This window comes from Lentzea nigeriaca (genome assembly GCF_016907955.1).
Taxonomy (GTDB): Bacteria; Actinomycetota; Actinomycetes; order Mycobacteriales; family Pseudonocardiaceae; genus Lentzea; species Lentzea nigeriaca.
Genome location: NZ_JAFBCX010000021.1, coordinates 1 through 57,671 on the forward strand (window position 1 = coordinate 1; position 57,671 = coordinate 57,671).

Consider the following 57,671-nt stretch of genomic DNA (forward strand, 5'->3'; position numbering starts at 1 on the left):
CGCTCCCAGCCGCTCAACGTCGGCCGCCGGTCCCGGCTGTTCACCTCCGCCATCCGCCGCGCCCTGGTCGCCCGCGACCACGGCTGCGCCTTCCCGGGTTGTGGGCGTCCGCCGAAGCACTGCGACGCCCACCACATCCAGCACTGGGCCGACGGCGGCGACACCTCCCTCGACAACGGGGTGCTGCTGTGCCGCCACCACCACACCCTCATCCACCGCAGCGGCTGGGACGTCACGATCGAACACGGCATGCCGGTCTTCTACCCGCCCGCCTGGCTCGACCCCGAACGCAGACCCAGACACAACCAGCTCCACACCGCCGCCTAACCCCGACCGAGGGACGCGAGCGGACCCCACCACCCACGTCGACCGCCACGGCCGTGCAGCAAGCCCCACCACGGCCGTGGCACAACCATGCCCACATTCGAGCAGGTGCCGGACAAGGCCACGACAGCGACAAGCGATGACACGGGCGAGGCGCTGGCACCAGGCAAGCAGTGGCATCGGAAAGCACAGCCATCGGCAAAGCCGAAGACAAGAACCGATCCCACTATGGCAGTGCGAAGCGAACCGCAAAGACCCGCCGCCCCGCACGGCCAACGGCGAAGCCGAAGCCACACCCGAAACCGCGATGCGAAGCGAGCCGGACAGGGCAATACAAAACCGGGAAGCGGTAATTCCCGGAACCCGACCGCACAAACGCGACCACGCACGCTCGCGATTGGTGCTTGACTTTGGGTGCGAGGTGCTACCGTGTTCGGATCGGCCGGGCGCTTTACCTGCCCGGCTTTTAGAGGCCGACCAGCGCCTCGCAAGGGCCCCGAAGTCAAGCGCCAATCGCAATCGTCGCGAAGCGGCGATGAAAAACCAGCGCTCGGTAAAAGCCCGCGCAACCACCTACGCAAGGCAACCGGACCGCACAAGCCGACCCCTCCGCTGGAACCGGAACCGACGGTGCCAACCGCACCACTCAGCCCACGCCAGTGGTGCGGGGGAGGGCGACAGCTACGTCTGGTCTCGGCTCGCAGTTGTGGCTGGTACCGGCGCAGACAACGGGACTGCTGGTGCCCGCCGACCACGCCGGGATGGGGTTGCGGGGGACCGTCGCCACCTGTGTGGAGGCCGATCCGGTGTGGGTGCCCGCGTCCAACCGGCTGTGGTCGGACGAGCTTGCGTTCTCGCTGGGGCTGATGCATCTCGGCGGTGGTGATCCGCCCACACGTGCCGACCTGGTGCGGCTGCGTACCGACTCGGTTCACGTGCTGTGTAATGACATCCTGTCCGCGGTGACGTGCATCCGGAACGGTCGGCCGACTGGGTCAGGCTGCTCGCGGTGACCGTCACCGAGGCTGCCGTCGCCGTGACGCGGGGACGCGGCGTTCCGCCGCGATCTGGGCATCGAGCCCAGGTTCCGGGACGCGCGGGCCGCCGCGGCGATCGAGTCGACCGTGGACTCCCCGGTGGATTCAGTGGAGATCTGAAGACTGCTTGGTTAGGGTCGCGGGCATGTCGTACGGATCACCGCGGCAGGCGCCTCCCAAGGGATCCCTGCTCGGTCTCCTCGCACTGGTCCTCGGCGCGTTCGCGGTCGTGGTCACGTTCCTCCCGATCAACCTCGACCTCGCGCGTCCCTATGTCGCGTGGACGTTCGGGTTGCCAGGACTCGTGATCGCGGCTCTCGGCCTGCTCGGGCACCGCAAGGGCAAGCCGATGGCCGCGATCGGCGCGATGTTGTCGCTGCTGGCGTTGGTGATCGGGGCGATCGCGATGACCAACGTGGTCATGTGAGCCGTTCGCGGACCTCGTCTGCTCTGGGCTCGCCCAGTTCCTCGAACAACGTCACCGACTCGAGCCAGCACTTCTCCGCACCGCGCCGGTCACCGAGGCCGTCCAGTGCGAGTCCGAGGTTGTCGAGCGCCTCGGCCTGCCCGTAGAGGTCGCCGATCGCGCGGAACGTCTCCAGCGCGCGGTCGATGTACGACACGGCTTCGGGGAAGTCGAGCAGCCCTCGATGCACCTCGCCGATGTTGTTGAGCAGGATCGCCTCGCTGTACGGGTCCTTGATCTCCTGCCGGAGCTCCAACGCCCGCAGGTAGCGCTCCAGCGCGATGCCGAACCGTCCGGCGTCGGCGTGCACCAGGCCGATGTTGTTCACCAGCACGGCTTCCGAGTGCACGTCGCCGAGCTCGCGTGCGATCTCCGCGGACTGCTCGTAGCACGCCAGCCCGTCGTCGATCCGGCCCTGCACCATGTACGCGATGCCGAGGTTGTTCAATGCCGGCAACTGCCGTGACTTATCTCCGAGAGCACGGAAGATGGCCAGAGCCTGCTGGTAGCACTCGATCGCCTCGTCGTGCCGCCGGACCTCGCGCAGCCCGATGCCGAGCGTGATCAGCATCCGGCCCTCGGCACTGCGATCACCGACCGACCGTGCGGCGGCCAGCGCGACGCTGTGCGTGTCGATCCAGTCGGCCCAGTGCTTGCGCAGGTTGAAGAAGTCCCACAGGCACTGGGCGAGGGAACAGCACTGCTGTGGCAGGCCGTGCTCGGCGGCGTCGCGGATCGCGGCCACCAGGTTGGCCCTTTCCGTGTCGCACCACAGCAACGCGGTGTCGCGGTCTTCGAACGTGCGCGGGTGCACGGCCGGGTCCGCGGCGCCGATCTCCAGCTTCCGCACGGGGTTGAGCTGGAGTTCGGCGTGCCACGACGTGTGGACGTACCAGTCCAGCACCCGGCGCCGCGCCAGATCCCTGGCAGGAGGCGGTTCCGCGGCCATGACCTGCTCGACGGCGTACGCGCGCAACAGGTCGTGCAGCCCGTAACGGCCGGGCGTGTGCTGCTGGAGGAGGTGTTCGTCGAGCAACGTCTCCAGCAGGTCTTCGGTCTCGTAGGCGGTCAGTCCGGCAAGGGCGGCGGCGGACTCGGCTGTGACGTCCTCGCCGGGGTGGAGCCCGAGGAGCCGGAATAATCGCCGCTGGTTGTCCGGCAACGCCTGGTAGGAGAGGTCGAACACGCCTCGCGCGCCGACACCACCCCGTTCCAGCTGCGCCACCAGGTCCCGCAAAGTCCACTGTGGACGGCGCGCGAGTCGTTTGGCGGCCAGCGCCACCGCGATCGGCAGGTGGCCGCACAGCTCGGCGACCCGTTCCGCGGCCTCGCGGTCGGCGTGCACCCGGTCGTCACCGGCGATGCGGGAGAGCAGCGCGACGGCCTCTCCCGGTGTGAAGACGTCCAGGAAGAGCGACTTCACGCCGTCCAGCTTCAGCAGCGTGCGGCGGCTGGTGATCAGCACGAGACAGCTCGCGCTGCCCGGCAGCAACGGCCGGACCTGGTCCTCGCCCGCCGCGTTGTCGACCAGCACCAACGCCCGTTTGCCCGCCAGCCGGTCGCGGTACAGCGCCGCCCGTGCCTCGAGCGACTCCGGGATCTGCCCGCCGGGCACGCCCAGTAGACGGAGGAAGCTCTCCAGCACTGCGGCGGGATCGGAGGGCAGTTCGTCCGGATCGAACCCGTGCAGGTCCGCCCACAGCTGCACGTCCGGATACCGCGGCACGAGCTGATGTGCCGCCCGGACGGCGAGTTTCGTCTTGCCGACACCGGCCATGCCCTCGATCGCGGAGATCACGACGGTCGTCTGCGGCCCCGGCTCGCACAGCCTGCGCAGCTCGGCCTCGCGTCCGGTGAACTCGGCGATGTCCATGGGCAGCTGGCGATGCGCGTTCAACGCGGCAGGCGAGGGCGTCCGGCTCTCGAGGATCACCTGCTGCAACTGCCGCAGCCGGGCGCCCGGTTCGACACCGATCTGCTCGACGATGTGCTTGCGGGCGGCCGCAAAGGCTTCCAGCGCCTCGCCGCGGCGGCCGGAGCGGTCGAGCGCCAGCATCAGCTGCGCCCACAGCTCCTCGCGCAACGGGTGCTGCCCGGTCTCCCGCCGCAGCCTGTCGATCACGTCGTCGAACCGGCCCAGTTCCAGCGCCGCCTTCGCGTACCGCTCGACCGCGGCCAGCCTGCGTTCCTGCAGCCGGGTGAACTCCGCGCGCAGCAACGGTCCCGCGCTCAGCTCGGCGGTCGGGGTGCCGCGCCACCTGGCGAGCGCCTGGGCGAAGAGCTCCGCCGCAGCCTCGACGTCGGCTTCCGCGAGAGCTTCCTCGCCCTGGCGCACGAGCTCGTCGAACGCGTCGAGGTCGAGCTCACCCGGCTCGACGACGAGCTGATAACCGTGGCCGGGCCTGGTGATCAGCCGGTCGCCGAGGACCTTGCGCAGTCCCGCCACGTACGTGCGGAGGTTCGACTCGGGCGAAACCGGCGGAGAGTCCCAGACCGCCTCGGTGAGCTGTGCGACGCTGACCGCCTGGTTGGCGTGCAGCAACAGCATCGTGAGTACCGCTCGCTGCCGGGGTCCGCCCAGCTCCAGCTGTGTGCCCGTCCGCCGTGCCGCCAGCGATCCGAGCAACAGGAACTCCACAGGTGCATCTCCTCGGTCGTTCGGGGTCGAGCCATCCTCGCGTACTCCGGATGCTCTGTGCGCCGCCTGGGCGAAATCTGTGCGCGGCGCCTGGCACCTTTGTACCCAGATCCGGTACCTGCGCCGCCGGGCCCGAACTCCCGGGACAGGGGGTCGGCGCAGTTGCCGGGTCCGGTTCCCCCAAGAACCCGGCCGGCGTGTGAAAGTCACCGCGCACGTCGGCCACCTTTGGACCGGTGGCCTGGTCGGGTCCCCCAGACTGCGCTGGGCCACCACCCGAACTACGCGGGCACCGGCACGCCGAACCGCACCGGCACACCAGGCGAGTGCAGCACACTGACCGGTGGCCCCGCCGGGTTTCCCAGACCGGCCGCCGCCACCAGCCCGTCGTCCAGCTCGACCAGCTCCGCCGCGTGCAGCGGCCACTCGGGATGATCGTTCGGCAGGTAGAGCGTCCGTCCATGCCACGCGACGTGCAGACCCCACCTCGCCGTCAGGAAGCGGTCCAGCTCGCCGGCCACCACCTCGGGCCCGACCCGGACGACCGCGCGGCTGGAGGCGCCGCGAGGGCCCGGCCAGATGCGCCGACAGGTGTAGGTGAGCAGGTCGCCAGAGCGTTCCAGCCGCATCGCCGACCACTTGTACGGCAGCCGCGCGCTGACCTGGGCGCCGAGCACGGGCACCAGCCTGCTCGCGTCGAGCGACAGGAACACCACCCCGCGCCTGCCCAGCGCGTCGACCGAGTAGAGCCGGACGTTGGTCTCGCAGAACGTTCCCACGTAAGGCAATCGCGGCCCGACCCGGCCGCCGATCGGGTGCATCCGGAACGGCACCAGCCCGATGTAGGTGACGCCGTCCAGCACATCCGGACGGGTGCCTGCGGGCAGGAACCCCGCGACCGACTCCGGCGGCACGGCCCAGTGGAGGAACGTGACGTCACGCCACCACTGGCCGACCGCCGCGAACCGCACAGGCCGCGGAGTCAACGCCGTCACCGGCTCCGTCATGCCTCGAACGTACCGCTGAGCGGGCGACTTCTCGCCGACGTGACGTCACCGCAACCCGGAGGGTCTACGAAAGGCACATGGAGACCGCCCTGAAGCAATCGGTCGACGAGGTGTTGCCACCCGCGCGGCTCGGGTTGCTCGGTTTGCAGCACGTCCTCGCCATGTACACCGGCTGCGTCACGGTGCCGCTCGTCTTCGGCGCCGCCGCGGGCCTCGACACCCACACGATCGGCCTGCTGGTCAACGCCGACCTCCTGGTGGCCGGCCTGATCACGATGCTGCAGGCACTCGGCATCGGCAACGTCCTGGGCGTCCGGCTGCCGGTCGTGGCGGGGGCGACGTTCACCGCCGTGACACCGATGATCCTGATCGCCGGGCAGTACGGCGTGCAGGCCGTCTACGGGTCGATGCTCGCCGCCGGTGTGTTCGGCATCCTGATAGCGGTGCCGTTCGCACGCGCCGTGCGGTTCTTCCCGCCCGTGGTGACCGGATCGGTGATCACGGTGATCGGGTTGTCGTTGATCGGTGTCGCGGCCGGGTTGATCACCGGTCAGGAGTCGGCTCCTGGCTACGCCGCGCCTTCGAAGCTGGCGCTGGCGTTCGGCATCGTGCTGGTCATCGTGCTCGTCGGGCGGTTCGCGCGTGGTCTGATCGGCCAGCTGGGCGTGCTGATCGGGCTGGTCGGCGGCACGATCGCGGCGATCTTCCTGGGTATGACGGACTTTTCGAACGTCGGTGGCGCCGCGTGGCTCGGGATCGCCGCTCCGTTCCACTTCGGCGCGCCGCAGTTCCCGTTGGCCGCCGTGATCTCCATGTGTGTCGTGATGCTGGTGACCTTCACCGAGTCGACCGCCTCGATGCTCGCGGTGGGGGAGATGACGGGCCGTCCGGTCACCTCACGTGATCTCGCCCGCGGTCTTGCCGCCGAGGGTGTGTCCGGAGTGCTGGGCGGTGTAATGAACGGGTTCCTGGACACCGTTTTCGGCCAGAACGTGGGCCTGGTAGGGATCACGAAGGTGAGCAGCCGGTACGTCGCCGCGGTCGCCGGCGGGATTCTGGTGGTGCTGGGCCTGATCCCGAAGCTCGGCGAGATCGTCGCGGCCCTGCCCGGCCCGGTGGTCGGTGCGGCCGGGCTGGTCATGTTCGCGACCGTCGCGGCGCTGGGCATCGGCATCCTGCGCAGGGTCGAGTTCGAGAACACCGGAAACCTGCTGATCGTCGCGGTGACGATCGGCGTCGGGCTGCTGCCGGTCGTGGCGCCGAAGATCTACCACTCGTTTCCCGCGTGGGCACAGGTGATCACCGGTAGCGCCATCACGAGCGCGGCGCTGACCGCCTTCGTGCTGAACCTGTTGTTCAACCACACCGGGCGGGGTCAGCGGTGAACCGGAGCGTCGGCGGGTAGTCCGAACGCGGCGCGGGCCTTGTCCCTCGTCGCGTTCTCCAGGTTCCGGACTTCGCTCGCCTGCAGCCGATGCAGCTTCTTGGCTCCGATCCAGGAGAAGTTGGCCTCCACCCACCGCGCGTACAGGGACCCGTCGCCAGGGGACTCCACTCGAAGTACCTCGACGGGTTTGGGTGGTGATGTCACGATGGCGAGCTTCGGACCTGCCTCACCGCTGCTGTTGAGCAGTTCGCCGTTCACTGCGGCGAACTGGTTGCACATCGTCAGGAAACCGACCTCGGACTCGTCGCGGCCCTGATCCTCTTCGATCACCCGGACCTCGCAGAACCACCGCGCCCGCTGATCCCGGGAGCCCCAGTGGTTCTGCTCGAGATGGTCGGCGATCGATCTTTGCAGGGCCAGCTCCCGCGCGGGGTCCACGGTCGAGCGGCCGAACACCGCCCAGTACCCGACCGCCAACACGACCACAGCGCCGAGCGCGACGAGCAGACGTCCGCGCCGAACCGGAACGAGTCGCATGACCTGAGGACGTCCGGCGTTGCCTACGGTTCCAGGGTGACCCGGACATCGCCCAGGCCGCGGGCGATCAGCAGCTCGCCGCCTCGCAGCGGTTGCCAGCCGTCCTGCCAGATCCTCTGCACACGTTGGGAGCACGGCACCTCGACCCGCACGGTCTCGCCCGCCGCGACGTCCGCGACCGCCCAGCCGATCAGCCGCACGGGTTCGTCATCAGGCCGCAGGTACACCTGGACGACCTCACGCCCGGCCCGTTCGCCGGTGTTGGTGAGCGACACCGACACCGTGTCGGTCACACCGTCCACAGTGGACCTCGCGGCCTCGCCGTACTCCCACGTCGTGTAGCCGAGTCCGTGGCCGAACCAGAACAACGGCTCGGACGCGCCGCGGTAGCCGATCGCCGTGCCTTCGTCGTAGGGCAAGGCGCCGTTGACCGGCACCGGGGTCGGCGCGTCGGCGTCCGCTCGTGGGAACGTGGTGACGAGCCGCCCGGCCGGTTCGATCTCGCCGAGCAACGCGGCCGCCACGGCGTCACCGGCCTCCTGCCCGGGCAACCCCGCCCACAGCACGGCGTCGACCTGCTCGAGCCACGGCATCAGCACGGGCGTCGCGGCGTTCACCACGACCACCGTGCGTTTCGCGGCCGCCGCCACCGCCGCGACCAGCGCGTCCTGCTCGCCGGGCAACGCCAGCGTGGTCTTGTCGAAACCCTCGGTCTCCTGCTCCTCGGTCAGGCCGACGACGACCACAGCGACGTCCGCCTCGCGCGCGGCCCGCACCGCGGCGTCGATCGCGTCGGCGGCAGGGCGGCCGACCGGCTGGGTGATCAGGCCGACCAGCGCCGCGGCCTCGCGCACGCGAGCCGTGATCCGATCACCGGGCGACACCAGGACCTCGGTCGTCCAGAACGGCGGCTTCAGCAGCGCTTCCTCGACCACGCCGTCCGCCCACGCCAGGCGCGTCGTGTGTCGCTCACCGGCGACCTCCAGTGTCCAGGCGCCGAACCCGCGCACGCCGACCAGCATCCGTCCCGGTTCGTCCAGCACGGCCTCGCCGGACACCTCGATCGACGCGGCACCCTGCGCCCATCCGCCGTACGCCGCGAGCTCGGCGATCTCCATCTCGCGTGACGCCAGCACCTCGCCGGACACGTCGAACGTCGTGGCACGGATGTCGCGCAGCACACCGGGACCGGGAGCGGCGTACCGCTGCCTGACCTCCACACCGTCCACAACGGACACACGATCGCCCCTCAACGAGACCAGGCCGTCGGCGATGCTGATGACGTGCGGCGGCCGCAGCCCGGCGGAGCCACCGCCCTGCGCGACCGTGTCGATCGCGTGCCGGCCGATCAGCGCGACCTTGGGTGCGTCGAGCGGCAGCACACCGTTGTTCGTCAACACTGTCATGCCACCCGCGGCGAACCTGCGCAGCTGCTCACGCCTGGTCGCGCTGTCGGGCGCCGGAACGTCGGAGGGCCACTTGCGCTCGGTGCCGAACGCACCGGTGCGTTGGGCGAGAAGCAGCAGGCGGCGCAGGTGGTCGTCGATGGTCGACTCGGCGACCTCTCCCGCCTGCACAGCCGCGACCAGCTTGTCCTCCCACGGCCCGCCGGGGCCGGGCATCACCAGGTCGAGTCCGCCGTTGGCGCTCTGGGCGGTCGACGAGGTGGCGAACCAGTCGGACATGACCAGCCCGTCGAAGCCCCACTCGCCCTTCAGCACGCCCTGCACCAGCTCGGTGTGCTCGGTCGCCGGAACACCGTTGACCTTGTTGTAGGCAGCCATGATCGCCCACGGCGAGGCGTCCTCGACGACGATCTCGAACGGCAGCAGGTACACCTCGCGCAACGTCTTCGCGTCCAGCTCCGAGCTCGCCGTGCGCCGTTCGGTCTCGGACTCGTTGGCGACGTAGTGCTTCGGCGTCGCCGCGATGCCCTTGCCCTGCAGGCCCCGCACGTACGCGGCGGCGAGCGCGCCGGTCAGCAGCGGATCCTCGCTGTAGGCCTCGAACAGCCGCCCGCCGAGCGGCGTGCGGTGCAGGTTGATCGTCGGGCCGAGCACCACGTGCACGCGTTGCGCGGCCGCCTCGTCCGCGAGCACCTCGCCGACCTCGCGGGCCAGCGCGGTGTCCCAGTGCTGGGCGAGCAACGTGGCGTTGGGCAGCAGGCAGGCGATCGTCCCGCCCCGCAGCTCGGCACCGCGGACACCGGTCGGGCCGTCGGACAGCTTCAGCGGTGCGAGCCCGATCTCCGGCTCCGGCCAGAGGGCGAAGAGCGCGGAACCGGTCAGCAGCCGCACCTTCCGCGGAAGGTCCAGACTCGCGATCGCCTTCTCGATGTCCATGTGGTCGAGCGCACCAGATCGGGCGCCTGCGGTCAACGCGCCCAGGCCCGGAGAAAGGTGCCGGTTGATGTCGAGTTGGTGGTACTCGTAGACGCCATCAGAGCCGACGGCGACGTCGTCAGGCCTGATGCGGGAACATCGCGAACGACAGGTCGTCCGTGAGCGGCGTGGACACGTGACCTTCGCCCTCGGTGTCCTCGAAGGACAGCAGTGCGCCCGGCCCGAACTCGCGGCGTTCCCCGTTCGACACCGTGACGGTCGCCCTGCCGGTCAGCACCACGAGCCACTGCTTGCGCGGCGCGACGTGCGGCTCCCACTCGGGCGTGCCGCCCGACGGCTGCTCCACGACGAGCATTGAGGACGCGGGAAACGGCCCCGACACGAGCAGCGGCGGCACACCCTCGACCGTGACCGTCGGCGTGCCTGCCACCTCGACGTCCTCGAAGGCCGATTTGCCGTTCTCGTCGGCGAAAATCCTGACGTAACGCATGATCGGAGGCTACTCGCGATCTTCGAGGTACCGGGTGTGATCGGCCTGGCGTTGCGCGTCGGCCGCGTGGAACCGTTCCGCCACCCGGACGGCGTCGGCCCGCAGCAAGTCCAGCTGCCGCACCAGTTCCGCACCCGAACCGCGAGCGGCGGCGTACCACCACGGGAGGTTCAGGTAGGTCTGGATCGACAGCGGCAGGTCGGTGCCGACGAGCCGGGTGACGGCGTGCAGGGCGTCCGGGTCGGCGCGGAGCTCGCGCGGACGGTCGAGCATGCCGCGCAGGACCTCGGCGATCTCCGCCAGCTTCGGCGCCACCTCGCCGGGGACGCGGCCACCGAAGCCGCGCACCCGGTGCACCAGCGTGTCCAGCTCGGTGCGCAGCCGGCCTGCTTCCTCCTCCGGATCGGTCACCAGGATGATCCGGTCGGACGGCGCGGCGAGCGCGCCCACCCCGTACAGGCCGGTCACGACGAGGATCCAGTAGGAGCCTGCCACTCCGGCGAAGTGCAGGCCGAGGCCGATCAGGCCGCCGGCGCAGCCCGCGAGGTTCTTCCAGGACGCCAGGTAGCGCAGCACCGGGTTACTGGTAGCCACGGATCTCCTTGAACGCCGCGGAGAGCGAGCGGCTGCGGGCGTCGAACACCTTGCCACCGCTGATCTTCGCCAGCCGGTCCATCTCGGCGGTGGCGCTCTCGCCGAACAGCACGGGGAAGATCGGGATGTCCTTCAGGTTCTGCTGCAGGTTTCGGTGGAACTGCTCGAAGTCGTCGATGCCCTCGTTGCCGGTGTTCTCGCCGTCGGTCATCAGCACGATCGACGTGAACCTGTCGGGATCGGCGTTGATCTGCTCGCGCAGCACGTCGTAACCGTCGCGCAGACTGCTGTAGATGGCCGTGCCACCAGCCGCGTCGAGCGCGGTGGCGGTGCCGCGGATCTGGTCGAGGACCGGGCGCGGGCTGTCGGCGGGCACCTCGTACTTCAGCGGCGGGCGCGCGGTGCTGTTGAACGGCAGCAACGTCACCTGCTCGCGGCCGTGGAACCGGTTGAACTTCCCGGCGAGCGAGGAGTCGGCGCCGGTCAGCCCGACCAGTGCCTGCCGGAGGCCGTCGATGCGGTCGCCCTGCATCGAGCCGGACGTGTCGAGCACGTAGAGCGTGCGGGACGGGCGGCGCAGCTGGTCGAAGTACGTGGTGATCAGACCGTCCACAGCGGACTGACTGCCGGGGAACGGGAGTTCGACGAGGTCCTTCACCGCGAACTTCACGTCCGGCTGCACCTGCGGGACGGCGGGGCGGCGGTGCGTGGAGTCCATGATCCTGCGCTGGACGTCGGCGCCGCGCAGGTGCTCGGAGAGCTTTCGGTGGGCCTCGCGGGCTTCTGAGCTCGCGGAGGTGAGCAGCGTGAGCGGGTAGTCCGCGGTCACGACGCCGTCGTTCGGGTAGATCAGCGTCAACGGTTCGGGCAGCGTCGCGTTGAGGGACAACAACACCGACTCGTAGTTGATCAGACCGTCCACTCCGGCTCCAGGCTCGTTCGCGCGCCGGGCGTAGGCCTCGGACAGCCAGCCGGACGAGCCCGCGGACAGCGTCTGGGCGGAGAAGAACTGCTTGAGCTGCGGGGCGACGGCGTTGACACGTGCCGCGTCGAGGGCCGAGCCCGACCCCGACAACGCGGCCGCGACCCCGACCAGCGCGGAGAAGCCGGAGTTGGAGGCGGACGGGTCGGTCATGCCGTAGGTGAACTTCCGCGCGCCCGCGGCCTGTGCGATCTCGGCCCAGCCGACGCGCCGGCCCTCCCAGCCCAGTTCGCGCACCTTCGCGGCGGGCAGGCCCAGCACGACGGGCGAAGACATGATCTTGGCAGGCGTGCCGAGGCGCTTCTGGGCGTCGGGGACCAGTTCGAGGTAGCGGTTGGAGGAGAACCAGACGGCGTCGAAGCCCTGGTCGGCAGTGCCGTTCGCGACCTTGTCCGCGCCCTCGATCGTGCCGGAGAAGCTGAACTTCACGGTGACGCCGGTGGCTTTGGCCGCCTCGTCGAGGACGGGCTGGAGGTCGGCGAGCTCGCTGCCGGCGAGGACTCGGAGCACGCCGGGAGTGGGGTCGCCGACCGGTCTGGACGGGTCGGCTTCGTCGGAACATCCCGCCAGCAGCGCCAGAACGGCGACCGCGGGGACGAGGCGGCGGTTCATGGTTGCTCCTCAGCGCCGCGCACGCGGCTCAGGTGGTCGTGGGCGCGGCGGATCTCGGCGTCGAGCGCGGACACCGTGCTGGACATCGAGTCGGTCGCGCGGGCCTTGAACGTGTCGATCGCGTCGATCGCGGCGTAGATCTGGTCGAACGAGGTCCGCACCGCCTCGATGCCGACGGCAGGCGTCGCCGCGATGCGCTGGATGTCCTGGCCTTGCAACGACATCAGGTTCGCGTTCGAGCGCAGGATCGAGTCGGTGAGCCCGCGCACGGCGTCGACCTGGTCGATCACCTCGCGCTGCCCGGCCAGCGCCGCCGCCACCGCGACGCCGATCCGCAACGCCGTCACTGTCGTGCTGACCGCGCGTTCGATTCCCTTGATCAGCTCGTCGTTGTTGCGCCGCACCACATCGAGCGCCAGGTAGCCCTGCGCGCACACGGCGAGCTGGGTCAGCAGGTCCTGATGCCGTTGCCGCAACCCGAACAGCACGTCGGCGCGCAACGCCTGAGCGCGGGCGGGATCGGACAGGTCGAAGATCGCCACCTGCCGTTCTACCGCCTCGTCCATCTCGGCTGCGAGCGCGGCGTCCTGCGACAGCTTGGTCATCAGGTCCCACAACCGCTGCCGTTCGCCCTTGATGGCCGCGTTGTCCCGTTTCAGCGCGTCCTGACCGGACCGCAGCTTCAGCACGATGCGGTTGACGGGTTCGTCGGCCGCGCGCAGCCGGGCCAGCAGGCCGCGAGCCGAGTTGCCGCCGGGAATGAAGCCGAGGATCTTGCGACCGGTCAGCTTGGTCAGGTCCTGTGGATCCAGTTCTCGCACCGAACGCCGCAACTCGGCCAGGCTGACCGACACCTGCGCGGACGACGGCGACGAGACCGACGCGAGCGTGCGGTCCAGCAACCGGCCCGCGATCTGGGCCGCCACCCGCATCTCCGCCTCACCGAGCACCAGCGCGTCGTCGACGATCCGGCCGAAGTCGGGCGACTGCGGGTCGACGGCGGCGAGCGCGGAGACGAACGCGGAGGCTTTCTCGGAGAGCGCGGCCTTGTCGGTGATCGGGATCAGCCCGGCAACGCGGTCCACCGGCACCGGCTCGACGGGTTCGGGTGGCGTCAGCACGAAGTCGGCCATGTCAGTACTGCTTCGCGATCGCTTCGAGCATCCGCTCCAGCGTCTCGTGGGCTGGCGGCTCGACGACGTCCACGATCGTCTGCGGCACCGTCAGGTTCTTCTCCTTCACGATGTCGTTGAAGTGCCGGGGATCGGCCGTGCGGAAGCCGAACGTGGCCGCGAGCCTCGCCAGTTCGGCGTCGTTCGACAGCAACTGCCCGACGCGGTCTCCCGGCTCGCGCAAAGGCACCAGCGTGTGCTTGGACAGCACGGTCGGCGCCGGGTAGAGCAGCTTCATGTCCGGCCTGATCGTCGAGTCGCCCCGCACGACCCTGTCGACGAACTGCGCCTCGTACGCCAGCACCAGCGGCGTCTTGCCCATCCCTGCGGACAGGTAGTCCTCGAACGGCCCCTCGCTGCTGCTCTGCGTGTAACCCTGGTCCAGGAACAACTTCGACACGGCCGGCAGCACCTTCGCCTCGGCCTCCTGCGACGACACCACTCCGCCGTTCGCGACGAACGACGTGATCGCCAGGTACATCGCCGCAGAGTTCGAGTCGCGCGGATCCGTCGTCGTCACCAGCAGGTTCTTGCGCGCGGGATACGCGGTGTTGCCCGGCAGCTGATCCCAGCGGGTGCCCCTGGCGGCGAGGTCGAGGTACGCCTGCACGTCGAACGTCCGGTAGCCGGGGCCGGACTTGATCACGCCGGCCCTCGTCAGCAGGTCGGCGATCGGGTCGAACGTCGCGATCACCATCGGCGACGAGAACGGCGCGTACGTCCGCGCGGCCTTGCGATCGCGCTGGATCTTCTCGGCCGCGGGCGCCGACGAGGGGAACGCGAAGTCGTACGAGTTCAGGTCGGTCGCCGTCGCGATCTGCCGCGACCCGGCCGGATCCACCTCGACCTTCAGCCCGTGCTTCGCGAACACGTCCTTGACGCGCTGGTCGGCGAAGAAGGCGAGCTTCTCCGAGCCGATGACGCCGCGCACCGTTTGGAGGCGAGCCGGTTCGTCACCGCCCTGGCCGAGGACGATCGCGATGACCACGCCCGCCAGCAGCACTACCGCCAAACCGATTCCGAGCGTTCTCTTCACGACACTTCGACGCGGTGGCGGCGCCCGCGGTCGCAGCCGCGAGATGAACTCTCGATGAACGGGCCGATGAGTTCCCGACGCCACCCGAGTCGGTACAGATGACCCACGAACAGGAGGTTCAGCCATGAGGTTCGTGACGATCGGCTATGGAGACCGCGAGGGGTACGACCGAACGGACGAGGCCGTCCGCGACGAGGCACACGCGCACGACGAACGGTTGCGCGCGGCGGGAGCGGAGATGGGGATCGCCGGGAAACCAGTGCAGGTCCGCAATCCCGGCAACACCGGGACGATCGTGGACGACGGGCCTTTCCTGCAGTCGGCTCTGCCGGTCGCGGGCTTCGCGATCATCGAGGCCGAGTCGCTGGACGAGGCCGTCAAGCTCGTGTCGAACACTCCGTGCGCGGTCGGCTACGGAGTGGTGGAGGTGTGGCCGTTGCAGTCAGCCCAGGGGTGACCGGTCACCCACGGACCACTTGTGCCCGAACGGATCCGTGAACCCGCCCTGCCGGTGCGTCCCCCACGGCATCTGGTGCTCCACGACCGCCGATCCCACGGCTCCCGCGGCGACGGCACGCGCCACCAACTCGTCGGGGTCGTCGCAGAACACCTCGACGCGGACATGCGTCACGCCGGCCGGGCTGTCCTCCGCGGGGTTGGCGGGGTTGACCTGGTGGACGAGGAAAGGCGCGCCACCGATCGACAGAGCGGCGACGCCGCCGAGGTTCCACAGCTCCGTGGCGCCGAGCGCGGCCTGGTACCAGGCGACCGCCGCATCGGCGTCCGGAACGATCAGCATCACCGAGATGACCGCGGGCTCGGACATGTCGCCCAGCCTGCCTGATCCGGTCACGGCTCGCTGAGCAACCAGGCCACGTCGCGGACCAGTGCGTGCCGCCACCCGACGCGGTCGTGCCCGGCGGGGGACCGGTTCACCCGCACGGTCGCGCCCGCGGCCGACGTCAGCTCCTCGACGGCGACGCAGTGCCGGTGCATCTTCGGTTCGTGCTCGCCGACGTCGAACGCGACGCGCAGACCGGACAGATCGGCACCCGAGAGGCGTGCGGCGGTGTCACCGCCTGCCGGGCCGTCGAGCGAGATCCCGTGGCCCGGCAGGTCGCGTGACCACCAGAACGAGCCGGACTGGCACGCCACCCGCGACACCAGGTCCGGGAAGTCCACCGCCGCCCGGAACGCGCTCAGCCCGCCGAGGCTCTGGCCCGCGACCACGAACTTCGCGAGGTCGACCGTCACTCCGTTGGACGCGAGCAACGGCAGCAGCTCGTCCCGGATCGCCTGCCACAACGAGGGATCGCTGTACTCGGCTTCGCGATCACGTGGCGTGGGCAGGAAAACCAGGGTGGCGGGCGGCATTTCGCCGTTCTTCACCGCCGACTCGAACGCCGTCACGGCCGGGTGCACGTACATCCAGTCGTCGCCGTCGAGCAGCAGCACGACGGGTTCGCCGCCTTGGTACACGCGAATGGTTTTGCGCCCCAGCGTGCCGTTCCAGCGGATTCGCAGCGGAGGCACGTCCAGTACCTCGTCCGGCCCGACGACCGGCCAGTGCGGCTGCGGTTCCAGGTCCGGCGTCGAGAAGATCGACCGGTTCGGGCCAGCGCCCGCCGGGTTGAGCGGGTCGGCGTGTTCCACGCCTTCGCTGAGAAAGTGGTACGTCACACGCAGCCGGGGCGGCATCTCGACTTCGGCGAACCAGACACCGTCGTCCCGGCGCTGCAGCTCGACCGGCTCCAGCACGCTTTCGAACCGCAGCGTCGCCGGGCCGCCACGCCACTCGAACAACGTCATCGGGCCACCGCCAGCTGGTAGGAGGAGTCACGGCCGAGCAGGTCGCGGTGCGTGCCCTCGCCGGTCACCGTGCCGTCGTCGAGGACGATCACGCGGTCGGCGACGTCGAGCAGCGCCGGGCTGCTGGTGATCACGACCGTGGTGCGGCCGCGGCGCAACGCCGTCACGTTGCGGGCGATGAGCTGTTCGGTCACCGCGTCGACCGCGGTTGTGGGGTCGTGCAGCACGAGGATTTCCGGGTCGGCGGCGAGGGCGCGGGCCAACGACAACCGCTGCCGCTGGCCGCCGGAGAGGTTGGCGCCGCGGTCGCGGACCGGGTAGTCGAGGCCTTCGGAGTGCAGGTCGACGACGTCGGTCAGCATCGCAGCGGCGACGGCCTCGTCCACCAACGAGCTGGTACCGGACGGATCGACGTTGTCGCGCAACGTTCCCGCGAACACCTCGTGGTGCGACGGGTTGACCAGCAGGTGCGTCCGCACGCTCTCGATCGACAACGACGAGAGCTCCCGCTTGCCCACCTTCACGACACCCGAGTACGAAGACGGTGGCACGTCGACGGAAAGCACCGCGGCGAGCTCGGCGGCGGCCTGCGGCTGGTAGGCCGCGATCGCCACGAACTCGCCTGGCCGCACCGAGAAAGTCAGGTCCCGCAACGTTCCGTGCGTCAGCGCCTCGACCTCGAGGCCGCCGTCCGGGCCGGGCACCTCGACGCCCGGCGTCATGCGCGGGGGTGCCGCGAGGATCAGCGCCATCCGTTCGGCGGACGCCCGCGCGATCATGACGTACTTCGGCATCTCCGAGAACATCTTCAGCGGCTCGATCAGGAACTGCGCCAGGCCGACGGCCATCACCAGCTGACCGACCGAGATCTGGCCGTGGAACGTCAGGTACCCGGCCCACAGCGTCACCGCCGCCGCCAGCAACGAGTTCAACGCCAGCGCCGAACCGGCGTAGACGCCGTTGACCCGCGCCACGACGATCGACTGCTTCTTCGCCTCCGTGCTCACCCGGCGGTACGCCTGGAACGCCGCGTAGCTGCCGCCGAACCCGTGCAGCGGACGCAGTCCCGCGATCAGGTCGGACACCTTCGCCCCGGCCCGCGCGACCTTCGCCTGCTGGACCTGCGTGCTCGCCCCGATCCGGCGGGACATCACGCTGAGCACGCTCAGGATCGTCACGGTGCCGGCGAAGACGAGCACACCGAGCGGCACGCTGATCACCGCCAGCACCGCACCGGTGATCACCACCGACACCAGGGAGCTGATCAGCAGCGGCACCACCTCGATGATGTCCGCCGTCTGGTCGGCGTCCTCGGTGGCGATGGTGAGCACCTCGCCGGACTTCAGGTCGACGTCGCGCGCCACCGGCTGCAGGCCGTGGTCGGCGACGGCGACCCGCCACCGGTGCGCCTCCGTCGTGTTCGCCTTCTGCAGGATCCGCATGCCGAACCGCCACGAGTACGACACGGTCGCCATGACGAGCCCGAGCGCCGGCAACGCGAGCCCGAGCGAGCTGAGCTGCCCGCCGCGCAACGCGAACTCGACGATCACGCCGAGCAGGATCGGCACGGCGGTCTCGGCCGCCTGGTACGAGCCCATCAGCAGCGTGCCGGACGCCATCGCGCCGACGTTGCGGCGCAACGCGATCCGCAGGATCTCCCGGCCGGTGCGGACTTCAGTGTTCGTCAACGTGCCGCGCAATCGCTTCGGGGGTGGAGAGGGACAGCAGGTCGCGGATCGTGACCACCGGACCGAACTCGCGCCGCAGCAACGCGATGAGCCGCACCGCCAGCATCGAGTGGCCGCCGAGGTCGGTGAAGCCGCTCGTCATGCCCACCTCGTCCTCGTCGAGGTCGAGCGCCTCGGCGAACAGCTCGCGCACCACGGTCTCGGTCTCGGTCAGTTCCCGGTCTTCCTGCGTGACCAGGGTGCCGAGCGGACGCGCCTCGGGCAAGGCGCTCGTGTCGGCTTTTCCGTTGACCGTCAACGGAATCGCGTCCACCGCGGCGTAGTGCGACGGCCTCAGGTAGTCGGGCATCCCGGTACCGACCTCGGCCGCGATCGACGGGATGTCCGCCCCGTCCTCGAGGACGAGGTAGGCCGCGAGCCGGTACGCGCCGTCGACCTGCGGGTCGGACTGCGCGACGGCGGCGACGAACTTCACGCCAGGATGCGCGGCGAACCGCGCCTCGACCTCGCCGAGCTCCACCCGGTGCCCGCGAATCTTGACCTGCTTGTCGGTGCGGCCCAGGTAGAGCAGGTTGCCGTCGGGACGACGGATCACCAGGTCGCCCGTCCGGTACATCCGCTCGCCCGGCACCCACGGGCACGCCACGAACCGCTCGGCCGACTGCCCCGGCTGCCCGAGGTAACCCCGCGCGATGCCGACGCCCGAAACGTAGAGCTCGCCCGCGACACCGTCCGGGACGGGCCGCAGCCACGGGTCGAGCACGTACACGTCGGTGTTGTCGATCGCCACGCCCACCACCGGGTCGACGCAGTCGAACGTGCCGACGCCCAGCGTGTTGATCGTGTACTCCGTTGGCCCGTAAAGGTTGTAGCCGATCGTGCCGGGCGTCTCGGCGAGCAGCTCCCACAGCGTCGGCGTGACGGCCTCACCGCCCAGCAGCACCAGCGCAGGCCTGTGCTCCGCGGCCAGCAGACCTTCGGCCACCAGCTGCTGTGCGTAGGTCGGCGTCACGTTGATGACGTCGATCTCGTGCCGCCGGCAGTACTCGACGAGCCCGGTGGCGTCGCGGCGCAGCTCCTCGTCGCAGATGTGCACCTCGTGGCCGTCGGCGAGCCAGAGCAGCTCCTCCCACGACATGTCGAACGCGAACGACACGGTGTGCGCGATCCGGAACGTCCGGTGCCCGTGCTCGGCCAGCACCGGCTCGAAGATCCGCCGCTGGTGGTTGACCAGCATGTTGGTCAGGCCCGCGTACTCCGTCACCACGCCCTTGGGCTTGCCGGTCGAACCCGAGGTGTAGATCGTGTAGGCCGCGTGCTTGAGCCTGTTCGGGTCGTCCGGCGCGAACGTGACCACGGGCTCGGCGTCCGGCCACGGCTCGTCGAGCACGAACAGCTCGCCTTGGATCCTCGACGCCACCGCGCTGGTCGTGATGATCAACGACGGCCGCGCGTGCTCGACGATCGCCGCGATCCGCTCGTCCGGGTGGTCCAGCTCCAGCGGCACGTAGGCCGCACCACAGCGCAGGATTCCGAACAGCGCCACGACCCAGTCCAGCGAACGCGGCACCGCGATGGCGACCGACGTCTCCACACCGATGCCCTTGCTGGACAGCACACCCGCGAGGTGGCGGCTGCGGTCCCTGAGTTCCGCGAACGTCATCGTGCTGCCGTGCGCGACCAACGCGATCCGGTCCGGATTGCGGTCGGCCGCCTCGTCGAACAGGTCGACGACGGTCCTGGTGCCGAAGTCGTTGGGGGCGTTGAGCTCCGGCACAGGGCCGGTGGCGCGGATCGCCCCCACCGGGCCGTCGTGCTCGGCGAGATCACCGAGGATTCGCAGGTACTCGTCGAACAACCGCTCCGCGGTGGCGGGTGCGGTGATCGCGGGCCGGTACTCCAGCTTGACCGTCAGCTGCTTGCCCGGCGTCACCACCCACGTGAACGGATAGTGCGTCGAGTCCTCGAACTCGTGCGCCGTGATGTGGTTGACGGCGTTGAACTCGGTGAACGTGTCGTCGTCCAGGAAGTTCTGCAGCACGAACAGGCTGTCGAACAGCTGGTCCTGACCGCTCGCGCGCTGGATCTCGCCCAGCCCGATGTGCTCGTGCTCCATCGCGTCGACCCGCGCCGCCTGCACTCCGGCGAGGAACTCCCCGACGCTGTCGCCCGGCCGCGCGGACACCCGCATCGGCACGGTGTTCAGCAGAACACCGACGATTCCTTCGGTGCCTTCCTCTTCGCGCCCGGAGACCGTCACGCCGAACACCGCGTCACCACGCCCGGTCTCGCTGCCGAGCAGCAGTCCGAGCGCACCGGTCACCACCGAGTTGAGCGTGACACCGTGCGCCCGCGCCGCCTCACGCACGCGGTCGGACTCCTCGACCGACAGCGTCCGCAGGATCTTGACCGGCAGTGTGTCCGAAGTAGACTGTCCAGCCAGCAGCGTCGGTCCCGGCAGGTCCGCGAGGTACCGCGCCCAGAACCGTTCGGCGGTGTCCGCGTCCTTCGCGGCGAGCACGCGGGCGTACTCCTCGAAGCTCGGCGTCGCCGGAGCGGAGTCGACCGGATCACCGGTCAGGATCGCCCGATAGGCGTCGAAGAAGTCGCGCAGCACGATCTCGCGCGACCAGCCGTCCCACAGCAGCAGGTGATGGCTGAACAGCAACGCGTCGCGGCCGTCCGGCGGCCGCAGCACGGCCATCCGCACCAACGGCGGCGTCTTGAGGTCGAAGCCCGTCGCGCGGTCCTCGTTCCTGATAGCGCTGACAGCTTGCTCGTTCAGCACGTCGACCACGCTGACCGGAACCCGGCCGCCGGGCGTGAGCACCTGGACCGGCGAGCCGTTCTCGTCCGACTCGAAGCCCGCGCCCACGACCGGGTGCTTCACGATGACGTGCGCCATCGCCTGTTCCAGCGCGCTGACGTCGAGCCTGCGGTCGAACGTGAAGCAGCTCTGCGCCACGTAATGCCCGGCGTCGCCCGCGAGCTCGGCCTGGAAGTACAGACCGCGCTGCAACGGCGTCACCGGCGCGGTCCGGCGCGCGGTCACCGAGGCGTCCGCGATCCGCTCCAGCGCGAGCAGCCAGCGCGCCGCGATCTCGTCGCTGACCTCCTCCGTGAGCGCGAACGTCGCGCGCAGGCTGCGGGTCGTGGCGTCGAGCCACGCGTTGACCTCGACCGCGTACGGGCTGGGCAGCGGGCAGTCGACGTGCAGCGCCTGTGACTCGCTGCCCCGGCCGAGGTAGTTGAACAGCACCTGCGGCCGGGGGAGTGCCGCCAGGACCGGGGCGGTCTGCGGGTTGAGGTACCGCAGCTGGCCGTACCCGACGTGTGCTTTCTCGTCCGGCTGGCGCTCGGCCAGCTCACGGGCGGCCTCGACGGGATCGGTGCGGGGGCTGAGCTTCACCGGCGCGATCGACGTGAACCAGCCGACCGTGCGGGTGAAGTCGTGGTGCTCCCGCACCGGGACGCGGCCGTGGCGTTCGAGCTCGATCACCAGATCCGTCGGCGTGGCCTGGGTTTCGCTCAACGCCGTCCGCAGCGCGCCGCACAGCAGCTCGGTGAGGCCGAGGCCGAGCGCGGTCGGGGCAGTGTGCACGACGCGGTCGGTGATCGCGGCCGACAGGGTGACGGTGACTTCGCGCAGCTTGCCGAGGTCTGGCGTGAGTGTTGGCGTGTCCAGCACCTCGACCCAGCGCTGCAGATCATCGCCGGACTGGGCGTCCAGCATGAGGGCGCTGGCGTAGGCCGAGAACGGGGTGGTGGTCGGTGCCAGGTCTTCGCCGCGCATGGCTGCTGCCATGTCGTCGAGGAGGATCAGCCAGGAGACGGCATCCACGGCGAGGTGGTGGACCACGACGACGAGCGTCTTGGTGGACTCCAGCCAGGTGAACGCCGCCATGACCCCGGCCTCGGGGTCAAGCCGGTCGGCGGCCTCGTCGGCGGCGTGTTCCGGGTCGTCAAATCCGCTCGAAACCACCCCGATGGCACCGGCCTCGTTCGCGCTGACCTGCGGTTTCGCCGAACTGTCAGACCCGCTTGAGACGATTGGAGTGGGGACCCGATCCCCCCAGGGGGTCTGCCAGTCGGAATCGATTCCGAGCGTCCACACGCCGTGCGTGACCGTCAGCCGCATCCGCAGCGCCGCGTGAGCCTTCACCACGGCGGCCGCCGCGCGTTCTGCCTCAGCGAGGCTCGCGCACGGCAGCTGCCGCGCCTGAGCGAAGCGCCGAACATCCCCGCCGATCTCCCGCTGCCGCAACACGATCGGCGTGGGCACCACCGGCCCGTCCTGCTCGACCACCGCAACCGCGGCGGCAACCGGCGCGACGCCGAACTTCGCAGCGAGCGCCCGCGGCGTCTTGCACAGGAACAGATCCCGAGGCGCGAACCGCACCCCGAGCGCCCGCGCCCGGTTCACCACGCCGATCGCGATGATGCTGTCCCCACCGGCCGCGAAGAAGTCCGTGTCAGCGTCCACAGAGGACCCCGGCAGCGCGGCCGCGAACACCTCCACCAGCGACGCCAGCGCCGGAGCCTCGGCAACCGGCGCGGGTGCGTCCTCCGCGCGAGCCCGCTCGGCCAACGCCTTGCGGTCGAGCTTGCCGTTCACGGTCAGCGGCAGCGCGTCCAGCGGAATGACCCGCTGCGGCACCATGTGCACCGGTAGCTTGGCGCCCAGAGCGGCCGGGACGTCCACCGACGGCGTGCCCACGACGTGCGCGACGAGGTGGTCTGCGCTGTCCGCCACGGTCACCGCCACGTCGACGACGCCGGGAATCTCCAGGATCGCCGACTCGACCTCGCCGAGCTCGATGCGGAAACCCTTCAGCTGCACCTGGAGATCTGCGCGACCGAGGAACTCCAGCTCGCCGTCGAGGTTGCGCCGAGCGAGGTCACCAGAGTGGTACATGCGGGAACCGTTGCCCGCGAACGGGTCCGCGACGAACCGCGACGCCGTCGACCCAGGACGGCCGTGGTAGCCGAGCGTGACCTGTGGGCCCGCCACGTAGATCGTGCCGACCTGGCCCGGCGGCACCGGGCGGAGCCGATCGTCGAGCAGATAGCACCACAGACCCGCGATCGGCCCGCCGATCGGGCTGACCTCCAGACCGAAGTCACGGTCTTCCAGCAGCCGGTACGTGGTGTGGACGGTGGTCTCGGTGATGCCGTACATGTTGACCAGCTCGGGCCGATCCGTGCCGTACCGCGCGACCCAGTCGCGCAGACGCCCCGGATCGAGCGCCTCACCGCCGAAGATCACTCGGCGCAGCGCGATCAGCGGCCGGGCGCGCAGGTCGGCGTCGGCGAACTGGTAGAACGCCGACGGCGTCTGGCAGAGGATCGTGACCCCGTGGTCGAGGACGAGCCGGCGGAAGTCCACCGGTGAGCGGGTCAGGCTGTGCTCGGGCACGATCAGCCGGCCGCCGTGGGTCAGCGCACCCCACAGCTCCCACACCGCGAAGTCGAACGAGTAGGTGTGGAACTGGGTCCACACGTCGGACGGCCCGAACTCCATCTCCGGCGCGGTGTTGACCAGCAACGAGACCACGTTCTCGTGCGACACCACGACACCCTTGGGCCGGCCGGTCGAGCCGGACGTGTAGATCAGGTACGCCGGATGCCGCCAGTCCACCAAAGGCTCGACGAACGAACCGGGCACCACGTCGTCGATCGACAGCACACGGGCCGACACACCCGCGCGGTCCAGCATCGCCGCGAAACGTTCCTGCTGGCCCGGTTCCACCAACGCGACCTGAGGCGCGGCGTCCGCCAGAACGAACTCCAGGCGCTCGTCCGGGTAGGCGAGGTCCAGGGGCACGTACGCGGCACCCGCCGACACGACCGCGATCAACGCGGTGACCTGCTCCAGCGACCGCGGCAGCGCGACGGCGACCCGCGTGTGCGGGCCGACACCACAAGACTGCAACGTCGCCGCCAGCCTGGTCCTGGCCTCGGCCAGCTCTCCGTAGGTCATCGACTCGGACGTGCCGTCGAGGCGGCAGAACGTCACGGCGGTCGCGGCCGGGTCGCGCTGCGCCGCGCGGTCGAAGAGCCGCGCCAGCGTCACCGGCTCGATGTCCGCGCCGGCACGGGTGTCCGTCAGCACGGGAACCGGGATCCGGGAACCGGTCAGCAACGCCGTCAACGTGTCGGCGAACGCCCGCACGATCCGTTGCGCGCCGGTCTCCCGCACCACGAGCGTGTCGTAGATCAGGTTGAACCGCAGCGTGCCGTCGTGCTGGCGTTGAACCTCGATGGTCAACGGGTAGTGCGGCGCTCCCTCGTTCACGACGCCGGCGATCTCGAACCCCGCCGAGGAGAACCGCGACACGTCCAGCGCGATGTCGAACACGACCAGCGTGTCGAACGCCGCCTGCCGCCCGATCCGGGAGAGCGACACGTGCTGGTGCGGCAGCACGGCGGTCTGGTGCCGCTGCACAGAGGCCAGCAACTCACGAGCCGACGTCGAGCTGGACCACTTGGCGCGCACCGGAATCGTGTTGATGAACAGCCCGACCATCGAGTCGATGCCGGGCACGTCGGCGTCCCGGCCGGACACGGTGGAGCCGAACACGACGTCCCGGCGCTCGAGGATCGCGCCGAGCGTCACACCCCACGCGCTGTGCACGGCGACGCTCAACGAAACCCCGGCTGCCCGCAGCATGTCGTCGAAGCCGGCGGGTGCGTCAACAGCCGTGTCAGCGAACCGTTCCGACGGCTGATGACCTTCCACGACCAGCGACGGGCCGGGCAGTCCTTCGAGTTCCGCGGCCCAGACGCGGTCGCTTTCCGCCGGGTCGCTCCGCACCAGCCAGCGCACGTAGTCGGAGTAGCTGCCGCGCGTGTGCACCGACCCCGGCGCGTCGTACTCGGCGAGCAGCGCGCGCAGCATCGGCGGCACCGACCAGCCGTCGGCGATGATGTGGTGCACGGTCTGCACCAGCACGTACCGCCCCGGCGCGGTGCGGATCAGCGTGAAGCGCATCAACGGCCCGCGGGCGAGGTCGAACCCGGCGACGCGGTCCCGCTCGGCGAACTCCTGGACGTCCTCGTCGGTCATGCCCTGACCGTCCACGGTGGAGAACTCCGGCCGCACGCCGGACTCCAGCACCGAGACGACCCGCCCGTCGGGCAGGCTGACGAACCGGGCGGCGAGGTTCGGGAACAGCCCCAGCAGGCGCGTGGCGGCCGCTTCGAGCCTGCGTGCGTCCACGGATCCGATCAGCGTCAGCAGCTGCTGCTCGACGTACCGGTGCGCCGACTCGTCGTCGAACACCGAGTGGAAGTACATGCCCTCCTGCAAGGGCGTCAGCGGCAGGACGTCCCGCAACGCCGGGCTGTCGAGCGCGTCGACGTCGGCCTGGGTGAGGGGCACCAGGTCGAAGTCGCTGGGGGAGTGCCCGCCGCGGGTCAACGCCGCCAGGCCCTCCAGCGCTTCGGTGAAGTAGGCGCCGATCGTCGCGATGTCGGCCTCGCTGAAGACCCCCGACGGCCACGAGATGACCGTGACGAGCTCCAGCCGGCCGTCCGCACCCGGCTCGGCGGAGGCGTTGAACTCCAACGCGCGCGGCAAACGCATCGCCGGGTCGCGCTTCTCGCCGAGCCGGCCCGCGTTCTCCGCGAGCTGCCAGTCGCCGGTGGTGCCGCCGCTGAACCGGCCGAGGTAGTTGAACAGCACCTGCGGCCGCGGACCGTCGAAGCTGGTACGCCCCAGGTACTTCAGCGCACCGTACGAGACACCGTTGCTCGGCACCCGCGCCAGGTCTTCCTTGACCCGCTTCAACGCCGCGGCCAGGTCGTCGTCAGAACCCGGATCGACGGTCACCGGGAACAACGTCGTGAACCAGCCGACCGTGCGGGACAGGTCGGGGTCGAGCGGCACGAACCGGCCCTCGCGACCGTGACCCTCCAGCTCGACGTGCGCGAACGTCTGGTCCTGACCGTTGTCGCGGCGCCACTTGGCCAGCGCGACCGCGAGACCGGTCAGCAGCACGTCGTTGACCTTGGCGTGGAACAACGCGGGCACGGCGCCGAGCAGCGCGGCCGTGGCCTGCGGGCCGACTGTGAACGTGCGCATCCGTTCTGCCGCAACGACATCGTCGTCGGCGAGCTCACGCCGGCCGAGCAGCTGATCAACGCCCGGCAGCGCGCGCTCGTAGTACGAGCGGTCCGCCGAGAAGTCGGCCTTCTCCAGCAGCTGGGTCCAGCGGCGGAACGACGTCCCGACGGGCCGGAGCTCGATGACCTCGCCAGAGGAAACCTGCTGCCACGCCTGAGCGAGATCGTCGAACAGGATCCGCCACGACACACCGTCAATCACCACGTGGTGGATCACGAGGACGAGCTGCCGGGCGTCGGACCGCCACACAGCGCGCAGCATGATGCCCGCGTCGGGGTTCAGCCCTTCGGTGGCCGCCACAACGCAGTCTTCGAGCGATGCGTTGCTCTCTTCCCACAACGCATGGCCGTCCGAGGGAATGTCGAACGACCAGCGCTCACCACGAACGAGCCTGGCGCGCAACATGTCGTGCCGCTCGACGACAGCGTTGAGGATCGCTGTGAGCGTTTCGCCTGTCAGCGAGGCAGGGGTGTTGAGCACGACCGACTGCACGAACCCGGCGATCGCGTCGGTCGTCTCACCGAGCCACTGCACGATCGGCAGACCGGCCACCGGCCCGGTCGGAACGTCGTCGTGGTCGACGGCAGAGGCGCCGTCGAGCGACGCGACGGCGGCGAGCGCACGTGGAGTCCGGTTGACGAAGATCTGGGTGGCCGTGACGAAGATGCCCACCGCCCGCAACGCGGACAACAGCGAGATCGCGAGGATGCTGTCGCCGCCCAGCTCGAAGAAGTCCTGGTCGGCACCGACCTGCTCGACCCTCAGCACCGACGCGGCGGCGGCGCAGATCGCGGCCTCGACGTCGTTGGCGGCGGCGGTGACCGGCCCGGTCTCGGCCACGGGTTCCGGTAGCGCGCGGCGATCCAGCTTTCCGTTGGGGGTCAACGGGAACTCCGGCATCACCACGATGTGAGCGGGCACCATGTACTCGACGAGGTGCTCTGCGGCCCACTGCTTCACGGCGTCCGCCGTCAGGCCGTCCTCGGCGGGGACGACGTACCCGACGAGGTAGTTGCCGCCCGCGGAGTTCTTCGCGACCAGCACACAGGTGTGGCGGATCTGCGGGTGCTCGGCGAGGGCGACCTCGACGTCCTCCAGCTCCAGCCGCATGCCGCGGATCTTGACCTGGTTGTCGACGCGCCCGAGGAAGTCGAGCGATCCGTCCGGCGCGAACCGCGCGAGGTCGCCGGTCCGGTAGAGGCGCGAACCGTCCGACGCGAACGGGTTGGCCACGAACCGCGACGCCGTGAGGCTGGGAGCGTTCACATAACCGCGGCCCAGCAGGAAACCGCCGATGTAGAGCTCGCCGCCGACGCCGGGCGGGCACGGCCGCAGCTGGTCGTCCAGCACGTAGAGGTCGGTGTTCGGGTTGGCCTTGCCGATCGACGTCGACAACCGCTCCGCCTCGCCGCGGTAGATCACGTGCGAGACGCCGATCGTGGCCTCGGCGGGACCGTAACCGTGGTACATCGGGATGTCGAGCTGCGTGCGGAACCGGTCGTAGAGCTCGGGGGTCAGCACCTCGCCGCCGCACCACACGTGCCGCAGGCTGTCGAGTTCGCCGTCGCCCGCGATGTCGAGCAGCACGTCGAGCATCGACGACACCAGGTACACGAACGTCACGCGGTGCCGGGCGATCGTGTGCAGCAGGTGGTGCGGGTCGCGCTCGCCACCGGACCGCACGACGACGGTCCGCCCACCGCACACCAGCGGCAGGAAGATCTCGTTGATGGAGATGTCGAACGACAGCGGCGCCTTGAACAGCGACGCGTCGGAGTGTCCGAAGTGGAGGATCAGGTCGACCTGCCACAGCAGGCGCTCGCTGATCGCCTCGTGCCGGATCATCGCGCCCTTGGGGCGGCCGGTCGAGCCGGACGTGAACATCACGTACGCCAGCTGAGCCCCGGCGATCGTGACGTCAGTGGGTTCGGCCGAGTAGTCCGAGAAGCCCCACGAGTCGAGGTCGACGGCGACCACCTCGGGCTCGTCTTCCCGGCCAATGCCGAGAAGTAACGCGACCTGGGCATCGGTGATCACGGACTCGCGGCGGGACGCCGGCCACCGCGGGTCCAGCGGCACGAACGCGCCACCGGCCTGCAGCACGGCGAGCAGGCTGATCACCATCTCGGCCGAGCGATCCAGCGAGATGCCGACGACCTGTTCGGTCCGCAGGCCGCGCTCGATCAGGTGCCGGGCCAGCTGGTTGGAACGGGCGAGCACCTCGCCGTAGGTGAAAGCGCGGTCACCGTCGTCGATCGCGACGGCGTCCGGGCGCAGCGCGGCCTGCTCGCGGAACAGCTCGACGATGCTGGGCCGCTCGCGCGGGAAGTCGTTGTCGTTCCAGCGGGCCAGGTCCGCGAGCCGCTCGTCGAGGGTCTGCGCTGTGATCGTCCCGATGGCGCGGTTCGGGAACTCCGCGAGGTCGTCCAGCGCCCGCTGGGCCTCGATCGGATCGACGCCCTCGGGCAGCGGGATGGCCCAGCCGTCCGGAGTTTCGGTGACGTCGGACTCCTGGCCCTTGTCGGCCCAGACGAGCACGTCGCCGAAAAGCGTTGCAGGCGTGAGATCGAGTCCATCGACTGCGAAACCGGGCTTCGCCCAGTGCGTCAGCGCCACGGCACTCGCGACGGCGATGGTCCGTTGGGGGTACTCACCGGCACGGCGCCGAACAGAGGCGATCCGATCGGACGAAAGCAGCACCAGTTCCATGAAGGTGAGCCTAACCTAACTAGCGGCTGACCCGAATCGCCAGGCGGCCCAAAGTGCCGCGTAACGCCCGTCACGCGCGACCAGTTCCTCGTGCGTGCCCTGCTCCAGCACGCGGCCCGCTTCGAGCACGGCGATCCGGTCCGCCGCGATCGCCTGGGTCAGCCGGTGAGCGACCAGAAGCGTCGTGCGGCCTCGGCAGGCGGCCAGCGCGGCCCGTTCGAGCGCGGCGGCACCCTGGCTGCCCGCCTCGGCCGTCGACTCGTCGAGCACGACGACGGGGGAGCGGCCGAGCACGAGCCTGGCCAGTGCGATCTGGGCGATCTTGGTGACGTCGAGGCGTTCGCCACCTTCGCCCACGTCGGTCTGCAGGCCCTGCGGAAGCGCTTGCGCCCACGTGTCCGCGCCGACCGTGCGCAGTGCGTCCATCAGCTCGTCGTCGGTCGCATCCGGTGCGGCCAACCGCAGATCCTCGGCGAGCGGACCGGCGAAGACGTGGGCTTCCTGGGTCAGGATGCTGACCAACGCGCGGGCGCCCGCCTCGTCGACGTCGGCGAGGTTCGTCGGTCCGATGTGGACTGAACCGGTCAACGGGGTGCCGGTCCCGGCGACCAGTGCGGCCAGCGTCGTCTTGCCCGCACCGGTCGCGCCGACCAGCGCCAGCGAGGTGCCCGCGGGGATCTCCAGGTCGATGTCGCGCAACACGTCGTGCTCGGACTCGGGATAGCGGAAGGAAAGTCCGCGCACCGACACCGGAAGCGGCTCGGCGCTGTGCGCGACCCCGGCCGCGCTGCGGACGAGCGAGTCGCCGTCGGACTCCGTGAGCACACCGACGAGCCGGGTCAGCCCGGCACCGGACTTCTGCGCCTCGTCGAAGAACGCCATGATCAACCCGAGCGGCACGAACAGCTTGTGGAAGAGCAGCGCCGCGACGGAGACCTGGCCGAGCGAGGACTGCCCGTTCGTCACGAGGACGTAGCCGACGACGATGATCAGCCCGAGGCCGATGAACTCGGCGCGGTTCTCCCTGCCGATGAACCGGCCGAAGAACCGGAAGACTTCGATGCCGATGTCGCGCACCCGCCACGACTCGGCGGTCACCTTGTCCCGGAACGTGTTCTCGAGGCGGTAGGCGCGGATGGTGGCGATGCCGTCGAGGCCGCTGATCAACGCCTGCGCGCGGTCGGCCTGCGCCTCGGACCGGGCGCGGTAGAGCGGCTGCGAGCGCGGCAGGTACCAGCGCAACGCGAAGGCGTAGGCGGGAAGCGCGCACGCACCGGCGACACCGAGCCGCCAGTCGAGGCCGAACATGCCCGCGGTGGCGACGACGACGAGCACGACCGCGGAGAAGATCGTCGGAATCGCGGTGCGGAAACCCTTGGAGATGATCGCGACGTCGTCACCGACGCGCGACAGCACGTCGCCGCGACCCACCTGCTCGACGCGCGCGCTCGGCATCCCGAGCACCGCGCGGACGGCGCCTTCCCTCAGTCGCGCCAGCATTTCCGCGCCGAACCGGCCGACGAGGCAGGTGGAGACGGCGGTCATCACCGCACCGGACAGCGCGGCCACGACCGTCGCGATCCCGATGGACCAGAGGATCGACGCGTCGCGCCCGCCGACGATCCCGTCCACGACGGTGCCCAGCAGGAACACCGGGACGATCTGCAGCACCGCCCCGGCCACCGTCGCCAGCACGGTGGCGATCGGCAGGCCGGGAGCGGTGCGGCAGTGGTCGAGCACCCAGCGAAGGGCCTCCCGTCCGGTCGCCGTGCGCAGGGTTTTCGCGGGCGCGCCAGAGACACTCGTGGTCACGGGGGAGACCTTTCGCAGGAGTGTGGATCAGCCGGCCGACTTGGCGGACTTCACCAGCTCGTCGATCGCGTACGGCAGGGACGCGAGGGTGGCCTGCGACATCGCGGCACCGACGGCGGGACCCTCGCTGTCGAGGATCCAGTGGACCTTGCCCGCCTTGACCGCGGGCAGGTTCGCGAAGAGCTGGAAGTTCTTCAGCGACTTCTGGTCAGCCTCGTCCGCGATCACGAAGACGCGGTCGACGTTCATCAGGTCCATGCGCTCGGGCGACAGCGCCACGTAGAACTTGCCGGCGGCGATCTCGTCGATCTTCGTGTTGCCCTTGAAGCCGATGCCGCTCACGAGCTGGCCGCGGACGTCAGTGGTGGTGAACGGTGCGACGGCGTCCTTGTACCACGAGGTGACGACGGCGGTCTCGTTCGCCCACGCGGGGTTCGCCTTCTTGGCGTCGGCCATCTTGTCGTCGATCGCCTTGATCATCTTGGCGCCCTCGTCGGCCTTGCCGAGCGCCTTGGCGACCTGCAGCGCGTTGTCCTGCCACTTCGCGCTGAACGGCTCCTTCTCCTCCTTGGTGCGGCCGACCGTCGGAGCGATCTTGCTCAGCTTGTCGTACCAGGCCTGGTCGGCCTCCGAGTACACCGCGATGATCAGGTCGGGGCGCAGCTGGGCGATCTTCTCGTAGTTCGGCTCGGTGTCGCCGTTCTTCAGGACGACCTCGGGCTTGGCCGAGCCCCACTTGTCCTTCACCCAGGCCCATTGAGTGTTGATGTCCGGGGTCTTGCCGTCCGGGTTCGGGTACTGGTCGACCATGCCGACCGGCACGGTGCCTAGCGCGAGCATCGTCTGGTCGTCGGTGTAGCCGAGGGAGACGACGCGCTTGGGCGCTTCCTTGATCTCCGTGGTGCCGAAGAAGTGCTCGACCTTGGCCGGGAACGTGCCACCGGAGGCGTTGTTCGCGCCGGGCGTCGACGCCGGAGTGGAGGAACCGCACCCGGCGAGGACGCCGGCACCGACCACCACAGCTGTTGCCGCAGTGGCCAATCGCTTCCAGGTCATGGTCGTTCGCTGGCCCATTCGGCACCTCGTTCTTCGCTGCCCACGCGGCGGGGAGATTAGGACAGGCGAACCTTACCACCCGTTAGGGCAGGCTAACCTAGCTCTTTGTCACGGCCACGTGAGTCCGGCCGATGGGCACGATCAACGGGCGTTCGCTGACCGGGTCGTCGATGACCTTCGCCTGCAGGCCGAACGTGTCCAGCAGCAGCTCGCTGGTGATCACCTCGCTCGGATGTCCTTGCGCGACAATGGATCCCGACTTCATGACGATCAGGTTGTCGCTGTAGCGGACGGCCAGGTTGAGGTCGTGCAGGACCATCACGATCGTGCAGCCGCCCTCGTGCAGGTCGTCGACGAGGTCGATCACGTCGATCGCGTGCGCGAGGTCGAGGTAGGTCGTCGGCTCGTCGAGCAGCAGCAGGTCGGTGCCCTGGGCCAGGGTCATGGAGATCCACACACGCTGCCGTTGACCACCGGAGAGCGAGTCGACCGGGCGGTGCGCGAGATCGGCGACACCGGTCATGTGCAGGGCTTTCGCCACGACGTCCGCGTCGTCGCTCGACCACTGGCGCACCCAGCTCTGGTGCGGGTGCCGGCCGCGGGCGACCAGGTCGGCGACCGTGAGGCCCTCCGGCGCGATCGGGGTCTGCGGGAGCAGACCCATCCGCTTCGCGACGTCCTTGGTCTTGAGTCGCGCGATGTCGTGGCCGTCCAGCAGCACGGTTCCCTGGCGGGGTTTGAGCAGGCGCGACAGCGTGCGCAGCAACGTCGACTTGCCGCAGCCGTTCGGGCCGATGACCGTGGTGATCACACCGGTCGGGATGGTGACGTCGAGGTTGTCGAGGACGACCCGGTCGGCGTACCCGACCGTGACGCCCTCGGCCCCCAATCGGGCGGCATCGTTGCGCAGCGCGGTCATAGGGCAACCTTACTTAAGAGAGGGTTACCTCAGGCCGCGCGCTTGAGGTTCGCCCGCACCAGCAGGTAGACCAGGAACGGCCCGCCGATGATCGCCGTGACGATGCCGACGGGCAGGTCGTTGGGCAGCACGGGCCGTGCGATGAGGTCCGAGCCGATCAGCAGCAGCGCACCGAAAAGGCCGGACGCGATCAACGGCGGTACCGGCGTGCGCAGCAGTCGCATGGTGATTTGCGGCGCGACCAGGGCGACGAACGGCACCGGTCCGGCGGCCGACACCGCGACCCCGGCGAGCAGAACCGCGCAGAGCAGCAGCACGGCGCGCACGGCCGAGTACCGGACCCCGAGTCCGGCGGCGACGTCGTCACCGAAGTGCATCGGCTGCAGCTGGAAGGCCGTGACCAGCACGACCGCGATCAACGCGACGGTGACCCAGAGCGTCGTCCACACCTCGCCCCACGACCGCGAGTCGAGCGACCCGACGAGCCACGCCTGCGCGCGGGCGACGTCACGGATGTCCGCCAGCACCAGCAGCCACGTCGTGAGCGCCTGCATGACCGCGCTGACCGCGACGCCGATCAGGATCAGCCGGAAGCCGTCGATGCCCCGGCGCCACGCCAGGAAGTAGACGAGCAACCCGGTCAGCAACCCACCGGTGAGCGCGGCGGCCGGCAACCCGATCGTGCCGGTGACCACCGCGCCGCCGGTGGCCGTGACGAGGAAGACCGCGGTCGCGCTGGCACCGCCGGTGATTCCGAGAACGTCAGGACTGGCCAACGGGTTGCGCGCGATCGACTGCGTGAGCGCGCCGGAGATCCCGAGCGCGGCGCCCACGATCAGGCCGACGAGCGCGCGCGGCATCCGCAGGTCCATGATCACGAACTCGTCGACCCGCTCGCCCTGCCCGAAGATCGTCCTGATCACCGAGGGCAGGTCGATCGTGAAGTCGCCGACCGAGATCGACACGCAGAAGACGAGGAACGTGAGCGCCGCGAGGATCGTCGTGACGAGCACGATCCGCGGCCGCCAGACCCACGACCAGTTCCCGACGCGAACGCCGGGGTGCATCTGTGTGCTCATGCCTGCCTGAACTTCCCGAGCCAGACCAGCGCCGCGAAGAACGGTGCGCCGATGATCGCGATGACGATGCCCGCCTGCAGCTCGGCCGGCCGCACGACGAGCCGTCCCGCGATGTCGCCGACGAGCAGCACGCCCGCGCCGAGCAACCCGGCGTACGGCACCAGCCACCGGTAGTCCGGCCCCGTGAACCACCGCGCGACGTGCGCGACCATCAGACCCAGAAACGCGATGGGCCCACACGCCGCCGTGGCCGCGCCCGCAAGCAACGTGACAGCCACGACGCCGATGGTCCGCCCGGCCGCGATGTTCACGCCGAGCCCGCGCGCCACGTCGTCACCGAGGTTGAGCAGGTTGATCGTCGGCAGGTTGAGCAGCGCCAGGATCAGCCCGGCGGCCACGAAGATCGCCGCCACCACGATCACGTCCCACCCGACGCCCTGCACCGAGCCCGCGTTCCAGTAGCGCAGGACGTCCAGGGTCTGCTTGTCGGACAAGGCGACCGCGGTGGTCATCGCGGCGAGGAACACCGTGACGCCCTGCCCGGCCAGCGCGAGCGTCAGCGGGTTGCCGGACCCGCGCCCGAGGCTCGACAGCCCGAACACCAGCACCCCGGCGCCCGCGGCCCCGATGAACGCGAACCACAGGTACTGGATCGGGTTCTGCAGCCCGAGGAGGTAGACCGCGAGCACCACGGCGAACGACGCCCCGGAGTTGACGCCGAGCAGACCGGTGTCCGCGATGGGGTTGCGGGTGTGCCCCTGGATCAACGCCCCGGCGACCCCGAGCGCGAGCCCCGCCACGATCGCGAGCACCGTCCGCGGCACCCGCAACGTCTGCACGATGAGCGTGATCTCGGTGAGCCGCTGGTCGGTGCCGGGATCACCGAACAACCCCTGCCACACCTCGGCGGGGGTCAGCGACCGCGCGCCGATGACCAGCGACAGCACCGCCGCCACGGCGAGCAACACCACCAGCGACACCAGGCCGATGCGTCGCCGCCGCTGCGGACTCGCCCCGGCCGGCGCGGGTTCCAGCCCGCGTTGCTCCACCACCATGCTCACGACGGGCTACGTTAGCCGCCGCCCGCCGCATCGACCAAGGGCACCCTTACCTAACCCTGGTCTCGATGGCCCGCACGGTCTTCTCCAGCGCGCCGCCCAGCACCTTCTGGCCGAGCAGCCCGAGCGACAGCCCGAGCAGGCGGCCCTTGAAGTTCTTGCCTTCGCGCACCACCTCGGCGTGCACGACAGTCGTTCCGTCGGCCTGCTTCGTGAACGTGTAGGTGTGGCCGGACCTGCCGCCCCACACGTTGGAGTCGACGGTCCGCAGCACGACGTGGCTGAGATCCGACCAGTCGTAGTGCAGACGCTCCCAGATGCCGCCGGAGCCCTCGGTCACGTCGGCGTAGGCGTCGCCCAGCTCGTGCACCTTCAGGAAGTCGTCGGCGCTGTTCGGGAAGAGCGTCGCGCGGCCGGGACCGAAGTCGGTGAGGCCGGCGACGAACTGCTCGGGCGTCGCGGTGGTCTGCTGGGACAGCGTGATGGTGGGCATTTCCCTCGCTCCTCGTGATGCTGTGTGCAGGAGCAAGACTCGTCGTTTTCGGCTGGCTTCGCGCCCGTGAGAATCCCTGGTGATCAGTCCCCCAGGGTCACGTGGATGGCTGCCAGTTGCTTGCGCACCCGGTCCGCCTCCTCCTCGCGACCCTGCTGCTCGAGCAGGTCCAGAGCCTGCTGCCACACCTCCGCCGCCCGGTCGAGCTGTTCGAGCGCCAGGTGCGGGTCGCCGAGGCCCACGAGCACCGTCGCGGTGGTGTAGTCGTCGTTCTCGGCCCGGTACAGCTCGGCGGCGCGTTCGTAGAGTGCGATCGACTCGGCGTGGTCGCCGACCTGGTACGCGATGCGGGCGAGCGTGTCGACGGCCGTCGCCTCGCCCTGCCGGTCGCCGAGTTCGTGGAGCATCTCCAACGCCTTGGTGGCGTGCTCGCGGCCTTGTCCGGTGTCGCCGACCTCCGCGGCGCAGTAGCCGATGTTGTTGTGCGCCAAGGCGATCAGCATCTGGTTGCCGGTGCGCCGGTAGTGCGGCAGCGCGGCCTTGGCGTGCTCGTACGCCCGGTGGTGCTCGGACCTGCTGGTCCACAGCCACGTCAGCGCGCCGTGGGCGGACGCGAGAGGCAGTGGTTCGCCTGCCTGCTCGGCCAGGGCGAGGGAGGCGTCGAGGTGGTGCTGGGCCTCGTCGAAGCGCTGGACCTGGCCGAGGCTGCTGCCCATGATCCGGTGCGCGACGACCTTCTCCTGCAGGTCGTCGGCGGCTTCGATGGCTGTCTGCCACATGGCCAGCTCGTCGTCGAGGTGGCCGCGCAGCTGGTGGTAGGCGTGCGACACCCTGGCCAGCAGCACGACCCGGTCGTTCCAGCCGCGCTGGGCCGCCACCTGCTGCACGGCCCTGCGGGTGGCGCGTTCGGCGTCGAACCAGGCCAGGGCGCAGGCCTTGTCACCGGCGGGGGTGATCACGGTGCCCGCGGCCGGTTCGCTGAGGTCGATCAACGGGCGGTGCGGGTCGATCAGCCGGTCGTTGGCGTGGCCGGTGTGCACGTGATGGTCGACGAGCCTGCGCAGCGCCTCGTCGGCCGGTGCGGGCATTTCGGCCGCGTACGCGCGGACGAGGTCGTGCATCCTCGCGCGGAAGCCGGCGCCGATCGAGATCAGCGAGGCCTGCTCCAGCGCGCGCAGAGTGGCTCCGGCGTCCCTTGTGGACACCCCGGCGAGGCTCGCGGCGGCTTCGAGGCTGATGTCCTCGCCCGGCGCGACGCCGAGCAGGGCGAACATCTGCCGCTGCTCGTCGGTCAACGCCCGGTACGACCAGGAGAGCACGACCGGGAGGCTGACGCTCGGGTCCGCGTCGAGCGCGCCGAGGCCGAGTTCCTCGAGCTGGCGGGCGATGGCGGCGAGCGACAGGTCCGGTTCGGTGAGTACGCGGGCGCCGACGATGCTCAACGCGAGCGGCAGCCCGCCGCACAGGTCGATCAGCCTCGCCACGGCGAGGGGTTCGGCGTTCAGCCTGGTCGTGCCGATCCTGGTGGCGAGCAACGTGCTCGCGTCCGCGTCGGCGAGCACGTCGAGACCGACGGGCTGCCTCACCAGGCCTGGCAACCGGTTGCGGCTGGTCACGAGTACCCGGCACGTGTCGCCGCCGGGCAGGAACCCGACGACCTGGGAGGCGTCGGCCGCGTTGTCGATGACCACGAGCAGGCGCCGCCGGGCGGCGAGGCTGCGGAACAACGCGGCCCTGGCCGGCGGGTCGGCCGGGATGGCGCCCGCGTCGAGGCCCAGCGCGTGCAGGAACCCGCGGATCGCGACGTCCGGTTCCATCGGCGTCTCGTCGGGGCTGAAGCCGCGCAGGTCGACGAACAGCTGGCCGTCCGGGAAGCGGTGCAGGTTGCGGTGCGCCCAGTGCAGGGCGAGCCACGTCTTGCCCATGCCGCCCGCGCCCGCGATCGCCGCCACACCGGTGCGCACGGCGTCGTCCAGTTCGGCCAGGTCTTCCTGCCTGCCGACGAACTGCGCCGGGGCCGACGGCAGCTGACGCGGGACCGCGGCGGGTCGATCGCAGGTGAGCAGCTGTTCGTGCAGCCGCTTGAGGTCCACGCCCGGCTCGGTGCCGAGCTCGTCGATCAGCCGGGTGCGGACGACCAGGAACTGTTCCAGGGCCTCGGAAATCCGGCCGGCCTGCGCGAGCGCCTGCAGGTGTTGTGCCGCAACGCGTTCGTCGAGGGGATGCCGCACGGCGAGCGCGGAGATCGCCGCGAGGACCTCGGGGCCCTGGCCGAGCCGCAGCCGTTCGTCGATGAGGTCGAGCTCGGCGGCGTCGCGTTCCCGAGCCAGGTGGTCGCGGGTCAGGTCGGCCCACGAGCCGCCGATCCCGGTCAACGGCTCGCCGCGCCACACGGCGAGTGCCTCGGCGAACAGGCCCTGGTCGCGGAGTTCCCTGAACCGCAGCAGGTCCACAGAGGACTCGTCGGTGGAGAGCACGTACCCGTCGGGCCTGGCCTGGAGCTCGACCCCGGTGCCCGCGAACGCCTGCCGCAGCCTGGAGAGGTAGCTGTACAGCGTCGCCCGTGCCTGCGGTGGGGGCTGATCACCCCAGACGCGGTCGATCAGCTGCGTGACCGGGACGGGCCTGTTGACGTCGATCACCAGCGCCGCGAGCACACACCGCTGCCGCGCGGGTCCCAGTTCGACGTGGCGACCTCCGACCCGCGCGGTCACCTCTCCGAGCAGGCCGATCTCCACCAGCGGCATGAGTCGAGTCTATGCCGTCGCCCAGAAGCGCCCGGCGAGCTGCCGGATGTACGTGTTCCAGCAGCTCGCCGTTGGTCGGTCAGGACGCGATGGCTCCCTGTCGTCGCCTGCCGCGGATCATGCCGCGCTGGACCGCGATGAAGACCAGCAGCAGCGCGCCGATCACGATCTTGGTCCACCACGAGCTGAGCGTGCCCTGGAACGAGATCAGCGTCTGGATCGTGCCGAGCACCAGCACGCCGGCCAGCGAGCCGAGCACGTACCCGAGACCGCCCGCGAGCAGCGTGCCGCCGATGACGACCGCAGCGATCGCGTCGAGCTCCATGCCGACGGCGTGCAGGCCGTAGCCGGACAGCATGTAGAGGCTGAACAGCAGGCCTCCCAGCGCCGAGCAGAATCCGCTGATCACGTACACGCCGACCTTCGTGCGCGCGGTCGGCAGACCCATCAGCAACGCCGACTGCTCGTTGCCGCCCACCGCGTAGACCGTCCGGCCGAACCGGGTGCGGTGCAGCACGTACAGGGCGACCAGCACGACCACGAGCGCGATCACCACGTTGTAGGTGATGGTGACGCCACCGGGCAGTTCGATGACCGCCGTGGCGACGTCGCGGAACGTGGTGTCCTTGATGGACACCGACTCCACGCTGATCAGGAAGCACAGGCCGCGTGCCAGGAACATGCCGGCGAGCGTCACGATGAACGGCTGGATGTCGAACTTGTGGATCACCACGCCCATCACCAGGCCGAGCGTCGACCCGATGAGCAGCACGGCGATGATGACCAGCGGGACCGGCCAGCCCGCGCGCAGGCCCGCCGCCGTGACCATTGTGGACAGTGCGACGACCGAGCCGACGGACAGGTCGATGCCGCCGCTGAGGATCACGAACGTCATCCCGGCCGCGAGCACGATCAGGAACGCGTTGTCGATGAACAGGTTCGCGATGACCTGCCCGGACGCGAAACCGTCGTAGCGGATGGAGCCGGCGCCGAACGTCAGCACGAACAGCACCACCGTCGCGAGGACGGGCAGGAACCGCGCGGGCAGCCTGGTGGTGAGAGCGGTCATGACACGGCCACCTTCCGGAAGCTCAGGGCTGCGCGGGCCTTAGGTGACTGGATCAGGCACACGGTGATGACGACGACCGCCTTGAACACCAGCGTGACCTCCGCCGCCACGCCGATCGTGTAGACGGTCGTGGTGAGGGTCTGGATGATCAGGGAGCCGAGCAGCGTGCCGGTGAGCGAGTACCGGCCGCCCGCGAGCGACGTGCCGCCGATGACCACCGCGAGGATCGCGTCCATCTCGATCCACAGGCCGTTGCTGTTGGCGTCGGCGGCGCTCACGTTCGAGCTGATCATCAGACCGGCGATGCCCGCGCACACCGCGGCGAACACGTAGACCGTCCAGATGATCGTCCGGGAGCGGACGCCGGCGAGGCGTGAGGCCTCCGGGTTGACGCCGACCGCCTCGATCAGCATGCCCAGCGCGGTCTTGCGCGTGGTGAGCGCCACCAGGCCGAGGACGGCGAGGCTGATCAGGATGGAGACCGGCAGGACCACGAACCCCGCGCCCACCTGCCGGTAGGCGTCGTTGTTCACGGTGATGATCTGGCCCTCGGTCACCAGCATGGCGATGCCGCGGCCCGCGGTCATCAGCACCAGCGTGGCGATGATCGGCTGAATGCCGAGTCCCGCCACCAGGAAACCGTTCCACAGGCCCAGCACCGCGCAGAGCACGAGCGCGATCGCCATGCCCGCCAGCGCCGTGCCGACGTCCGGCGACGTTCCGATGTGGACACACGTGACGGCGGCGGCGATGGCCGCGACCGCGCCGACGGACAGGTCGATACCGCGGGTGGCGATGACCAGCGTCATGCCGATCGCGATGAGCAGCGTCGGCGCGCCGTTCTTGAGCACGTCGACCAGACCGCCGTAGAGATGGCCGTCCTGGATGCGCAACGCGAAGAACGACGGCGTGACGACGAGGTTGAGCAGCAACAGCGCGATCAGCGCCAGGATCGGCCAGAGCAGACGGTTCTTCACGACGCCACCTCCTCCGGCACCGGCTCGCCCGCGATCAGCTCGACGACCTGGTCGATGGTCGAGCCGCCGTCCAGTTCTGCGATCTTGTGCCGATCCCTCAGCACCACGATCCGGTCGGCGATGCGCACGACCTCCTCCAACTCCGCCGAGATGAACAGCACCGCCGTGCCCTCGGCCGCGAGAGTGGTGACGAGCTGCTGGATCTGCGCCTTCGCGCCGATGTCGATGCCGCGCGTCGGCTCGTCGAGGATCAGCAGCCGCGGTTCGGTGACGAGCCAGCGGGCCAGCAACACCTTCTGCTGGTTGCCGCCGGACAGCGTGCGCACCAGCGCGTCCGGGTTGGCCGGCCGGATGTCCAGCGCCGCGAGGTACTTCTCGACGAGGGAGTCCTTGACCTTGCGCGACACCGGACGGCTCCACCCGCGTGCCGCCTGCATGGCGAGCACCAGGTTGTCGCGGATCGACAGGTCCGCGACGAGACCTTCGCCCTTGCGGTCCTCCGAGCAGAACGCGATCCCTGCGGCGATCGCCGACCGCGGTCCGCGCAGGTGCAGCGGCGTGCCGTCGACGATCAGCTTGCCGGAGTCGGCGCGGTCGGCACCGAACAGCAGCCGCGCGAGCTCGGTGCGGCCGGATCCCAGCAGCCCCGCCAGGCCGACCACCTCGCCGGCGCGGATGTCGAGGTCGAACGGGGCGATCGCGCCGCGGCGGCCGAGGCCCTCCGCGCGCACGAGCACCGGGCCGGACACGGAGTGGCGTTCGCTCGCGTCCTCGATGGCCTCCAGCGTGCCCAGTTCGCGGCCGATCATCTTCGAGATCAGTTCGCGGCGTTCCAGTTCGGACGTGAGGTGCTCGCCGACGAGGGTTCCGTTGCGCAGCACCGTCATCCGGTCGGAGATCTCGTAGATCTGGTCGAGGAAGTGCGACACGAAGAGGATCGCCACGCCCTCGTCGCGCAGCACCCGCATGATCCGGAACAGCTCGGCGACCTCACCGGCGTCCAGGCTGGACGTCGGTTCGTCGAGCACGAGCACCCGGCAGTCGACCGCGATGGCGCGGGCGATCGCGACGAGTTGCTGTACGGCGATGGGATGGGTTTCCAGCACGGACGCGGGGTCGATGTGCACGCCGATGCGCGCCAGCACCTCCGCGGCCCGCTTGCGCATCGCGGGGAAGTCGATTCCCCCGAACTTGCGGGGTTCACGGCCCAGCAGGATGTTCTCCGCGACCGTGAGGTTCGCGCAGAGGTTGACCTCCTGGTAGACCGTGCTGATTCCGGCCTGCTGCGCCTGGCCGGGGGAGGAGAACGCGACGGACTCGCCCGCCAGCAGCACTGAGCCGCTGTCCGGGGTGTGCACGCCCGTCAGCGTCTTGATCAGGGTGGACTTTCCGGCGCCGTTCTCGCCCATGAGAGCGTGCACTTCACCGGGGAACAGCCGGAAGTCGACGTCCTGCAACGCCTTCACGCCAGGAAATGCGAGGCTGATGCCCCGCATTTCGACAACCGGCGGCGGTGACTCTGTCATAGCGGGAGCCTTCGTCGCTGGGGTGCGGGACCCGCCGCCGGATGTGTGAGAGAACGGCGGGTCCCGCAGACTGTGGGATCAGTACTGGCGCTGGGGGAGCGCGGCCTTCGCCTGCTCCTGCGTGAACGTGCCCTCGACGGTCACGACCCTCGGCGGCACCTCCTCGCCCTTGACGACCTTCTTGGCCAGCTCCATCAACTGCTTGCCCAGCAACGGGTTGCACTCGACGATGTAGTTGATCTCACCGTTGGCGAGCGCCGTCATGCCGTCCTTCACCGCGTCCACGGTGATGATCTTGATGTCCTTGCCGGGCACCTTGCCGGCGGCCTTGATCGCCTCGATCGCGCCCAGGCCCATGTCGTCGTTGTGCGCGTAGACAACGTCGATCTTCGGCTGGGACTTGAGGAAGGCTTCCATGACCTGCTTGCCGCCGGAGCGGGTGAAGTCACCGGTCTGCGAGGCCACGATCTTGATGTCAGGCTTCGCGGCGATCTTCTCCTCGAAGCCCTTCTTGCGGTCGATCGCGGGCGCCGCACCGGTGGTGCCCTGCAGTTCCACGACGTTCGTCGGGCCGCTGGCGTTCTGGACCAGCCAGTCGCCGGCCTTCTTGCCCTCTTCGACGAAGTCCGAGCCGAGGAACGTCTTGTACAGCGACTTGTCGTCCGAGTCGATCGCGCGGTCGGTGAGGATCACCGGGATGTTCGCGCGCTTGGCCTCGAGCAGGACGGTGTCCCAGCCGGTCTCGACGACCGGGCTGAACGCGATCACCTTGACCTTCTGCTGGATGTACGACCGGATCGCCTTGATCTGGTTCTCCTGCTTCTGCTGAGCGTCGGAGAACTTCAGGTCGATCCCGGCGGCCTTGGCCTCGTCCTGGATCGACTTGGTGTTCGCGGTGCGCCAGCCGCTCTCGGCGCCCACCTGGGCGAAGCCCATCGTGATGGTGTCGCCGGACGCGTTGGTGCCGTTGTTGCCGGCACCGCCAGAACCAGAGCCGCACGCTGTCAGCGCGCACAGCGCGATCACGCTGGCGGCTGTCGTGATCTTCTTCAGCACAGGGATTCCTCCGAGGTGACTACGGTGTCGCGGAGCCCGACCGCGTGTCCGCGGCTGTCAGGTGGACAACAGTGAACGCTCACATCCGTCTCGTCAAGCGTTTGACCATAACGACTTGTGAGCGTTGACCGTCGCTGGTCGCAGCCGTATGTTAGCGCTCACTTTTGTAACTGAACTTCCAACGTCGGGAGCTCAACCCCCATGTCCCCCAGGCACGTTCTGCTGTCCGCCGCTCTGGCGGCTTCCCTGCTGGCAGTCGTACCCGGTTCCGGAGCCGCGGCCGAAACGGACTACACGCTCAAGGTCGACGCCTCGAAAAAGGGCGCGTCGATCGACGACACCATGTACGGCGTCTTCTTCGAGGACATCAACCGGGCTGCTGACGGCGGCCTGTACGCCGAGCTCGTCCAGAACCGCTCGTTCGAGTACGACAAGGCCGACAACGCCTCGTACACCAGTCTGACCGCGTGGGCGCCGCACAGCGGCACCGTAGACGTGGCCGACGACAGCGGCAGGATGAACGAGCGCAACCGCCGCTACCTCACGCTCGGCCTGCCGGCCGGTGTCATCAATTCGGGTTACAACAGCGGCATCGCGGTCCAGGAGGGCCAGCGCTACGACTTCTCCGTCTGGGCCCGCACCGACCAGGCCGCCACCCCGTTGACCGCGACCATCACCGATCCGGCTGGCAGCCCTCTGGGTGACCCGGTCAAGATCCAGGTCAAGGGCGACGGCTGGACCCGGTACGCCGGGACCGTCCGCGCGAAGAAGTCCACGACGACCGGCCGGCTGCTCGTCACCGGCGGCGGCACCGGCACCCTGCGCCTCGACATGATCTCGCTGATGCCGCAGGACACCTTCAAGGGCCACGGCCTGCGCCGCGACCTCGCCGAGAAGATCGCCGCGCTCAAGCCCGGCTTCGTCCGCTTCCCCGGTGGCTGCCTGGTCAACACCGGCAGCCACTACGGCTACGACGCGCCGGACTACGAGCGCCGCCGTTCGTACCAGTGGAAGGACACGATCGGACCGGTCGAGCAGCGCGCCACGAACTGGAACTTCTGGGGCTACAACCAGTCGTACGGCCTCGGTTACTACGAGTACTTCCAGTTCAGCGAGGACATCGGCGCCATGCCGCTGCCCGTCGTGCCCGCGCTCGTCACCGGCTGCGGCCAGAACCGCGCCACGAACGACCCGGCGTTGCTGCAGCGGCACGTCCAGGACACGCTCGACCTGATCGAGTTCGCCAACGGCCCCGCCGACTCCACCTGGGGCCGCAAGCGCGCCGAGATGGGGCACCCCAAGCCGTTCAAGCTCACCCACCTCTCCGTCGGCAACGAGGAGAACCTGCCGGACGAGTTCTTCGCGCGCTTCAGCGAGTTCCGCAAGGCGATCAACGCGAAGTACCCGGACATCACCGTCATCAGCAACTCCGGCCCCGACGACACCGGCGCCACGTTCGACCGCCTGTGGCAGCTCAACAAGCAGACCGGCGTGAAGATGGTCGACGAGCACTACTACAACAGCCCGTCGTGGTTCCTGGAGAACAACAACCGTTACGACTCCTACGACCGCAACGGTCCCAAGGTGTTCCTCGGCGAGTACGCGTCCCTGGACAACAAGTACTTCAACGCGCTGGCCGAAGCCGCGTACATGACCGGGCTCGAACGCAACGCCGACGTCGTGAAGCTGGCCTCGTACGCGCCACTGCTGTCCAACGAGGACTACGTGCAGTGGAAGCCGGACATGATCTGGTTCAACAACCACGCGTCGTGGGGCTCGGCGAGCTACGAGACGCAGAAGCTGTTCATGAACAACGTCGGTGACGAGGTCGTGCCCAGCACGGCATCGGCCACGCCGTCCACCCAGGCTCCGATCACGGGCGCGATCGGCCTCTCCACGTGGGCGACCGCCGCCACCTACGACGATGTGCGCGTTACCAGCGCGTCCGGGCAGCAGCTGTTCAGCGACGACTTCTCCGGCACCGACGCGCAGTGGACGAAGACCGGCAAGGGCACGTGGAACGTCGTGAACGGCGCCTACGTCCAGTCCGACGCCGCCGCGGAGGACACGCTCGTCACCGCGGGCGACAAGAACTGGCACGACTACACGCTGAACCTCAAGGCCACCAAGCAGGCCGGCCGCGAGGGCTTCCTCGTCGCGTTCGGCGTGCGGGACACCGGCAACTTCTACTGGTGGAACCTCGGCGGCTGGAACAACACCCAGTCCGCGGTGGAGAAGGCCGTCGGCGGCGGCAAGAGCACGTTGATGAGCAACGGCACCCGCGTCGAAACGGGCCGCACCTACGACGTGCGCGTCGACGTGCGCGGACGGCACGTCGAGCTGTTCCTCGACGGCATCAAGTGGGGCGAGTTCACCGACGACAAGGCCGCGGAACCGTTCCGCCAGGTCGTCACCCGCGACCTCGCGACTGGCGAGCTCATCGTCAAGGTCGTCAACGCCCAGGACAACGCCGCCCGCACCAAGATCGACCTCGGCGTGCCGGTGGCCTCGACCGCGCGGGTCACCGTCCTGCAGGGCCGTCCCGACGACGTGAACACCGAGTTCGCCCAGCCCATCAGGCCGCGCACCCAGCAGATCAGCGTGCGCAGCTCGTTCACCCACACGTTCCCGCCGAACTCCATCACGGTCTTCCGGGTCAAGGACAGGAGCCGCAAGTGATCGACCGCAGATCCCTGCTGCTGGGCACGGGCGGTGTCCTCGCCGCCACCGGAACGCTGTCCCTCGCGGGCTCGGCGGCCGGTGCGGCGGCGCCGGAGCCGGCCGCCGAGCTGCCCACCCGCAACCCGCTGGTCGAGCAGCGCGCCGACCCGTTCATCACCCCGCCGACCGACGGCATGTACTACCTGACCGGATCCGTGCCGGAGTACGACCGGATCGTCGTGCGCGGCGCGTCCACGTTGGACGGCCTGACCTCCGCGCGGGAGCGGACCATCTGGCGCAGGCCCGCGTCCGGCAAGATGGGCGGCTACATCTGGGCGCCGGAACTGCACCGCATCGACGGCAAGTGGTACATCTACTTCGCCGCCGGTGACAAGGACGAGCCGTTCCGCATCCGCACGTACGTCCTGGAGTCGCCGAACGCCGACCCGCGCGAGAGCGGCTGGGTGCTGCGCGGCCAGATGATCACCCATCTGGACACGTTCACACTGGACTCGACGACGTTCGCGCACCGCGGCAAGCGTTACTTCCTGTGGGCGCAGAACGACCCGGCCGTCGGCTCCGGCACCAACCTCTACATCGCCGAGATGGCCTCACCGCTCGCGCTCAAGACCACGCCGGTGCGGATCGCGACGCCCACTTTGTCGTGGGAGGTGCAGGGATTCCGGGTGAACGAGGGGCCCGCGGTGCTGATCCGCAACGGCCGCGTGTTCGTCACGTTCTCCGCGAGCGCCACCGACGCCCGCTACTGCATGGGCCTGCTGACCGCGGACGAGAACGCGAACCTGCTCGACGCGCGGTCGTGGACGAAGTCGCCGCAGCCGATCTTCGCCACCCACGCGCCGACGTCGCAGTACGGGCCGGGGCACAACTCGTTCACCACGGTCGGCGACATGGACGTGCTGGTCTACCACGCCCGCGACTACCGCGACATCAACGGTGATCCGCTGTTCGACCCGAACCGGCACACCCGCGTGCAGCGGCTGCACTGGAACGACGACGGCACACCGAGCTTCGGCGTCCCGGTCGGCAAGGGCGGCCCGATCTCGCGGCTGGCCACACTGGACGGGCTGCACGTGCGGCACTACGAGTACCAGCTGCGGGTCGACGGCAACGTCCGCGACCTGGCCGACTCGCAGTTCCGGTTCGTGCCGGGCTTCCTGGGCACCGGCACGGTCGCCCTGCAGTCGGTCAACTTCCCCGACCGGTACGTGCGGGTGGACGGCGACGTCGTGCGCATCGACCCGTTCGAGGACTCCGACGCCTACGGCCGGGCGGCGAGTTTCCGGCGCGTTCCGGGGCTCGCCGACGGCAAGGCGATTTCGTTGAATGTTGGAGCAGATTCTTATCTCATTCACGATCGGGGCAGACTGGTGTCCGGCAGACCCGGTAACGACCGCGACGCGCGCCGACGTGCGACGTTCCGGCTCGAATAGGGGTCACAATGGGTGTGCAGAGCCAAGGCTGACGGGTGTTATCGCTAACATCATCGGTCTAGACCAAGGATCGGAGATTGTTCGTGGACCAGAAGACCACGCGTGACCCCGCGATGACCGACGTCGCCCGCCTCGCCGGGGTGTCGCACCAGACGGTCTCGCGCGTCCTCAACGATCACCCGAACGTTCGCGAACAGACCCGCCTGCGGGTCCGCGCCGCCATCAAGGAGCTGGGCTACCGGCCCAACCGGGCGGCTCGTGCGCTGGTCACGGGCAAGACGCAGCTGATCGGCGTGGTGGCGCAGAACTCGACGCTGTACGGCCCGGCCTCGCTGCTGTCCGCCTTCGAGGAGGCGGCGGGCGAGGCCGGGTTCGCGGTCAGCGTCGGCAGGGTGAAGGTGCTCGACCGCGAGTCGATAGCCGCCGCTGTCGAACGCCACCGCGACCAGCGCGTGGCGGGCATCGTGGTCATCGCGCCGAACTCGTCCGCGGCCGACGCGCTCGCGGACGTGCCGGCGGAACTGCCGCTCGTGACGGTGGACGGCGACCCGGACCGGTCGACGCCACTGGTCACTGTGGACCAGGGCGTCGGCGCGTACGACGCCACCACGCTTCTGCTACAGGCGGGCCACGAGACGGTGTGGCACGTCTCCGGTCCGACCGACTGGTTCGACGCGGCCGGTCGCGTGCACGGCTGGCGCCGGGCGCTGGAGATGCACAACGCGGAGGTGCCTCCCGTCATGGCGGCGGACTGGAGTGCCGCCTCCGGCTACAAGGCGGGGCAGATGCTGGCGCGGATGCCCGAGGTCACCGCGGTGTTCGCGTCGAACGACCACCTCGCGCTGGGCGTGCTGCGGGCGATGCACGAACGCGGCAGGCGGGTCCCGCACGACGTGAGCGTCGTCGGGTTCGACGACGTGCCGGAGGCGGCGTACTTCATCCCGCCGCTCACGACGGTCCGCCCCGACTTCGCGGCGGTCGCGCGGGAGACGCTCGGCCTCCTGCTGGAACAGGTCAGCGAGGGCGAGTCGGCGCAGTCGCGGCGGACGATAGCGCCGGTGCTCGTGCAGCGCGAGAGCGTCGCACCGCCCGCCTAGACAGTGGTGCGACTCGGAACGTTGGCGAGGTAAATCGCGCTCAGCAGGGCACCGCGATGCACCCGTCTGACCGCGGGTTCCTCGGCAACGTTCCGCGCCACACCACTGGACCAGTCCGTTCACCGCGTTCGACGGGTTGTTCGATCGTTTCTCTGACAGCGCAGTCAGGAGGCTGAAGGACCTCTGCCGGTGCCTCACCGGCAGGGGTCCTTTGTCGTGCGTTCACTCTTCTGCACATACCGGTTCTATCAAGGCTTTCACGTCTCCCCGATCGCATCTTGACGCGCCGAATGTTAGCGATAACACTCAGGTCGTGACTGACAAGACGATCCATCCCGACGCCTGTGTGGTGGGCGTCGACTTCGGCACGCTTTCCGGTCGCGCGGTGGTTGTGCGCGTCCGTGACGGCGCCGAGCTCGGCACCGCCGTGCACGACTACCGCCACGGCGTGGTGGACAGCGTTCTGCCGGTGACGGGCCGGGCCCTGCCGCCGGAGTGGGCGCTGCAGGTGCCGTCCGACTACGTCGACGTGCTCCGGACCGCCGTGCCACAGGCCGTCGAGAACGCGGGTGTGGCGCCGGAGCTGGTCATCGGCATCGGCACGGACTTCACCGCCTGCACGATGGTTCCGGTGACGGCCGACGGGACGCCGCTGTGCGAGCTGCCGGAGTTCGCCGAGAACCCGCACGCCTACATCAAGCTGTGGCGCCACCACGCGGCCCAGCCGCAGGCCGACCGCATCAACGAGCTCGCCCGCGACCGCAAGGAGTCGTGGCTGCCCCGCTACGGCGGCCTCATCTCCTCGGAGTGGGAGTTCGCCAAGGGCCTGCAGGTGCTCGAGGAGGCGCCCGAGGTCTACGCGGCGATGGAGCACTGGGTCGAGGCCGCCGACTGGATCGTCTGGCAGCTCACCGGCCAGTACACCCGCAACGCCTGCACCGCCGGCTACAAGGGCATCCTCCAGGACGGTGCGTACCCGAGCGAGGAGTTCCTCGCCGAGCTCAACCCGGCGTTCGCGACGTTCGTGGCCGACAAGCTCGACCACCCGCTGTCCGCGCTCGGCGACCGCGCCGGGTCGCTGACCGCCCAGGCCGCCGCGTGGACCGGGCTGCCGGAAGGCATCGCGGTCTCGGTCGGCAACGTCGACGCCCACGTCACCGCGCCCGCCGCGCAGGCGGTCGAGCCCGGCCAGATGGTCGCGATCATGGGCACCTCCACGTGCCACGTGATGAGCGGCGAGGTGCTGCGCGAAGTTCCTGGCATGTGCGGTGTGGTCGACGGCGGCATCATCCCCGGCCTCTGGGGTTACGAGGCAGGGCAGAGCGGTGTCGGCGACATCTTCGGCTGGTTCGTGAAGAACCAGGTGCCGCCCGCCTACCACGAGCAGGCGCGGGAACGCGGTATCACCGTGCACGAGCTGCTCACCGAGCTCGCCTCCGGGCAGGCCGTCGGCGAGCACGGCCTGATCGCACTGGACTGGCACAGCGGCAACAGGTCCGTGCTGGTCGATCACGAACTGTCCGGTGTGGTCATCGGGCAGACGCTGGCGACCCGCGCGGAGGACGTCTACCGCGCGCTGCTGGAGGCCACCGCGTTCGGCACCAGGGTCATCGTGGACACGTTCACCGACGCCGGCGTGCCGGTGACCGAGCTCGTGATCGCGGGCGGCCTGATCAAGAACGAACTGCTGATGCAGATCTACGCCGACGTGCTCGACCTGCCGCTGTCGGTGATCGGTTCCGCGCAGGGACCGGCGCTCGGCTCCGCGATGCACGCGGCCGTCGCCGCGGGCGCGTACGACGACATTCGCGCCGCCGCTGCCGCCATGGGGTCGGTGCGCCGCGACGTCTTCACGCCGATCCCGGAGAACGTCGAGGCCTACGAGCGGTTGTTCGTCGACTACCAGGAACTGCACGACTACTTCGGCAGGGGCGGCAACGACGTCATGCGTCGCCTGCGCAAGTACCGCCGTGACGCCTTGGAGGGGAAGAGCTGATGTCCGCCACGGCAGAGCTTCGGCGCACTGTCGCCGACCTGCACCGCGAGCTGACCAAGTACGAGCTGGTGATCTGGACGGCGGGCAACGTCTCCGCGCGAGTGCCAGGCCACGACCTCATGGTCATCAAGCCGTCCGGTGTGTCCTACGACGAGCTCGGTCCCGAGGCGATGGTCGTGACCGACCTGCACGGCAACCTCGTGGAAGGCGAGTTCGCCCCGTCGTCGGACACCGCGGCGCATGCGTACGTGTACCGGCACATGCCCGAGGTGAACGGGGTCGTGCACACGCATTCGCCTTACGCCACAGCGTGGGCGGCGCGCGGCGAGCCCATCCCGTGCGTGCTGACGATGATCGCGGACGAGTTCGGCGGGGAGATCCCCGTCGGCCCGTTCGCGTTGATCGGCGACGACTCGATCGGCCGCGGCATCGTGGAAACGTTGCGCACCAGCCGGTCCAGCGCCGTGCTGATGCGCAACCACGGCCCGTTCACGATCGGCCCGTCCGCTCGTGCCGCGGTGAAGTCCGCGGTGATGCTGGAGGACGTCGCGCGCACCGTCCACTTCGCACTCCAGCTCGGCAAGGCCTCCGCCATCGACCAGCAGGACGTCGACCGGCTTTACGAGCGCTACCAGAACGTCTACGGGCAGTGAGCCCACGAGGAGAGCACATGTCGTTCGCGGGCAAGCCGCAGGTCTGGTTCCTCACCGGCAGCCAGCACCTCTACGGTCCTGAGACGCTCGACCAGGTGGCCGCGCAGTCGCAGCAGATCCAGCAGATGCTCGCCGAGTCCGGGCGGATCAGCGCCGAGATCGTGTGGAAGCCGGTGCTGACCGACGCGGCCGCGATCCGCGCGATCATGCAGACGGCGAACAACGACCCGTCGTGCGTCGGCGTGATCGCGTGGATGCACACGTTCTCGCCGGCCAAGATGTGGATCACCGGGCTCGACCTGCTGCGCAAGCCGTTGCTGCACCTGCACACGCAGCTCAACGAGGCGTTGCCGTGGTCGACCATCGACATGGACTTCATGAACCTCAACCAGGCCGCCCACGGCGACCGGGAGTTCGCGTACGTCCAGACCCGCATCGGTGTGGCGCGCAAGACCGTCGCCGGGCACGCCAGCGACCCGCAGCTGGCCGAGCGCATCGACGGCTGGGCGCGGGCCGCGGCCGGGTTCGCGCACATGCGGTCGTTGCGGCTGGCGCGGTTCGGCGACAACATGCGCGACGTCGCGGTGACCGAGGGCGACAAGGTCGAGGCGGAGCTGCGGTTCGGCGTCTCGGTGAACACCTACGGGGTCAACGACCTCGTCGAGGTGGTGGACGCGGTGTCCGACGCGGACATCGACCTGCTCGTGGCCGACTACGCCGAGGCGTACCGGCTCGCTCCCGAGCTGGCGCGCGGGGGAGACCGGCACGCGTCGCTGCGTTACGCCGCCCGCATCGAGATCGGCCTGCGGTCCTTTTTGGACGACGGCGGTTTCGGTGCGTTCACCACGAACTTCCAGGACCTGGGCGGCCTCCGGCAGCTGCCGGGCCTCGCGGTGCAGCGGCTCATGGCCGACGGCTACGGCTTCGGCGGTGAGGGCGACTGGAAAACCTCGGCGTTGCTCGCCGCGGTGAAGGCGATGGGCGCGGGGACCGGCCGCGGCACGTCCTTCATGGAGGACTACACCTACCACTTCGGACCGGGTGAGCCGAAGGTGCTGGGCGCGCACATGCTGGAGGTGTGCCCGACGATCGCGGACGAGGTGCCGTCCTGCGAGATCCACCAGCTCGGCATCGGCGACCGGGAGGACCCGGTGCGGCTGGTGTTCGACGCGGCACCCGGCCAGGGCGTGGTGATCGGTCTCGCGGACCTCGGCGACCGCTTCCGGTTGGTGGCCAACGAGATCGAGGTCGTCGGACCGGACGAGCCGCTGCCGAACCTGCCCGTCGCGCGGGCGGTGTGGAAGCCGGCGCCGTCGCTCTCCACGTCCGCCGAGTGCTGGCTCACCGCGGGCGGTCCGCACCACACCGTGCTGACCCAGGCCGTCGGAGCGGAGACGCTGCACGACTTCGCCACGATGGCGGCCACCGAACTGGTGCTGATCGACTCGTCGACCACGCCGGCCCAGTTCGGTGACCGGTTGCGCTGGAACGCTGCCTACCACCGTCTGGCAGCGGGAATGCGCTGACACAGGTCGCGCGCGTAGAACGCGGCGATCCGCTTCCACATCGCGACGGGGTTGGAGTACATCGGGAAGTGCCCGCTGTGCGGGATCTCGGCGAGCTCCACCCCGTTCGCGTCGAGGCTGGGCAGGTATGACAGGGAAGCGCATTCCTCGCCGTACAGGTACATCTTCGGGCACGGCAGCGAGAGGAACTTCGGGAGCAGATCGCCGTGGTCGGCCAGTTCGACCATCGAGCGGAAGACACCGTGCACGATGCCGCGGTGGACTTTGTGCGTGAGGCTTGCCGCATACAGACCACTCGCGTACTGCGGTGAGCGGCGTGCGTGCTCGGCGAACTGGACGAGGAAGTCGCCAGGGTCCTGACTCAGCACCTGCCTGCTCAGCACGCAGTCCTCGGGGGCGAGCGTGCCCTTGATGTTGACGAAGCTGAGCACGCGACCCGGCTGGCGGTGTGCCAGCAGAAGTGCCGTGAGACCGCCCATCGCGTGCCCCACCAGGTGATACCGCCCGATGCCCGCCCGGTCGAGCACCGCCTGCGCCGTGTCCACGAGGAACGGCACGTCGACAGCGGCGAGATCGTCGCACCGCGTGGCGCCGCAGCCCGGTGCGTCGTAGGCGAGGAAGGCACGGCTGGAGAAGTCGTGCCGCAGCGTGATGTCGGTGTAGTCCTCCTTGCTCGTGCCGAACCCGTGCAGGAACACGATCGGCTCGTCGTTGCCGCCGCGGCGCACCGCGGCGATCTTGAGGTTCACGCCCTGGACTCTCAGGCGAAGTTGTTCGTGCACGGCTTCGTGCCCCAGTGGCATGGCGGTCCCCGGATTCTGCGCAGGTGCGGACTGCGGAAGAGGTCGCCAGCATTGCACTTGCTGTGAACGCTCACAAGTAGTTGAACCGTTGATCGCCCCGGTCCGTATCCCGCTGTGCCGGCAGATCTCGTCCACTGATTCGTGAGGGTTCGAAATGTCGAGAGCACATGCAAAACCAGAGCGACGCAAGCGCGTGCTCATTGCCGGAATCGCCGTTGCCGCCACGCTGACCGCCGGGACCGCGATCGCCGCGTTCGCCGCGGGGGAGGGCGGTAACAGTGCTGGTCAGTCGATCGCCTGTCCGAAGCCGGTCGTTCCGGCGGTACCCGCCCAGGCGCAGGCCGAGGTGCAACGCGAACTGGCCAATCTGGACAAGCAGATCGCGGAGGCGAACAACCGCTTGCGCACCTCCGCGGGCCAAGGTGGGCCGAATTTCGTGCAGAACGCGATTCTCGGACCGCTCAAGGACAAACGGGTCGCGGCGCTGAACCGGATCGAGACCGCTATCGGACGGGTCGCCGCGAAGCCCGAAGGGCTGGAGAGGTTCGCGACCTGTGGGCTCGGCCAGGCGCCCGCGGTGGCCCCTGCGCCGGCCAACAACGGCGGCAACAACGCGGGCAACAACGGCGGCAACAACGCGGGGAACAACGCCGGCAACGGTTCGTCGGCGTCGGGGAAGACGATCGAGTGCCCGCTGCCCGTGGTGCAGAACGTTCCGGCGCAGGCCAAGGCGGAAGTGGACCGTGAGCTGCAGAACCTCAGCAAGCAGCAGGCCGAGGCGAACGAGCGGCTGCGCACGTCGGCCGGTCAGGGCGGGCCGAACTTCGTGCAGAACGCCATCCTCGGGCCGTTGAAGGACAAGCGCGTCGCGGCGCTGAACCGGATCGAAACGGCCATCGGCCGGGTCGCCGCGAAGCCGGAAGGGCTGGAACGATTCGCCACCTGTTCGCTCAAGTGACCCTCCTCGGGGTGTGAGCGTCCAGGGCCCGCCTCTCCTCGGGGGTGAGCGTTCCCAGGGGTCCTGTCGAACGGACGCGCCACCGTTCGACAGGACCTTAACGCAGGGTGATGGACCCTTGACGCAGCATCAGGTCGTACTGGTAGATGTTAGCGCGAACATCGCCAGTTCGACGGAGAACCGATGACAAGAATCCCTGCCATTCTCGCCGCTTCGGCGCTCACACTGTCCACAGTGGTGTCCGGCGGCATGCCCGCTGCCGCCGCGGTGGAATCGGTGACGGTGCGGCCTGATCCGACTTACCAACACGAACCGTTCCAGGGCTGGGGCACGAGCCTGGTGTGGTTCGCGAACGCCACCGGGGGTTACCCCGACGAGATCCGCAACCAGCTCGCGGAGCTCCTGTTCGGCGAGGACGGGCTGAACCTCAACATCGCCCGCTACAACATCGGCGGCGGCAACGCTCCTGACGTGCCGCAGTATCTCCGCGCGGGTGCGGCGGTGCCCGGCTGGTGGAAGGCTCCGGAGGGCACGAAGCGCACCGACACCGACTGGTGGAAGCCAGGCGATCCCCGGTTCTTCGACGCGTCCGCGGACCCGCGGCAGCGCTGGTGGGTCGACCGGATCAAGTCGAAGGTCACCAGGTGGGAGGCGTTCAGCAACTCGCCTCCGTGGTTCCAGACGGTCAGCGGGTACGTGTCGGGCGGCTTCGACGCGTCGGCCGACCAGCTGCGCGAGGACCGCGTCAAGGACTTCGCCGCGTACCTGACGCAGGCCACCGCCGAGCTGGAACGCGCGCACGGCATCAAGTTCGACACTGTGGACCCGTTCAACGAGCCCAACACCCCGTACTGGAGCACCAAGCTCGGCCCGGACGGCAACCCGACGGGTGGCCGCCAGGAGGGCGCGCACATGAGCCCGGCGCTGCAGGCGAAGGTCGTGCCCGCCGTCGCGGACGCGTTGCGCGCCAAGCGGTCGAGGGCCGTCGTGTCCGCTCCGGACGAGACCAACCCCGGCATCTTCGCCGACGACTGGGCCGGCTACCCGGCCTCCGTGCGCCAGCAGCTCGGCCAGTTGAACGTTCACACCTACGGCCAGGACCGCCGCACGTCCGCGCGTGACATCGCCAAGGCGGCCGACAAGCCGTTGTGGATGAGCGAGGTCGACGGTTCGTGGGGCAACAGCCAGAACTTCACCGCCATGGACTCCGGCCTGGGCATCGCGGCACGCGTGATCGACGACCTGCGCGAGCTCGAACCGCGCGCGTGGCTGCTGTGGCAGGCGATCGAGGACTACGACAACATGAAGCCGGGCGGCGAGACTCCGAACGGCATGAACTGGGGCGTCGTCCAGATCCCGTTCAACTGCGGCCCGCAGGACACGCTCGCGACGTGCCCGGCCCGCGTCAACAGCAAGTTCCACACCCTGCGCAACTTCACCCACTACGTGAAGCCGGGCGACCGGCTGGTCAAGGTCAACACCAAGGCGGACGTGGCGGCGGTGCGCAACACCGAGCTGAAGACCGTGGTGCACCTCAACCAGTCCGAGCAGCCGCAGTCGGTGACGCTCGACCTGTCCGGCTTCGGCTCGGTGCGGCCGAACGCCTCCGTGCGTCCGATCGTGACGGACATGTTCGGCGCGCTGGTGAAGGGCGCCGCGGTGCGCGTGAAGGACAAGAAGGCGACGCTCACGGTTCCCGCGCGTTCGGTGGTCACGTTCGACATCTCCGGTGTCAGCGGCATCAACCGCTCCGACGCGCTGTCCGGCGAGTACCGGCTGACCGGCGCGCAGAGTGGCAAGTCGCTCGCCCCTTCCGGCACCTCGCTGGTCCAGCGCACGACCGACGCGGCCGCGCGTGACCAGGTGTGGAAGCTGGAGCGGCGTTCGGGCGGTTACGGCAACGACGTCCAGTTCTCCGTCGTCAACGCCGCCACCGGCCAGCGGATCGCCGCTGTGGACGGTAACGCGACGCTGATCTCCACCGACAGTCCGGCTGCCAGGTGGATGTTGTCGTCCACTGGCGACGGCAGCTGGACGTTCGTCAACGCCGCGACGGGATCGCTGCTCGACGTCGTCGGGGAGTCGCGTGAGGACGGAGCCCGGATCGGCCTGTACCACGCCACTTCCGGTGCGAACCAGCGGTGGACAGCTTCTTCGGTCAGATAGCTCGGGAGTGACGACGGTGGCGCGCAGGCAGTTGCTGGTGATCTTGGTGATGCTCACCGGAGCATGCACGGCTGAACCAGCCGCGCCGCCACCGTCCTCCACGAGCCCTCTGAAACCTCCCACGCTCATCAACGAAGTGGTGCCGCCGCAGAACGTGCTCACCGTCGTGCGGGACGTGATCGACGGCCGTACCGTCGAACTCGCCGACGGTTCCCGCGTCCGCGTCTCACTGCTCGCGCCGCCCGCGCCCTGCTGGGCGGAGGCGTCGCTGATGTTCGCGCGCACAACGCTGCTGGCCAGGTCCGTCCGCTTCACCGGCCTTGGGCCCGGCGAGGTGAACATGGAACTCGAGGACGGCACCGACTACGCGGTGCTCGCCGTGACGCAGGGCGCGATGCGTCCGGAGGGCGTCGACGGCGGACCGCTGATCAACGCCCAGGCCGAGGCGTCCGCGGCGAAACGAGGCCTTTGGGGCCCGCCCTGCAACGGGTCCGCCACGTCCAGCCTCGCGCCCGCACCCACGACGACGTTGCCGCCTCCTCCGCCGCCACCGCCGGCTCCGGCGCCGACGACCACGACACCGCCGCCGGCCCGTGCGGGCTGCGCGGTCTCCTACAAGGTCACCGGTCAGTGGCAGGGCGGGTTCCAGGCCTATGTGACCGTACGCAACACCGGCACCGAAGCGACGAATGGCTGGACGCTGCGCTGGAACTTCACGCGCGGCGAGTCGGTCAGGGAGATGTGGAACGCCACCGCGCGGCAGTCCGGTGCGACGGTCAACGCGGTGAACGCCGAGTACAACCCGCAGATCGCGCCTGGTGCTTCGGTGGAGATCGGGTACAACGGCAACGCTTACGGGTCGCATTCGGCGCCGACGGCGTTCGCGCTCAACGGGACGCAGTGTTCGGTGGAGTGACCGGGTCCGACGGCAGCGCCTTCTGGCCGTACCCGCCGCCCACTGCGTTGACGTTCAACGTGTCCGAGTGTGCGGTGGAGTGACCGGGTTCGGATGGCACCATGGGCGCTGTGAACGTGCCCGCCGTCCTGCGCACCCTGGCCCGGCTCAGCGCCGCGGAGCAGCCGCAGAAGGTCCAGCTCGACCTCAGCAAGGCAGCGGGCCTGCTGTGGCTGGGTGATCACGAGCCGGCGTGGCGGGCGATCACGGCGACGCAGAACGGGCAGGAGTGGACGCCGATCACCTGGACCGTGCCGAAGCCGGCCCGCGAACAGGTGCAGCACCTCGCCGCGTTCGACGCGCTGCACCAGGAGGACCGGCTGTTGCGGCTGGGCTGGGCGTTCCTGACCGGGCCGGCGGAGATCGGGGGTCAGCGCCGGCGCGTGTGCCTGCCGTTGATCTCCCGGCCGATGCGGTTGCACCACGGGCTGGGGTCCACCTACGCGTTCCACGTGGCCGGTGACGTCGCCGTGTTCCCGTTGATCGACGACTGGGCGCGGACCGCGGAACGGGAGGCGGCGCTCGCGCCGACCGAGCGGTGGATCACCGAGACGTTGCGGCTGGCCGGGTTCGAGGACGTGCCGATCGTGCGGGCCGACCCCAACTCGTTGATCCACGGCCGGGAGCTGGTCGTCGCGATGGGAGCCGGGCTGCA

At 69.5% G+C, this 57,671-nt stretch carries 40 protein-coding genes (1 of these 40 running past the window's edge); 15 read left to right on the forward strand and 25 right to left on the reverse strand.

Annotation, left to right across the window (positions count from 1 at the left end; all coding sequences use genetic code 11):
- From JOD27_RS39525 to JOD27_RS39535, 3 genes are all read left to right on the forward strand, one after another.
- Positions 1-327 (forward strand): HNH endonuclease signature motif containing protein (locus tag JOD27_RS39525; protein WP_204767493.1); only part of this gene is annotated, 327 nt, incomplete at its 5' end.
- A gap of 737 nt (positions 328-1,064) precedes the next feature.
- A complete protein-coding gene (locus JOD27_RS39530) occupies positions 1,065-1,337 on the forward strand; it encodes a hypothetical protein (protein ID WP_204767494.1) in 273 nt (90 codons plus the stop codon).
- A 169-nt stretch (positions 1,338-1,506) separates the two neighbouring features.
- Positions 1,507-1,788, forward strand: coding sequence for a hypothetical protein (locus tag JOD27_RS39535; protein WP_204767495.1), 282 nt, complete (start codon positions 1,507-1,509; stop codon positions 1,786-1,788).
- Here the strand turns inward: JOD27_RS39535 and JOD27_RS39540 are convergent.
- A complete protein-coding gene (locus JOD27_RS39540) occupies positions 1,781-4,465 on the reverse strand; it encodes an AfsR/SARP family transcriptional regulator (RefSeq protein WP_204767496.1) in 2,685 nt (894 codons plus the stop codon). The genes JOD27_RS39535 and JOD27_RS39540 overlap by 8 nt on opposite strands.
- Before the next feature lie 281 nt (positions 4,466-4,746).
- Complete coding sequence (locus tag JOD27_RS39545; RefSeq protein WP_204767497.1) at positions 4,747-5,472, reverse strand: YqjF family protein; 726 nt, start codon at positions 5,470-5,472, stop codon at positions 4,747-4,749.
- 77 nt (positions 5,473-5,549) lie between these two features.
- Here JOD27_RS39545 and JOD27_RS39550 point away from each other — a divergent pair, with 77 nt between their 5' ends.
- Entirely contained in the window at positions 5,550-6,857 is a 1,308-nt protein-coding gene (locus JOD27_RS39550; protein ID WP_204767498.1) for a nucleobase:cation symporter-2 family protein, read from the forward strand.
- Here JOD27_RS39550 and JOD27_RS39555 read toward each other — a convergent pair.
- The 7 genes from JOD27_RS39555 to JOD27_RS39585 all read right to left on the reverse strand — a co-directional run bounded on the left by JOD27_RS39555 (position 6,848) and on the right by JOD27_RS39585 (position 14,624).
- Positions 6,848-7,396 (reverse strand): hypothetical protein, encoded by a 549-nt coding sequence (locus JOD27_RS39555; RefSeq protein WP_204767499.1) that lies wholly within the window; start codon positions 7,394-7,396, stop codon positions 6,848-6,850. The genes JOD27_RS39550 and JOD27_RS39555 overlap by 10 nt on opposite strands.
- A 23-nt stretch (positions 7,397-7,419) precedes the next feature.
- The gene (locus JOD27_RS39560; protein ID WP_204767500.1) at positions 7,420-9,738 is read right to left on the reverse strand and encodes a glycoside hydrolase family 3 protein; all 2,319 of its coding nucleotides are present in this window, start codon (positions 9,736-9,738) and stop codon (positions 7,420-7,422) included.
- A 118-nt stretch (positions 9,739-9,856) separates the two neighbouring features.
- Positions 9,857-10,228, reverse strand: coding sequence for a cupin domain-containing protein (locus JOD27_RS39565; protein WP_204767501.1), 372 nt, complete (start codon positions 10,226-10,228; stop codon positions 9,857-9,859).
- A gap of 9 nt (positions 10,229-10,237) precedes the next feature.
- Complete coding sequence (locus tag JOD27_RS39570) at positions 10,238-10,822, reverse strand: hypothetical protein (RefSeq protein ID WP_307830595.1); 585 nt, start codon at positions 10,820-10,822, stop codon at positions 10,238-10,240.
- Positions 10,809-12,416 (reverse strand): vWA domain-containing protein, encoded by a 1,608-nt coding sequence (locus JOD27_RS39575; protein ID WP_204767502.1) that lies wholly within the window; start codon positions 12,414-12,416, stop codon positions 10,809-10,811. Before JOD27_RS39575 ends, JOD27_RS39570 begins: the two co-directional genes overlap by 14 nt.
- Positions 12,413-13,549 carry a toxic anion resistance protein gene (locus JOD27_RS39580; RefSeq protein WP_204767503.1) on the reverse strand — a complete coding sequence of 379 codons (1,137 nt, stop codon included), beginning with the start codon at positions 13,547-13,549 and terminating at the stop codon, positions 12,413-12,415. Before JOD27_RS39580 ends, JOD27_RS39575 begins: the two co-directional genes overlap by 4 nt.
- A 1-nt stretch (position 13,550) precedes the next feature.
- Positions 13,551-14,624 carry a hypothetical protein gene (locus JOD27_RS39585; protein ID WP_204767504.1) on the reverse strand — a complete coding sequence of 358 codons (1,074 nt, stop codon included), beginning with the start codon at positions 14,622-14,624 and terminating at the stop codon, positions 13,551-13,553.
- A 124-nt stretch (positions 14,625-14,748) separates the two neighbouring features.
- On the opposite strand from JOD27_RS39585, the gene JOD27_RS39590 reads away from it, so the two are divergent.
- On the forward strand, positions 14,749-15,081 hold the full coding sequence (locus JOD27_RS39590) for a YciI family protein (protein ID WP_204767505.1): 333 nt from the start codon (positions 14,749-14,751) through the stop codon (positions 15,079-15,081).
- Here the strand turns inward: JOD27_RS39590 and JOD27_RS39595 are convergent.
- From JOD27_RS39595 to JOD27_RS39665, 15 genes are all read right to left on the reverse strand, one after another.
- Entirely contained in the window at positions 15,067-15,450 is a 384-nt protein-coding gene (locus JOD27_RS39595; RefSeq protein ID WP_204767506.1) for a VOC family protein, read from the reverse strand. The two genes, JOD27_RS39590 and JOD27_RS39595, sit on opposite strands and share 15 nt — an antisense overlap.
- Positions 15,451-15,473: 23 nt before the next feature.
- On the reverse strand, positions 15,474-16,433 hold the full coding sequence (locus JOD27_RS39600) for an alpha/beta hydrolase-fold protein (RefSeq protein WP_204767507.1): 960 nt from the start codon (positions 16,431-16,433) through the stop codon (positions 15,474-15,476).
- Positions 16,430-18,121, reverse strand: coding sequence for an ABC transporter ATP-binding protein (locus JOD27_RS39605; RefSeq protein ID WP_204767508.1), 1,692 nt, complete (start codon positions 18,119-18,121; stop codon positions 16,430-16,432). Before JOD27_RS39605 ends, JOD27_RS39600 begins: the two co-directional genes overlap by 4 nt.
- A complete protein-coding gene (locus JOD27_RS39610; protein ID WP_204767509.1) occupies positions 18,108-28,955 on the reverse strand; it encodes a non-ribosomal peptide synthetase in 10,848 nt (3,615 codons plus the stop codon). Before JOD27_RS39610 ends, JOD27_RS39605 begins: the two co-directional genes overlap by 14 nt.
- 15 nt (positions 28,956-28,970) lie before the next feature.
- The gene (locus tag JOD27_RS39615) at positions 28,971-30,767 is read right to left on the reverse strand and encodes an ABC transporter ATP-binding protein (RefSeq protein ID WP_204767510.1); all 1,797 of its coding nucleotides are present in this window, start codon (positions 30,765-30,767) and stop codon (positions 28,971-28,973) included.
- Positions 30,768-30,794: 27 nt separating this feature from the next.
- Complete coding sequence (locus tag JOD27_RS39620) at positions 30,795-31,823, reverse strand: iron-siderophore ABC transporter substrate-binding protein (protein ID WP_204767511.1); 1,029 nt, start codon at positions 31,821-31,823, stop codon at positions 30,795-30,797.
- A gap of 97 nt (positions 31,824-31,920) precedes the next feature.
- The gene (locus JOD27_RS39625; RefSeq protein ID WP_204767512.1) at positions 31,921-32,742 is read right to left on the reverse strand and encodes an ABC transporter ATP-binding protein; all 822 of its coding nucleotides are present in this window, start codon (positions 32,740-32,742) and stop codon (positions 31,921-31,923) included.
- A 29-nt stretch (positions 32,743-32,771) separates the two neighbouring features.
- Positions 32,772-33,821: a FecCD family ABC transporter permease gene (locus JOD27_RS39630; protein WP_204767513.1), complete on the reverse strand. Its 1,050-nt coding sequence runs from the start codon at positions 33,819-33,821 to the stop codon at positions 32,772-32,774.
- Positions 33,818-34,876: a FecCD family ABC transporter permease gene (locus tag JOD27_RS39635; RefSeq protein WP_204767585.1), complete on the reverse strand. Its 1,059-nt coding sequence runs from the start codon at positions 34,874-34,876 to the stop codon at positions 33,818-33,820. The genes JOD27_RS39630 and JOD27_RS39635 overlap by 4 nt, the downstream gene beginning before the upstream one ends.
- Positions 34,877-34,928: 52 nt before the next feature.
- The gene (locus JOD27_RS39640) at positions 34,929-35,372 is read right to left on the reverse strand and encodes a hypothetical protein (protein ID WP_204767514.1); all 444 of its coding nucleotides are present in this window, start codon (positions 35,370-35,372) and stop codon (positions 34,929-34,931) included.
- Between the two features lie 83 nt (positions 35,373-35,455).
- Positions 35,456-38,119, reverse strand: a complete 2,664-nt coding sequence (locus JOD27_RS39645; RefSeq protein WP_204767515.1) for an AfsR/SARP family transcriptional regulator — start codon at positions 38,117-38,119, stop codon at positions 35,456-35,458.
- A 79-nt stretch (positions 38,120-38,198) separates the two neighbouring features.
- Complete coding sequence (gene yjfF / locus JOD27_RS39650; RefSeq protein ID WP_204767516.1) at positions 38,199-39,188, reverse strand: galactofuranose ABC transporter, permease protein YjfF; 990 nt, start codon at positions 39,186-39,188, stop codon at positions 38,199-38,201.
- Positions 39,185-40,165 (reverse strand): ABC transporter permease, encoded by a 981-nt coding sequence (locus JOD27_RS39655; protein WP_204767517.1) that lies wholly within the window; start codon positions 40,163-40,165, stop codon positions 39,185-39,187. The genes yjfF and JOD27_RS39655 overlap by 4 nt, the downstream gene beginning before the upstream one ends.
- Positions 40,162-41,661, reverse strand: a complete 1,500-nt coding sequence (locus tag JOD27_RS39660; protein ID WP_204767518.1) for a sugar ABC transporter ATP-binding protein — start codon at positions 41,659-41,661, stop codon at positions 40,162-40,164. Before JOD27_RS39660 ends, JOD27_RS39655 begins: the two co-directional genes overlap by 4 nt.
- A gap of 108 nt (positions 41,662-41,769) precedes the next feature.
- Positions 41,770-42,747 carry an ABC transporter substrate-binding protein gene (locus tag JOD27_RS39665; protein ID WP_204767519.1) on the reverse strand — a complete coding sequence of 326 codons (978 nt, stop codon included), beginning with the start codon at positions 42,745-42,747 and terminating at the stop codon, positions 41,770-41,772.
- Positions 42,748-42,948: 201 nt separating this feature from the next.
- On the opposite strand from JOD27_RS39665, the gene JOD27_RS39670 reads away from it, so the two are divergent.
- The 6 genes from JOD27_RS39670 (at position 42,949) to araA (ending at position 52,134) form a co-directional block, all read left to right on the forward strand.
- On the forward strand, positions 42,949-45,426 hold the full coding sequence (locus JOD27_RS39670) for an alpha-L-arabinofuranosidase family protein (RefSeq protein WP_204767520.1): 2,478 nt from the start codon (positions 42,949-42,951) through the stop codon (positions 45,424-45,426).
- Complete coding sequence (locus JOD27_RS39675; protein WP_204767521.1) at positions 45,423-46,862, forward strand: family 43 glycosylhydrolase; 1,440 nt, start codon at positions 45,423-45,425, stop codon at positions 46,860-46,862. Before JOD27_RS39670 ends, JOD27_RS39675 begins: the two co-directional genes overlap by 4 nt.
- An 83-nt stretch (positions 46,863-46,945) precedes the next feature.
- Positions 46,946-47,959, forward strand: a complete 1,014-nt coding sequence (locus JOD27_RS39680) for a LacI family DNA-binding transcriptional regulator (RefSeq protein WP_307830603.1) — start codon at positions 46,946-46,948, stop codon at positions 47,957-47,959.
- Between the two features lie 313 nt (positions 47,960-48,272).
- Positions 48,273-49,955, forward strand: coding sequence for a ribulokinase (araB, locus tag JOD27_RS39685; RefSeq protein WP_307830596.1), 1,683 nt, complete (start codon positions 48,273-48,275; stop codon positions 49,953-49,955).
- Entirely contained in the window at positions 49,955-50,608 is a 654-nt protein-coding gene (locus tag JOD27_RS39690; RefSeq protein WP_204767522.1) for an L-ribulose-5-phosphate 4-epimerase, read from the forward strand. Before araB ends, JOD27_RS39690 begins: the two co-directional genes overlap by 1 nt.
- A 17-nt stretch (positions 50,609-50,625) precedes the next feature.
- On the forward strand, positions 50,626-52,134 hold the full coding sequence (gene araA, locus JOD27_RS39695) for an L-arabinose isomerase (RefSeq protein WP_204767523.1): 1,509 nt from the start codon (positions 50,626-50,628) through the stop codon (positions 52,132-52,134).
- Here the strand turns inward: araA and JOD27_RS39700 are convergent.
- Complete coding sequence (locus tag JOD27_RS39700) at positions 52,104-52,883, reverse strand: alpha/beta fold hydrolase (RefSeq protein WP_204767524.1); 780 nt, start codon at positions 52,881-52,883, stop codon at positions 52,104-52,106. The genes araA and JOD27_RS39700 overlap by 31 nt on opposite strands.
- A 247-nt stretch (positions 52,884-53,130) precedes the next feature.
- On the opposite strand from JOD27_RS39700, the gene JOD27_RS39705 reads away from it, so the two are divergent.
- The 4 genes from JOD27_RS39705 to JOD27_RS39720 all read left to right on the forward strand — a co-directional run.
- The gene (locus JOD27_RS39705; RefSeq protein ID WP_204767525.1) at positions 53,131-53,895 is read left to right on the forward strand and encodes a hypothetical protein; all 765 of its coding nucleotides are present in this window, start codon (positions 53,131-53,133) and stop codon (positions 53,893-53,895) included.
- Positions 53,896-54,078: 183 nt separating this feature from the next.
- On the forward strand, positions 54,079-56,061 hold the full coding sequence (locus tag JOD27_RS39710; RefSeq protein ID WP_239571128.1) for an RICIN domain-containing protein: 1,983 nt from the start codon (positions 54,079-54,081) through the stop codon (positions 56,059-56,061).
- Between the two features lie 16 nt (positions 56,062-56,077).
- Entirely contained in the window at positions 56,078-56,977 is a 900-nt protein-coding gene (locus JOD27_RS47010; RefSeq protein WP_204767526.1) for a cellulose binding domain-containing protein, read from the forward strand.
- Between the two features lie 110 nt (positions 56,978-57,087).
- Positions 57,088-57,671: the beginning of an AAA domain-containing protein gene (locus JOD27_RS39720; RefSeq protein WP_204767527.1), read on the forward strand. 2,176 nt of this gene lie beyond the right edge of the window; only the first 584 of its 2,760 coding nucleotides appear in the window; its start codon is at positions 57,088-57,090; the stop codon falls past the right edge of the window.

Bases quoted from the DNA above. Each gene is read 5' to 3' on its own strand.
- JOD27_RS39535 (WP_204767495.1), top strand. From the start codon at position 1,507: ATGTCGTACGGATCACCGCGGCAGGCGCCTCCCAAGGGATCCCTGCTC.
- JOD27_RS39545 (WP_204767497.1), bottom strand. From the start codon at position 5,472: ATGACGGAGCCGGTGACGGCGTTGACTCCGCGGCCTGTGCGGTTCGCG.
- JOD27_RS39550 (WP_204767498.1), top strand. From the start codon at position 5,550: ATGGAGACCGCCCTGAAGCAATCGGTCGACGAGGTGTTGCCACCCGCG.
- JOD27_RS39555 (WP_204767499.1), bottom strand. From the start codon at position 7,396: ATGCGACTCGTTCCGGTTCGGCGCGGACGTCTGCTCGTCGCGCTCGGC.
- JOD27_RS39560 (WP_204767500.1), bottom strand. From the start codon at position 9,738: ATGGACATCGAGAAGGCGATCGCGAGTCTGGACCTTCCGCGGAAGGTG.
- JOD27_RS39565 (WP_204767501.1), bottom strand. From the start codon at position 10,228: ATGCGTTACGTCAGGATTTTCGCCGACGAGAACGGCAAATCGGCCTTC.
- JOD27_RS39575 (WP_204767502.1), bottom strand. From the start codon at position 12,416: ATGAACCGCCGCCTCGTCCCCGCGGTCGCCGTTCTGGCGCTGCTGGCG.
- JOD27_RS39580 (WP_204767503.1), bottom strand. From the start codon at position 13,549: ATGGCCGACTTCGTGCTGACGCCACCCGAACCCGTCGAGCCGGTGCCG.
- JOD27_RS39590 (WP_204767505.1), top strand. From the start codon at position 14,749: ATGAGGTTCGTGACGATCGGCTATGGAGACCGCGAGGGGTACGACCGA.
- JOD27_RS39595 (WP_204767506.1), bottom strand. From the start codon at position 15,450: ATGTCCGAGCCCGCGGTCATCTCGGTGATGCTGATCGTTCCGGACGCC.
- JOD27_RS39600 (WP_204767507.1), bottom strand. From the start codon at position 16,433: ATGACGTTGTTCGAGTGGCGTGGCGGCCCGGCGACGCTGCGGTTCGAA.
- JOD27_RS39610 (WP_204767509.1), bottom strand. From the start codon at position 28,955: ATGGAACTGGTGCTGCTTTCGTCCGATCGGATCGCCTCTGTTCGGCGC.
- JOD27_RS39620 (WP_204767511.1), bottom strand. From the start codon at position 31,823: ATGACCTGGAAGCGATTGGCCACTGCGGCAACAGCTGTGGTGGTCGGT.
- JOD27_RS39625 (WP_204767512.1), bottom strand. From the start codon at position 32,742: ATGACCGCGCTGCGCAACGATGCCGCCCGATTGGGGGCCGAGGGCGTC.
- JOD27_RS39630 (WP_204767513.1), bottom strand. From the start codon at position 33,821: ATGAGCACACAGATGCACCCCGGCGTTCGCGTCGGGAACTGGTCGTGG.
- JOD27_RS39635 (WP_204767585.1), bottom strand. From the start codon at position 34,876: ATGGTGGTGGAGCAACGCGGGCTGGAACCCGCGCCGGCCGGGGCGAGT.
- JOD27_RS39640 (WP_204767514.1), bottom strand. From the start codon at position 35,372: ATGCCCACCATCACGCTGTCCCAGCAGACCACCGCGACGCCCGAGCAG.
- JOD27_RS39645 (WP_204767515.1), bottom strand. From the start codon at position 38,119: ATGCCGCTGGTGGAGATCGGCCTGCTCGGAGAGGTGACCGCGCGGGTC.
- yjfF (WP_204767516.1), bottom strand. From the start codon at position 39,188: ATGACCGCTCTCACCACCAGGCTGCCCGCGCGGTTCCTGCCCGTCCTC.
- JOD27_RS39660 (WP_204767518.1), bottom strand. From the start codon at position 41,661: ATGCGGGGCATCAGCCTCGCATTTCCTGGCGTGAAGGCGTTGCAGGAC.
- JOD27_RS39670 (WP_204767520.1), top strand. From the start codon at position 42,949: ATGTCCCCCAGGCACGTTCTGCTGTCCGCCGCTCTGGCGGCTTCCCTG.
- JOD27_RS39690 (WP_204767522.1), top strand. From the start codon at position 49,955: ATGTCCGCCACGGCAGAGCTTCGGCGCACTGTCGCCGACCTGCACCGC.
- araA (WP_204767523.1), top strand. From the start codon at position 50,626: ATGTCGTTCGCGGGCAAGCCGCAGGTCTGGTTCCTCACCGGCAGCCAG.
- JOD27_RS39710 (WP_239571128.1), top strand. From the start codon at position 54,079: ATGACAAGAATCCCTGCCATTCTCGCCGCTTCGGCGCTCACACTGTCC.